The 56,253-nt window shown below is 59.7% G+C and carries 55 protein-coding genes (2 of these 55 cut by a window edge); 32 read left to right on the top strand and 23 right to left on the bottom strand.

The annotated features are described in order from the left end of the window. The 7 genes in view from bcsZ to CUR33_RS10585 are tightly spaced (at most 46 nt apart) and all read left to right on the top strand, a layout consistent with a single transcriptional unit that may run on beyond the window. On the top strand, nt 1–854 hold the 3' portion of the coding sequence (gene bcsZ / locus CUR33_RS10615) for a cellulose synthase complex periplasmic endoglucanase BcsZ (protein WP_289239592.1). It extends 319 nt beyond the left edge of the window; the window shows 854 of its 1,173 coding nt (coding positions 320–1,173); its start codon lies off the left edge, out of view; its stop codon occupies nt 852–854. Then, the gene (locus tag CUR33_RS10610) at nt 833–4,804 is read left to right on the top strand and encodes a cellulose biosynthesis protein BcsC (RefSeq protein ID WP_289239591.1); all 3,972 of its coding nucleotides are present in this window, start codon (nt 833–835) and stop codon (nt 4,802–4,804) included. Before bcsZ ends, CUR33_RS10610 begins: the two co-directional genes overlap by 22 nt. A 10-nt stretch (nt 4,805–4,814) precedes the next feature. After that, nucleotides 4,815–5,471 carry an SGNH/GDSL hydrolase family protein gene (locus tag CUR33_RS10605; protein WP_289239590.1) on the top strand — a complete coding sequence of 219 codons (657 nt, stop codon included), beginning with the start codon at nt 4,815–4,817 and terminating at the stop codon, nt 5,469–5,471. Between the two features lie 46 nt (nt 5,472–5,517). Then, complete coding sequence (locus CUR33_RS10600; RefSeq protein WP_282876417.1) at nt 5,518–6,177, top strand: SGNH/GDSL hydrolase family protein; 660 nt, start codon at nt 5,518–5,520, stop codon at nt 6,175–6,177. After that, nucleotides 6,174–6,833 (top strand): alginate O-acetyltransferase AlgF, encoded by a 660-nt coding sequence (locus tag CUR33_RS10595; RefSeq protein ID WP_289239589.1) that lies wholly within the window; start codon nt 6,174–6,176, stop codon nt 6,831–6,833. Before CUR33_RS10600 ends, CUR33_RS10595 begins: the two co-directional genes overlap by 4 nt. Before the next feature lie 12 nt (nt 6,834–6,845). Beyond that, complete coding sequence (locus CUR33_RS10590; protein ID WP_289239588.1) at nt 6,846–8,261, top strand: MBOAT family O-acyltransferase; 1,416 nt, start codon at nt 6,846–6,848, stop codon at nt 8,259–8,261. A gap of 11 nt (nt 8,262–8,272) precedes the next feature. Beyond that, nucleotides 8,273–9,433: an alginate O-acetyltransferase AlgX-related protein gene (locus CUR33_RS10585; protein ID WP_289239587.1), complete on the top strand. Its 1,161-nt coding sequence runs from the start codon at nt 8,273–8,275 to the stop codon at nt 9,431–9,433. 73 nt (nt 9,434–9,506) lie between these two features. On the opposite strand, the gene CUR33_RS10580 is transcribed toward CUR33_RS10585, so the two are convergent. The 6 genes from CUR33_RS10580 to CUR33_RS10555 form a co-directional block, all read right to left on the bottom strand. Further along, nucleotides 9,507–9,845: a tryptophan synthase subunit beta gene (locus CUR33_RS10580; protein WP_090251940.1), complete on the bottom strand. Its 339-nt coding sequence runs from the start codon at nt 9,843–9,845 to the stop codon at nt 9,507–9,509. A 124-nt stretch (nt 9,846–9,969) separates the two neighbouring features. Next, a complete protein-coding gene (gene mmsB / locus CUR33_RS10575) occupies nt 9,970–10,860 on the bottom strand; it encodes a 3-hydroxyisobutyrate dehydrogenase (RefSeq protein ID WP_289239768.1) in 891 nt (296 codons plus the stop codon). Between the two features lie 34 nt (nt 10,861–10,894). Continuing rightward, nucleotides 10,895–11,998 (bottom strand): enoyl-CoA hydratase/isomerase family protein, encoded by a 1,104-nt coding sequence (locus tag CUR33_RS10570; RefSeq protein ID WP_289239586.1) that lies wholly within the window; start codon nt 11,996–11,998, stop codon nt 10,895–10,897. A 20-nt stretch (nt 11,999–12,018) separates the two neighbouring features. Further along, a complete protein-coding gene (locus tag CUR33_RS10565) occupies nt 12,019–12,837 on the bottom strand; it encodes an enoyl-CoA hydratase (protein WP_289239585.1) in 819 nt (272 codons plus the stop codon). A gap of 53 nt (nt 12,838–12,890) precedes the next feature. Continuing rightward, entirely contained in the window at nt 12,891–14,057 is a 1,167-nt protein-coding gene (locus CUR33_RS10560) for an isobutyryl-CoA dehydrogenase (RefSeq protein ID WP_289239584.1), read from the bottom strand. 73 nt (nt 14,058–14,130) lie between these two features. After that, a complete protein-coding gene (locus CUR33_RS10555) occupies nt 14,131–15,624 on the bottom strand; it encodes a CoA-acylating methylmalonate-semialdehyde dehydrogenase (protein WP_289239583.1) in 1,494 nt (497 codons plus the stop codon). 137 nt (nt 15,625–15,761) lie between these two features. Between CUR33_RS10555 and CUR33_RS10550 the strand changes: the two genes are divergently transcribed. Then, on the top strand, nt 15,762–16,643 hold the full coding sequence (locus tag CUR33_RS10550; protein ID WP_289239582.1) for an AraC family transcriptional regulator: 882 nt from the start codon (nt 15,762–15,764) through the stop codon (nt 16,641–16,643). Nucleotides 16,644–16,746: 103 nt separating this feature from the next. Here the strand turns inward: CUR33_RS10550 and CUR33_RS10545 are convergent, their stop codons facing one another. After that, entirely contained in the window at nt 16,747–17,985 is a 1,239-nt protein-coding gene (locus CUR33_RS10545; RefSeq protein ID WP_289239581.1) for an MFS transporter, read from the bottom strand. A 515-nt stretch (nt 17,986–18,500) separates the two neighbouring features. On the opposite strand from CUR33_RS10545, the gene ung reads away from it, so the two are divergent. Then, entirely contained in the window at nt 18,501–19,193 is a 693-nt protein-coding gene (gene ung, locus CUR33_RS10540; protein ID WP_289239580.1) for a uracil-DNA glycosylase, read from the top strand. A gap of 7 nt (nt 19,194–19,200) precedes the next feature. On the opposite strand, the gene CUR33_RS10535 is transcribed toward ung, so the two are convergent. From CUR33_RS10535 to CUR33_RS10510, 6 genes are all read right to left on the bottom strand, one after another. Continuing rightward, on the bottom strand, nt 19,201–20,070 hold the full coding sequence (locus CUR33_RS10535) for a DUF6279 family lipoprotein (RefSeq protein ID WP_289239579.1): 870 nt from the start codon (nt 20,068–20,070) through the stop codon (nt 19,201–19,203). A gap of 147 nt (nt 20,071–20,217) precedes the next feature. Then, complete coding sequence (locus tag CUR33_RS10530) at nt 20,218–21,249, bottom strand: AbrB family transcriptional regulator (protein ID WP_289239578.1); 1,032 nt, start codon at nt 21,247–21,249, stop codon at nt 20,218–20,220. After that, entirely contained in the window at nt 21,242–22,750 is a 1,509-nt protein-coding gene (locus CUR33_RS10525) for a tripartite tricarboxylate transporter permease (protein WP_090251969.1), read from the bottom strand. The genes CUR33_RS10530 and CUR33_RS10525 overlap by 8 nt, the downstream gene beginning before the upstream one ends. Before the next feature lie 2 nt (nt 22,751–22,752). Continuing rightward, complete coding sequence (locus CUR33_RS10520) at nt 22,753–23,196, bottom strand: tripartite tricarboxylate transporter TctB family protein (protein ID WP_289239577.1); 444 nt, start codon at nt 23,194–23,196, stop codon at nt 22,753–22,755. Between the two features lie 152 nt (nt 23,197–23,348). Next, a complete protein-coding gene (locus CUR33_RS10515; protein WP_282876405.1) occupies nt 23,349–24,326 on the bottom strand; it encodes a Bug family tripartite tricarboxylate transporter substrate binding protein in 978 nt (325 codons plus the stop codon). A 29-nt stretch (nt 24,327–24,355) separates the two neighbouring features. Next, complete coding sequence (locus CUR33_RS10510) at nt 24,356–25,627, bottom strand: OprD family porin (protein ID WP_289239576.1); 1,272 nt, start codon at nt 25,625–25,627, stop codon at nt 24,356–24,358. A gap of 206 nt (nt 25,628–25,833) precedes the next feature. On the opposite strand from CUR33_RS10510, the gene CUR33_RS10505 reads away from it, so the two are divergent. Then, entirely contained in the window at nt 25,834–26,505 is a 672-nt protein-coding gene (locus CUR33_RS10505; RefSeq protein ID WP_289239575.1) for a response regulator, read from the top strand. Next, complete coding sequence (locus CUR33_RS10500; RefSeq protein WP_289239574.1) at nt 26,498–27,913, top strand: sensor histidine kinase; 1,416 nt, start codon at nt 26,498–26,500, stop codon at nt 27,911–27,913. The genes CUR33_RS10505 and CUR33_RS10500 overlap by 8 nt, the downstream gene beginning before the upstream one ends. A gap of 1 nt (nt 27,914) precedes the next feature. Here CUR33_RS10500 and CUR33_RS10495 read toward each other — a convergent pair whose 3' ends face one another. The 3 genes from CUR33_RS10495 to ygfZ all read right to left on the bottom strand — a co-directional run bounded on the left by CUR33_RS10495 (nt 27,915) and on the right by ygfZ (nt 30,574). Further along, on the bottom strand, nt 27,915–28,676 hold the full coding sequence (locus tag CUR33_RS10495) for a substrate-binding periplasmic protein (RefSeq protein ID WP_289239573.1): 762 nt from the start codon (nt 28,674–28,676) through the stop codon (nt 27,915–27,917). A 70-nt stretch (nt 28,677–28,746) separates the two neighbouring features. Continuing rightward, entirely contained in the window at nt 28,747–29,583 is an 837-nt protein-coding gene (locus CUR33_RS10490) for an HDOD domain-containing protein (RefSeq protein WP_289239572.1), read from the bottom strand. A 49-nt stretch (nt 29,584–29,632) separates the two neighbouring features. Beyond that, entirely contained in the window at nt 29,633–30,574 is a 942-nt protein-coding gene (gene ygfZ, locus CUR33_RS10485; RefSeq protein WP_289239571.1) for a CAF17-like 4Fe-4S cluster assembly/insertion protein YgfZ, read from the bottom strand. 248 nt (nt 30,575–30,822) lie between these two features. On the opposite strand from ygfZ, the gene CUR33_RS10480 reads away from it, so the two are divergent. Together CUR33_RS10480 and CUR33_RS10475 are read left to right on the top strand one after the other, a co-directional pair. After that, nucleotides 30,823–31,077 carry an FAD assembly factor SdhE gene (locus tag CUR33_RS10480; RefSeq protein ID WP_090251995.1) on the top strand — a complete coding sequence of 85 codons (255 nt, stop codon included), beginning with the start codon at nt 30,823–30,825 and terminating at the stop codon, nt 31,075–31,077. Then, nucleotides 31,061–31,513, top strand: coding sequence for a protein YgfX (locus tag CUR33_RS10475; protein ID WP_289239570.1), 453 nt, complete (start codon nt 31,061–31,063; stop codon nt 31,511–31,513). Before CUR33_RS10480 ends, CUR33_RS10475 begins: the two co-directional genes overlap by 17 nt. On the opposite strand, the gene nadB is transcribed toward CUR33_RS10475, so the two are convergent. Next, the gene (gene nadB, locus CUR33_RS10470; RefSeq protein WP_090252000.1) at nt 31,482–33,098 is read right to left on the bottom strand and encodes an L-aspartate oxidase; all 1,617 of its coding nucleotides are present in this window, start codon (nt 33,096–33,098) and stop codon (nt 31,482–31,484) included. The two genes, CUR33_RS10475 and nadB, sit on opposite strands and share 32 nt — an antisense overlap. Nucleotides 33,099–33,467: 369 nt before the next feature. Between nadB and rpoE the strand changes: the two genes are divergently transcribed. The 12 genes from rpoE to pdxJ all read left to right on the top strand — a co-directional run bounded on the left by rpoE (nt 33,468) and on the right by pdxJ (nt 43,932). Further along, nucleotides 33,468–34,049, top strand: coding sequence for an RNA polymerase sigma factor RpoE (gene rpoE, locus CUR33_RS10465; protein WP_090252003.1), 582 nt, complete (start codon nt 33,468–33,470; stop codon nt 34,047–34,049). A gap of 31 nt (nt 34,050–34,080) precedes the next feature. Next, complete coding sequence (locus CUR33_RS10460) at nt 34,081–34,674, top strand: sigma-E factor negative regulatory protein (protein WP_289239569.1); 594 nt, start codon at nt 34,081–34,083, stop codon at nt 34,672–34,674. Between the two features lie 22 nt (nt 34,675–34,696). Further along, nucleotides 34,697–35,644: a MucB/RseB C-terminal domain-containing protein gene (locus CUR33_RS10455; RefSeq protein ID WP_289239568.1), complete on the top strand. Its 948-nt coding sequence runs from the start codon at nt 34,697–34,699 to the stop codon at nt 35,642–35,644. After that, nucleotides 35,641–36,096 (top strand): SoxR reducing system RseC family protein, encoded by a 456-nt coding sequence (locus tag CUR33_RS10450; RefSeq protein ID WP_289239567.1) that lies wholly within the window; start codon nt 35,641–35,643, stop codon nt 36,094–36,096. Before CUR33_RS10455 ends, CUR33_RS10450 begins: the two co-directional genes overlap by 4 nt. An 82-nt stretch (nt 36,097–36,178) precedes the next feature. Next, entirely contained in the window at nt 36,179–37,561 is a 1,383-nt protein-coding gene (locus CUR33_RS10445; RefSeq protein ID WP_448703159.1) for a DegQ family serine endoprotease, read from the top strand. Nucleotides 37,562–37,709: 148 nt separating this feature from the next. Continuing rightward, nucleotides 37,710–39,509 carry a translation elongation factor 4 gene (lepA, locus tag CUR33_RS10440; RefSeq protein WP_090252015.1) on the top strand — a complete coding sequence of 600 codons (1,800 nt, stop codon included), beginning with the start codon at nt 37,710–37,712 and terminating at the stop codon, nt 39,507–39,509. A gap of 6 nt (nt 39,510–39,515) precedes the next feature. Continuing rightward, nucleotides 39,516–40,370 carry a signal peptidase I gene (gene lepB, locus CUR33_RS10435; RefSeq protein WP_289239565.1) on the top strand — a complete coding sequence of 285 codons (855 nt, stop codon included), beginning with the start codon at nt 39,516–39,518 and terminating at the stop codon, nt 40,368–40,370. Between the two features lie 103 nt (nt 40,371–40,473). Then, entirely contained in the window at nt 40,474–40,851 is a 378-nt protein-coding gene (locus tag CUR33_RS10430; protein WP_289239564.1) for a DUF4845 domain-containing protein, read from the top strand. Then, nucleotides 40,848–41,537, top strand: coding sequence for a ribonuclease III (gene rnc, locus CUR33_RS10425; RefSeq protein WP_160087970.1), 690 nt, complete (start codon nt 40,848–40,850; stop codon nt 41,535–41,537). The genes CUR33_RS10430 and rnc overlap by 4 nt, the downstream gene beginning before the upstream one ends. Beyond that, entirely contained in the window at nt 41,530–42,432 is a 903-nt protein-coding gene (gene era, locus CUR33_RS10420) for a GTPase Era (RefSeq protein WP_090252025.1), read from the top strand. The genes rnc and era overlap by 8 nt, the downstream gene beginning before the upstream one ends. A gap of 62 nt (nt 42,433–42,494) precedes the next feature. Next, nucleotides 42,495–43,193: a DNA repair protein RecO gene (gene recO / locus CUR33_RS10415; protein ID WP_160087966.1), complete on the top strand. Its 699-nt coding sequence runs from the start codon at nt 42,495–42,497 to the stop codon at nt 43,191–43,193. After that, on the top strand, nt 43,186–43,932 hold the full coding sequence (gene pdxJ / locus CUR33_RS10410; protein WP_289239563.1) for a pyridoxine 5'-phosphate synthase: 747 nt from the start codon (nt 43,186–43,188) through the stop codon (nt 43,930–43,932). The genes recO and pdxJ overlap by 8 nt, the downstream gene beginning before the upstream one ends. A 90-nt stretch (nt 43,933–44,022) precedes the next feature. Here the strand turns inward: pdxJ and cmoB are convergent, their stop codons facing one another. From cmoB to CUR33_RS10385, 5 genes are all read right to left on the bottom strand, one after another. Further along, nucleotides 44,023–44,991: a tRNA 5-methoxyuridine(34)/uridine 5-oxyacetic acid(34) synthase CmoB gene (gene cmoB, locus CUR33_RS10405; RefSeq protein ID WP_289239562.1), complete on the bottom strand. Its 969-nt coding sequence runs from the start codon at nt 44,989–44,991 to the stop codon at nt 44,023–44,025. After that, on the bottom strand, nt 44,988–45,764 hold the full coding sequence (cmoA, locus tag CUR33_RS10400; protein ID WP_289239767.1) for a carboxy-S-adenosyl-L-methionine synthase CmoA: 777 nt from the start codon (nt 45,762–45,764) through the stop codon (nt 44,988–44,990). The genes cmoB and cmoA overlap by 4 nt, the downstream gene beginning before the upstream one ends. 69 nt (nt 45,765–45,833) lie before the next feature. Beyond that, a complete protein-coding gene (locus CUR33_RS10395) occupies nt 45,834–46,469 on the bottom strand; it encodes a lysoplasmalogenase (RefSeq protein WP_289239561.1) in 636 nt (211 codons plus the stop codon). Nucleotides 46,470–46,754: 285 nt separating this feature from the next. Then, nucleotides 46,755–47,150: a protease inhibitor I42 family protein gene (locus CUR33_RS10390; RefSeq protein WP_170048037.1), complete on the bottom strand. Its 396-nt coding sequence runs from the start codon at nt 47,148–47,150 to the stop codon at nt 46,755–46,757. Between the two features lie 40 nt (nt 47,151–47,190). After that, complete coding sequence (locus CUR33_RS10385) at nt 47,191–47,403, bottom strand: hypothetical protein (RefSeq protein WP_289239560.1); 213 nt, start codon at nt 47,401–47,403, stop codon at nt 47,191–47,193. Between the two features lie 77 nt (nt 47,404–47,480). Here CUR33_RS10385 and CUR33_RS10380 point away from each other — a divergent pair, with 77 nt between their 5' ends. The 5 genes from CUR33_RS10380 (at nt 47,481) to CUR33_RS10360 (ending at nt 52,699) form a co-directional block, all read left to right on the top strand. After that, a complete protein-coding gene (locus CUR33_RS10380; protein WP_289239559.1) occupies nt 47,481–48,233 on the top strand; it encodes an AraC family transcriptional regulator in 753 nt (250 codons plus the stop codon). A gap of 177 nt (nt 48,234–48,410) precedes the next feature. Further along, entirely contained in the window at nt 48,411–49,094 is a 684-nt protein-coding gene (locus tag CUR33_RS10375; RefSeq protein WP_448703157.1) for a methylamine utilization protein, read from the top strand. Beyond that, nucleotides 49,081–51,417 carry a bifunctional diguanylate cyclase/phosphodiesterase gene (locus tag CUR33_RS10370; protein WP_289239558.1) on the top strand — a complete coding sequence of 779 codons (2,337 nt, stop codon included), beginning with the start codon at nt 49,081–49,083 and terminating at the stop codon, nt 51,415–51,417. The genes CUR33_RS10375 and CUR33_RS10370 overlap by 14 nt, the downstream gene beginning before the upstream one ends. 2 nt (nt 51,418–51,419) lie before the next feature. Next, the gene (locus tag CUR33_RS10365) at nt 51,420–52,277 is read left to right on the top strand and encodes a DUF3034 family protein (RefSeq protein ID WP_289239557.1); all 858 of its coding nucleotides are present in this window, start codon (nt 51,420–51,422) and stop codon (nt 52,275–52,277) included. A gap of 2 nt (nt 52,278–52,279) precedes the next feature. Next, a complete protein-coding gene (locus CUR33_RS10360) occupies nt 52,280–52,699 on the top strand; it encodes a group I truncated hemoglobin (RefSeq protein WP_289239556.1) in 420 nt (139 codons plus the stop codon). 161 nt (nt 52,700–52,860) lie between these two features. Here the strand turns inward: CUR33_RS10360 and CUR33_RS10355 are convergent, their stop codons facing one another. Next, nucleotides 52,861–53,721, bottom strand: coding sequence for an HDOD domain-containing protein (locus CUR33_RS10355; protein ID WP_448703156.1), 861 nt, complete (start codon nt 53,719–53,721; stop codon nt 52,861–52,863). 720 nt (nt 53,722–54,441) lie between these two features. On the opposite strand from CUR33_RS10355, the gene putP reads away from it, so the two are divergent. After that, the gene (gene putP, locus CUR33_RS10350; RefSeq protein WP_090252059.1) at nt 54,442–55,929 is read left to right on the top strand and encodes a sodium/proline symporter PutP; all 1,488 of its coding nucleotides are present in this window, start codon (nt 54,442–54,444) and stop codon (nt 55,927–55,929) included. A 293-nt stretch (nt 55,930–56,222) separates the two neighbouring features. After that, on the top strand, nt 56,223–56,253 hold the beginning of the coding sequence (locus tag CUR33_RS10345; RefSeq protein WP_108490472.1) for a VF530 family protein. The gene runs 191 nt beyond the window's last position; 31 of the gene's 222 nt are visible here — the first part of the coding sequence; its start codon is at nt 56,223–56,225; its stop codon lies off the right edge, out of view.

Below are 56,253 nucleotides of genomic sequence, written 5' to 3'. Positions count from 1 at the left end.
ATGGGGTGTGGAAGGTTCAAGATGCCAACTCGGCCTCTGATGCTGACCTGTGGTTTGTCTACGCGCTGCTAGAAGGTGCACGTTTGTGGCAAAAGCCGCAGTACCGAGACGATGCCCTGAACCTGTTGGCGCAGATCAAAAAGCAGGAAATCACTGAGCTGCCAGGTCTTGGGGCCGTGTTATTGCCTGGGCCAATTGGTTTCTCGCACATTGGTCACCTGTGGCGCATCAACCCCAGTTATCAGCCTCTACCGCTGATGCGGCGACTGGCTGCTGTTGATCCCAAGGGGCCGTGGAATGCCATCGCCGCGCACACCGCCACCCTGCAGAACGAAGCGGGTGCCCATGGTTTTGCGGCCGACTGGATTGGCTACCGCGCCGTGTCGGACAGCGCTGGGCTGTTCGCCAGTGACCCAATGAAAGGCGACAGCGGCAGTTATGACGCCATTCGCGTCTATCTCTGGGCCGGTATGACGCACCCCAAAGACCCGCTGGCTAAACCGCTGCTGGCCAGTCTGCATGGCATGGCACGCGCCACCGCCTCCACCGGTTTGCCACCAGAAAAGGTCAATGTGCGCAATGGCAGCACAGAGGGGCAGAGCCCAAGTGGTTTTTCCGGCGCCCTGGTGCCTTATTTCCGCGCCAAGGGCCAGCCCTGGCTGGAAGAATTACAGGATCAGCGTGCTCGCGCCGCGATTGATCAGTGGATTGCCGGCACCGGCCCGGCGCCTTTCTATTACGACTACATGCTTAGCCTGTTCGGCCTTGGCTGGGCTGATCAGTATTACCAGTTTGCGGCTGATGGCCGTCTGCAACCGCGTTGGGAGAGTTCATGTTCCGCTACCGCCCCTTAACTCTGGCGCTGTTGGCTGCGATGGCCCACGGCAGTCTCCAGGCCGAGACTGAGGGCACGCACACCCTGCTGATTGAGCAAGGGCACTTCTGGCAAAACCAGGAGAAACCCAAGCGTGCTACGGAAGTGTGGAACAAGCTCTTGTTGCTCGACGCCAACCAGCCTGATGCACTTTATGGCCTCGGTTTGATTGCGGTTCAAGCGGCCAAACCGGCTGAGGCCAAGCAATATTTACAACGTTTGCAGGCGTTGCAGCCGCTGCCACGTCAAGCATTGTTGCTGGCGCAGGATATCCGCCTGCTGGACCCCGCCAATCAGCAGTTGCTGGATGAAGCGCGCTTGCTGGTGGAGTCCGACGAGCGTGCCAAGGCGGTGGATGTGTACCGTCGGGCGCTGGGCGGCAAACCGGGGCAGGGTCAGGTTGGCCTGGAGTTCTACAACAACCTGGGTTACGTCGACCAGCATTGGACCGAGGCACGACGGGGCATGGAGCGGCTGCAGCGCGAATACCCCAATGATCCCTATATCGCTTTGTTTTTAGCCAAACACCTGGCGCGTAATCAGGGTGCGCGCGAGGAGGGCATTCGTGCCCTGGCCAAGTTGGCTGAGCGCGAGGACATTGGCGGGGATGCGGATGAAAGCTGGCGCCTGGCACTGACCTGGATGGGCCCACCCAAGCCCGCGCAGCAACCACTCTTCGAGCAGTTTCTGCGCACCCACCCGGATGATGAAGAAATCCGTGCTCTGCTGATCAAAGGGCGCACCCAGCCCAGTGCGGGTAGTGGTGCAGTTGCCTGGCGCCGTGATCCGCTGCTGGACAGTGGTCTGAAAGCCCTGGAGCAGGACAACCTGGCCGTGGCTGAACGTGATCTGACGGCCTACCTGAAATCTCATCCAAATGATGCCGATGTCCTGGGTGGCTTGGGTATTTTGCGTCAGCGTCAGGAACGCTTCGAAGATGCCGAGGTGCTGCTGACCAAAGCGGTCAGGCAAGGCGGTCGTTCCTGGCAGCGTGCGTTGGATGACGTGCGCTACTGGTCCTTGTTGCAACGTGCACGGGACAACCTGGCGCGTGACAAAGTCGCTGATGCCCGGCAACAGCTGGAGCAGGCGCGCCGGCTCAAACCTAATGACAGTGAAGCACTCCTGGCCCTTGCTGAGTTGCAGGCCCAGCAGGGTGAGTTAGCTGCCGCTGAAACCGGATACCGGCAAGCATTGGCAGCGCGCAGCCAGGAAGCCCGCGCATTGCGTGGGCTGGCTCAGGTTCTGGGTGAGCAGGGCAAGCCCGATGAAGCATTGCGTTTGCTGGAACGCCTGCCCAAGGCTGAGCGTGAGAAGCTCGGTGGGCTTGGGCAGTTGCGTGCTGAGCAGGCCTTGCAGCGCGCTCGTGCTGCCGAAAAACGTGGTGACACCTCAGCGATGCGTCAGGAGCTCGAGACCGCCCTGCGCGATGACCCAAACAATGCCTGGGCACGGTTTGCTCTGGCTCGTTTGTATGTGGACCTGGGTGCCGTCAATGAAGCACGCAGCCTGATGGATGGGCTATTGGCCAACAAACCGGATGACCGCGACGCGCTTTACACCAGTGCTCTGCTGTCTATTCAGTTGAATGAATGGCAGCAAGCGCAAACCACCCTTGCCCGTATTCCGCGTGATGCACGCAATGCCGACATCAATCGGCTGGTGGAGGAAGTGGAGTTCAACCTGCAGTTGCAGCGTATCAATGAACTCAGCCGCAGTGGCCGCAAGGCCGAAGCGCGCGCGTTCTTGCAGCGTATCGAGCCGCAGGCGGATGCCAAGCCAGCGCGTCTGGCCGCTTTTGCTGCGGCCTATGCCGATGCCAATGATCCGCAGCGGGCGATTGCCATCATGCGTGACTTGCTGGCCCGCAGCCCTCGGGCAGATCTGTCCCTGACGTTGAGTTATGCCAGTGTGCTGCTGGAAGCCGAGCAGGATACTGAGGTCGCCGGCATTCTGCGTGATTTGCAGGGGCGCAGCATGACCGTCGAGCAGCGTCAGCAGTATGACGATCTACTGTTTTATTACCGGGTTCGCCAGGCTGAGCAATTGCGTCAGCGCGGCGAACTGGCGGCTGCTTATGACACCTTGGCGCCTGCCTTGGCGCAGCGCCCTCAGGATCGTCTGGCAGTGTCGGCACTGGCACGCATGTATGGCGCCAACGGTGATACGAGCAAGGCACTTGAGTTGTTCAAGCCGCTGGTCAAGCGTCATCCGAATGATGCCAATCTGCTGGTAGGTGCCGCTGATATGGCGGCTCAGGAGGCTGAAAACGCTTACGCCGAAGATGCCCTGGAGCGCGCATTGAAGCTGGCGCCCAATGAGGTTGATATCCTCACCACGGCTGCCCGGGTATACCGTTTCCTGGGCCGCACCGGAACGGCTGCTGAGTTGCTCGGTAAAGTGGTCGCCCAGGAAAAGTTGGAGCAGACCCCGACCTTTGCGGCCAACACTCGGCCTGCCGCAGCGCCCGCCAATCCGTTTGCCGGCATTGGCTCCGCAACCGTTGCACAGGATGCGATTCCAGCGCCTGTTGAGAGCTTGGCCGTCGCGCCGCACACAAGCGCGCAACGTCCTCTGGAGTTGATCCCCGCTCCGGTTGAGCAGCATGCCACGCGCACAGCCCCCGCTTTGCTTGCGGAACCGCTGACGACTCAGCAAACGCCATTAAGTGCCAGGGCGGACGTGCAACCGGCCAGCAACCCTTTTGCCCTGAACGACGATACGGCTGAGGTGGACCCGCGTGCGGGCATGAGCGAGGCCGCAAGGGCGCTGGACGACATCATGCAGCAGCGCAGCCCCTATCTGGTTCAAGGTCTGACTGTACGTACCAATGACAGTGAATCGGGGCTGAGCAAGATCACGGATATTCAGGCTCCTTTTGAAGCCAGTATGCCGCTGGGTGATAACCGCCTGGCTGTGCGCGTCACCCCGGTTTCGCTGAATGCCGGCAGTGTGGGCGAGGGTGCCCGCGATCGCTTTGGCGGTGGCCCGGTAGCAACGTTGGCCAATCCTGGCGTTGCTCCTGGTTCGCAGAAAGATTCTGGGGTTGGCCTGGCCGTGGCGTTCGAGAACCCGGGGGAGGGCTTCAAGGCTGACCTGGGGACCACGCCACAAGGCTTCCTCTACAGCACGGCAGTCGGTGGCGTGAGCCTGGAACGCAGTGTTGCCGGTAGCCCGAACCTGCATTGGAGCACCAAGCTGTCGCGCCGCGCCGTGACGGACAGTCTGTTGTCTTTTGCCGGTGCCGAAGATCAGCGTACCGGACAACAGTGGGGTGGAGTAACCGCCAACGGTGGGCGCGCTCAGCTGAGCTTTGATGACCGTGAAGTTGGTGCCTATGCCTACGTCGGCATGCACCGCTTGATGGGTAACAATGTTGAGGACAATGACCGGTTTGAATTGGGCTCCGGTGTGTACTGGTACCTGCAGAATGACGAACAGAGTCAGTCGACCATTGGCCTCAACCTGTTGGGCATTGGCTACCAGGAGAACCAGGGGCACTTCACCTTCGGCCATGGTGGTTATTTCAGCCCGCAGACGTTCTTTGCCATCGGTGTGCCGGTTACCTGGGCGCGGCGGTATGACCGCCTGACCTTCCAGTTGAAAGGTTCGGTCGGCGTACAAACCATCCAGCAGGATGATGCCGACTACCACCCTGGCGATGCCGCGCTGCAAGCTGCGGCCAGTCGTGCCCTGGGGCGTGAAGCGGTGTACGAGGGCTCAAGTGATAGCGGCATCGGCTACAACCTGAGCGGCGCTGCCGAATACCGTCTGGGCAGCAATTTCTTCGTCGGTGGTCAGGTGGGTGTCGACAATGCCCAGGACTATCGCCAATTGAATGGCGGTCTCTACCTTCGTTACATGTTTGAAGACATGACCGGGCCGATGGCGCTGCCGGTTTCTCCCTATCAATCCCCTTACGCTAATTAAAGGTTTTTCGATGGCATCTTCATTGCTCGCCGGCCTGTCCATTCTGATCATTGGCGACAGCCACATGGCGACCCCCAACTACCTGATCGGCGGATTGCACGACGACCTCACCCGCAAGGGCGCCAATGTGCACTCCATTGGCATCTGCGGTGCCAATGCCGGTGACTGGCTTAAAGCCACCCCCGGTGGGGCATGTGGTGCGGCCGAGCGGCGTGGTAAAGAGCCTGCCGTGGTGCTACGTGGCAAGGCCACTACCACGCCGATTCAGCAATTGATCGCCAAGGACAAGCCTGACCTGGTGTTGATCGTGATCGGTGACACCATGGCCGGTTATGACAAGCCTTCGTTCCCCAAAGCCTGGATCTGGCAGCAGACCTCCGGTTTGACCAAGGCCATTGCCGCGACCGGTACGCAGTGCGCCTGGATTGGGCCTAACTGGGGTACAGAGGGCGGCAAGTACGGCAAGACCTACGCCAAGGTCAAACAGATGTCGGCGTTTCTCTCAACCAACGTCGCGCCGTGCAGCTATGTCGACTCGCTGAAGTTCTCCAAGCCAGGGCAGTGGGCCACCACGGATGGTCAGCATTTGAATGCCCAGGGCTACCAGAAATGGGGTGCCGCCATCAGTGCCGCGCTGGAAGATGTGCGCAAGAACGCCGCCAAATAACTCACGCCTTAACCCTTTTGCCATGATCTGATCGAGGAACCCTTCGATGTCTTCTTCCGTACTTGCTGGCCTGACCCTTATGGTTCTGGGCGAGAGCCACATGAGCCTGCAGAATCACCTGACCGAGCCACTCAATGCGGCCTTGGTGGCAAAAGGTGCCAAGGTGCACTCCATCGGCGCCTGCGGTGCCAGTGCGGCGGATTGGCTGATCACCAAGAAGGTTGACTGCGGCGCCGTGCAGGACAACACCGGCAAGCTGGTCCTCAAGGGCAGCGGTGCGACCACCACCCCAATCAAGCAGCTGATTGCGCAGAAAAAGCCGGATGTGGTGGTGCTGGTCATCGGCGACACCATGGCCTCTTATGACAAGCCGGCATTCCCCAAGGCCTGGGCCTGGCAGAGCGTCACCAACCTGACCAAGGCGATTGCTGAAACCGGCACCAAATGCGTATGGGTAGGGCCGGCCTGGGGCAAAGTGGGCGGCATGTACAAGAAAAACGATCAGCGTACCCAGCTGATGTCGCAGTTCCTGGCTGCCAACGTTGCGCCGTGCACCTATGTCGATTCATTGAAGATGTCCAAGCCGGGTCAGTGGATCACCACGGATGGTCAGCATTTCACCGTGGCCGGCTACAAAGCCTGGGGCAATGCGATTGCCGATGCGATGACCAAGCTGCCAGCCGCCAGCCTTAAGGGAGGCAAATGATGCGCGCATTGTTTAGCTTGCTTGCGCTGTTGCCCGTGACCCTATTGCAGGCTGCCGAAATTCCGCTGTACCCCACTGGCCCAAGTGAAGATTCGGCGTTTTTGCGTTTTTTCAATGCCGGGCAGACGGCGCTTGAACTCAGCGCCGCCAATGGCGCCAGCCTGCGCCTGGATGGGGATGTGCGCGCTTCCGATTTCCTAACCGTACCGGCAGGCAAGCCGATCAAAGGCACGCTCAAACAGGCCAATGTAGGGCAGCAGCTGGATATCAGTGTTGCTCCGGGCGAGTTTGCTACCGTGGTCGGTATTACCACGCAGCAAGGGCTTGAGTTGGTCACCGTGCGTGAGATGCCGGATGATTTCAATGCACTCAAAGCGTCGCTGGCCTTCTACAGCCTCGATACGTCCTGTGCCCATGCAGGCCTGCAAGCGGCCGGGCGCAATGTCGATATTTTCAAGGATGTTGCGCATGGTGCCGTGCAGCGTCGCTCGATCAATCCGTTGAGTCTGTCGGTGCAGCTGCGTTGCGGGGGCGCCTCAGTGGGCGAACCGCTGGCATTGGGTGAGTTGGCGTCTGGCCAGCGTTACACCCTGTTCCTAGTGCCCTCGGCTGAAGGTCCACGCCTGTTCAAGGCGCAAGACAATTTGGCTAACTGAGTAGACTCGATAATGGTTTTCGCCTCCCTTGAGTTCCTTACTCTGTTTCTACCTGCATTCATGCTGGTTTACGCTCTGGTTAGGCCAGGTGGGCGAAACCATGTGCTACTCATTGGCAGCTGGTTGTTCTATGGCTGGTTGAGCCCGACCTTCCTGCTGCTGCACGTGGTGCTGACAGTGATCGGCTGGCTCGGTGGCCTGCTGGTGGAACACACCCGCGAACAGTCGCGCCAGCGAATTCGTCTGCTGACGGCGCTGATCGTGCTCAACGTGCTGGTTCTGTGCTGGTACAAGTACGCCAACATCCTGGCTGCGACCTTCAACGAGCTGCTGACCAGCTACGGCGCGATGCCGTTCGAATGGCAGAAAGTGGCGTTGCCGGCGGGCCTGTCGTTCATTGTGCTGCAGGTGATTTCCTACCTGGTCGACGTGCACCGCAAAGTGGTGCCGGTAGAGCGCAGCTTTGCCAACTTTGCCACCTATCTGGCGATGTTCGGCCACTCGATTGCCGGGCCGATCATTCGCTACGACTGGGTGCGCCAGGAGCTGCAGCAGCGCTACTTCAACCCGCTGAACTTTGCCCTGGGTTCGCGCCGTTTCATGATCGGCCTGAGCATGAAGGTGCTGGTGGCCGACAGCCTGTCGCCGCTGGTGGCGGTGGCCTTTGCCCTGGAAAATCCGTCCTTTGTCGATGCCTGGATCGGTTGCCTGGCCTATTCGCTGCAGCTGTTCTTCGACTTCGCCGGTTACAGTGCCATGGCCATCGGCCTGGGCCTGATGCTCGGTTTCCACTTCCCGGAGAACTTCAACCGGCCGTACTGGGCGCGCAATATCCAGGACTTCTGGCGGCGCTGGCACATCTCGCTGTCCAGTTGGCTGCGCGACTATTTATACATCGGCCTGGGCGGCAATCGCTTCGGTACCTGGAAGACCTACCGCAACTTATTCCTGATCATGGCTATCGGCGGTCTATGGCACGGTGGTGATAGCTGGAACTACGTGCTGTGGGGAGCTGCGCACGGTATTGCACTGTGTATCGACCGCGCCTGGAGTCGTGCTGGCTGGCCTGATCTGCCGGCCTGGCTGGCGCATACCGTGACCTTGCTGTTCGTCTTCCTAGCCTGGACATTGTTCCGCGCACCGACTTTCGACGCTGCATTGAACATGTACGCCGGACAGTTTGGCCTGCATGGCTTCGCCCTGGGCGATGCCCTGGCCGCCACCTTGCGCCCGGCGCATGGGATTGCCACGGCACTCGGCATCGTTTGCCTTCTGCTGCCGTTGTATCAGGCGCGGGCGGAGGCTCGTTTCGGTGAGATATGGGCGTTTCGGGCAGTCGGCGCGGTGTGGCCGATATTGGGCTTCCTGCTGTCGTTCGCCCTGATCACCAGCCGGGAAACCGTGCCCTTTTTGTACTTCCAGTTCTAGGGGCTGCGATCATGTCGAAAAAAGATAATTCCCTCGCGCCCGTCATGCCCAGCCGAATGATGATTCGTTTGAGTCCATTAGCTGGCGTGGTCATGTTTACCTTTCTATTGACCGGCCTGGCAGCTTGTCTGTGGGCCATACTGGTCAGTGGCAAGGTTGACTTGCTGCCGGAGAAGCTTGATTGGGACGCCATCCGGAACGGCGAAATCACTCATCATATTGCTAAGGAGTTGGCCCATGTGCCTTTTGCCAAGAGCGCTGCTGACCTGGAGCGTGCCGCCAGTTGGTTGGCGATTGGTGATACCGGTCCCCGTGTGCGTCAAGGCTGTGCGAACTGGCTGTTTCTGACCGATGAGCTGAAAATTCATCCACATGCTGCTGCAGATGCTGATGCGCGTGCGCAGAAAGTCGCAGCGTTGCAAGAGCAGCTCAGCAAGCGTGGTATTCGTTTGCTGGTAGTGCTGGTGCCGGACAAGAGCCGCATTGCTTCGCAGCAGTTGTGTGCCGTTGAGCGCTCACCACTGTTGGCCAGCCGTGCGCAGGATTGGCAGCGGGTACTGCAGGCCAAGGGCGTCGAGGTGTTGGATTTGGCTCCGACGCTGCAACCACTTGGCAGCGATGCCTTCCTGCGTACCGACACGCACTGGAGCGAAGTCGGCGCCGAGCGCTCGGCTGCAGCGGTGGCCGAGCGGATAGCCGCACTGGGCGTTAGCCCAACCCCGGCCAAACAGTTTGTGGCCAGTGTTACGGCGCCGCAGCCGCGTCCCGGCGATCTGGTGCGTTTGGCTGGGCTCGATTGGTTGCCTGAGAGCCTGCAGCCAGCCATGGAGCAGGTGGCAGTCACCCAGATCAAGGAAGTGCAGGGCGCCGTCGAGGAAGCCGCATTGGGCGAGGATGATCTGTTCGGCGACAGCCAACTGCCGAACCTTGCCGTGATTGGCACCTCGTTCTCGCGTAACTCCAACTTCATCCCTTTCCTTGAACGTGCGGTGGGTGCGCGAGTGGGCAACTTTGCCAAGGATGGCGGTGAGTTTTCTGGGGCTGCTAAAGACTATTTCAGCAGCCCGGCGTTCAAGCAGACGCCGCCTGAGGTGCTGATCTGGGAAATTCCTGAGCGTGATTTGCAGTCACCTTACCGCGACGACATCATGCTGGACGGCCAACCCGGTTGAGGGAATGAGCACTCAAACAAAAGGCCATGCTGCACCGCATGGCCTTTTGCTTTACGGGTTTACTGAAGCGCTGCTAGATGATGCCGCGCTCATCAGCATTGATCAGGCTGTGTAAGCCCCCGAGTGATTCCCTGGCTTGAGAGCGGGTCAGAAGCTTGGTCTGAACCGCTGCCGGAAGATCTGTGATGCGGATGACGCCTTTACTGATCAGCAAATGCACTAAATCGTCCACGACGCGGATCATGTCCAGGTCGCTTTGCTTCAGTTGCATAAGGTTCGATTCAAGGTTCTGGCTGGCAAACCATGCTTGAATCTCGTCTGAGTCGGCCGTCAGGGTGTTGGTCATGCTCTCGAACGGCATCACTTCCACTCGCCGCAGATGGCCGCTGGCATCCCGCTGGACATAGAACATCGGCATTATCCTTCCCTATGACCCGCCCTCGGCAAGTCCCGCTATTGAGCTTAGCTGGAACGTCGGCTCCGACCAGTTACAAAGCCCAGCTTCCTGCTTCCTGCTTTATGCGGTCAATACCGATTTAGTCGATGAACAATTGCTGCACCACCGAGAAGTCCTGCTTGCCCTTGCCTTGCTTGAGCAGCAGGCGATACAGCTGCAACGCCAGCGCGCCCATGGGCGTGCTGCTGCCGCTGGCCTGTGCGGCCTCCTGGGCGAGACCCAGGTCTTTGGCCATCAGCTCGGCCATAAAGCCGCCGCTGTAGCCTTTGGACGCCGGGGCGTTTTCCATCACGCCGGGCCAGGGGTTGTACTTCTCCAGCGTCCAGTTGCCGCCCGAACTTTGCCGCATGATCTCGGCCAGCACTGCTGGCTCCAGGCCGTTGGCCACGCCCATGGCCATAGCTTCGGCGGTGGCGATCATCTGCACCGCCAGCACCTGGTTGTTGCATACCTTGGCCACTTGGCCTGCACCGTCGGGGCCGGCGTGGAAGATGTTCTTGCCCATGGCCTCGAAGATCGCCCGAGCTTTTTCCAGCGTGGTTGCCGCGCCGCCGATCATAAAGGTCAGGGTGCCGGCTGCCGCGCCGGCCGTACCGCCAGACACGGGCGCGTCGAGCAGTTCGATACCGCGCGCCGCCGCCGCTTGGTGCACCTTGCGTGCGGCTTCCGGGGCAATGGTCGAGCATTCCAATACCAAACTGCCGGGCTTGAGCGCGGCCAGCAGGCCATTATCACCCAGGTATAGGCCTTCGACATGGCGGCTGGCCGGCAGCATGCTGACCACCACATCGGCATCCTGCACCGCGTCCAGCGCGCTGCTGGCTGCTTGCGCGCCGTCCTTGGCGAGGTTTTCGACGGCTGCTTGCAGCAGGTCGAAGACCCTCAGGTTGAAGCCGGCCTTGAGCAGGTTGCGCGCCATGGGTAGTCCCATGTGGCCGAGGCCGATAAAAGCGATTGTTGTCATTGTTATGCTCCTGTCGCGCTGAAGAGTGGCCGTTGCCGGGTTAGAGGTCTGCCAGTGGGTGGGCGCCGTCCCAGGCGGGGGCGAAGTGCGCGTCGATTACCTGCTGCGGAATGCTCGCCACATCCGGCCAGTGCCAGCGCGGCGCGTGGTCCTTGTCGATCAGCCGCGAGCGCACGCCTTCAGGGAATTCTGGGTGGCGGCAGCAGTTCAGGCTCATGGCGTATTCCATCTGAAATACTTCGGCCAGGGACAGCTGTTTGGCGCGTTTGATCTGCTCCCATACCAGGTGTCCGGTCAGCGGGCTGCCGCCGGCCAAGGTCTTGGCTGCGCGGGCCAACAGCAGGTCGCTGTCGCTGTGCAAGGCGCTGATAGCATTCCAGGCGTGGGGCAGGTCGGCGGTATCGAGCAGTTCGTCGATACGCGCGCGACGCGGCAACCATTGGGCTTCTGGCAGTTCAGCCAGGGCCTGGTTTTCCAGGGCCTTGAGCAGGCTGTGCAGTTGCTGCGCGCTCTGCTCCTGCCAGTTGAGCTGGGCCAGGCCATCGAGTAAGTCGTCCTGCTGGCTGTCGAGCAGCACGCGGTCGGCCAGGTCCAGATCCAGCGCATCCCTGGCGTTGATGCTGCTGGCGGTCAGGCCGAGAAACAGGCCGAGCTTGCCCGGCAGGCGCGCGAGGAACCAGCTGCCGCCGACATCCGGGTACAAGCCGATATTCACTTCCGGCATGCCCAGGCGGCTGCCTGGGGTGACGATGCGAATACCTGCACCCTGCATCAGGCCCATGCCGCCGCCCAGCACATGGCCGTGGGCCCAGCAGATAAAGGGTTTCGGGTAGGTGTGGATGCGGTGGTCGAGGCGGTATTCGTCAGCAAAGAAGCGTCGCGCCAGCGGCGGGATTTCGCCAGGGTGTTCGCGGCACTGGTGCACCAGCTGTACCACGTCGCCGCCCGCGCAGAAGGCTTTTGGACCATTGCCGCGCAGCATTACGCAGGTGATGCTCGGGTCGTCCGCCCAGGCCTTGAGCTTGGCATCCAGCGTTTCGATCATCGGCAGCGACAGGGCGTTCAGGCTCTTTTCCGCATCCAGGCTGGCGATGCCGATGCGCATACCGTGTTGGGCCGGGCGTTCTTCGAATTGCACATTCATCGTAGTTGTCACCCTGCGGATTATTTATTGCGCCACTGCGGGTCGCGTTTTTCCAGGAAGGCGTTGACCCCCTCGCGGGTGTCGTCGGCGTCGAACAGGTCGACAAAGCGCTCGCGCTCTTCACTCAGCCAGGTGTTCGGGCTGCGTTCGCGGGCGCCCTGGATCAGCGGTTTGATGGTGCGCACAGCCACCGGGCTTTGCCGCGCGACCTTGGCCGCCAGCAGCAGGGCATGACCACGGGCTTCGCCGGTATCGACCACTTGCTCGACCAGGCCGATGCGCTGGGCGGTGTCTGCATCCACCCGCTCGCCGCAGAGGATCATGCGCTTGGCCCAGCCTTCGCCGATCAGCCAGCTCAGGTGTTGGGTGCCGCCGGCGCAGGGCAGTAGGCCGACCGTGGCTTCTGGCAGGGCCATTTGCGCCTGGCGTTCGGCGATGCGGATATCGCAGGCCAGCGCGCATTCCAGGCCGCCGCCCATGGCGTAGCCGTTGATCGCGGCGATCGAGACGCCACGGAAATCGCGCAGCGCTTCGAAGGCTTCGCCAAAACGCCGGGCCATTTCACGGGCGCGGGCTTTATCGCCGTCGGCGAACAGCTTGAGGTCGGCGCCGGCACTGAAGAACTTGCCACCCTGGCCGGTGATCACCAAGGCGTAGATGTCATCGTCGCGGTTGAGGTGTTCAAGTAGCAGCTTGAGGCCGATCAGCGAGTCGCGGTCCCAGGTATTGGCCGGCGGCTGGTTGATGGTGATCAGCGCGGTATGGCCGTGTTTTTCCACGGTGAGCTTGTGGGTCAGGTCAAACACGCCGGGGTTGTAGGCTTCGATGGCGTTGCTCATAACGGTCCTCGTCAGGTTGCTCCCCTCTCCCCGAGGGGAGAGAGAATTAAAAGCTACAGCAAACGATCCAGCATGCCGCCTTGATCCAGCAGGCGGCGGGCGATGATCACCCGCATTATTTCGTTGGTGCCTTCGAGTATCTGGTGCACGCGGCTGTCGCGCACCCAGCGCTCCAGCGGGTAGTCGTTGAGGTAACCGTAGCCGCCATGCAACTGCAACGCCTCGTTGCACAGGTTGAAGCAGTGGTCGGTGGCGAAGCGCTTGGCCATGGCGCAATACAGGCTGGCTTCGCTGTGAGCGTGGTCCAGCTTGTGCGCGGCCAGGCGTACCATCTGCCGGCTGGCGGTCAGATCAGTGAGCATGTCGGCGAGCTTGAATTGCAGGGACTGGAAGTCACTTAGTGGCTTGCCGAACTGTTTGCGTTCTTCCACATAACGCAGCGATTGCTCCAGCGCCGCTTGTGCAGCACCCAGCGAGCAGCTGGCGATATTGATACGCCCGCCATCCAGGCCCTTCATCGCGTAAACAAAGCCCTGGCCCTCGGGCCCGATGCGGTTGCCCGCCGGTATACGCACACCTTCGAAGGTGATAGTGCGGGTCGGCTGGGCGCGCCAGCCCATCTTCAGTTCGTTGCGACCGTACTTCACTCCCTCGGCATCGGCCGGCACCAGTAAGCAGGACACACCCTTGGCGCCGCTTTCGTCGCCGGTGCGCGCCATCACGATCAGCACATCGGTGGAGCCGGCGCCGGAGATAAAGCACTTGCTGCCGTCCAGCACGTAGTCGTCGCCATCACGCTTGGCGCGGGTGCGCAGGTGCGCGGCGTCGGAGCCGGCGTCCGGCTCAGTGAGGCAGTAGGAGGCCAGCAATTCGCCGCTGACCAGGCGCGGCAGCCAGGCATCCTTCAGCGTTTGGTCGGCGAAAGAGGCGAGCATCCACGAGGCCATATTGTGGATGGTCAGAAATGCCGTGGTGGCAATGCAGCCGGCCGACAGTTGTTCGAAAATCAGCGAAGCGGACAGGCGGGATAGGCCGAGTCCGCCATCCTCTTCATTTATATAGAGGGCCAGGTAACCCTGTTCGGCGGCGCGCTTGATCACATCCACCGGGAAGTGGTGGTCGCGGTCCCAGTCGGCGGCATGCGGGGCCAGTTCACGGCTGGCAAACTGGCGGGCGCTTTCTACCAGCAGGCGTTGTTCATCGCTGAGTTCAAAATCCATTGGTGATCCTTAGCGGGATGGGTAATCCCCGGCAGTTAAGGCCAGGCCAACTCGTGATTAGCCTGGCGTTCGGTTACTTGAGTTGAATAGTCATATTTGCGCCTGCTACGGAGTCCTCATCGAACCAGCGGCTGGTGACCGTTTTGGTTTCGGTGAAGAAGCGTACGCCCTGTTTGCCGTAGGCGTGCAGGTCACCGTAGAACGAACCCTTCCAACCGGTAAAGGAGAAGAACGGCAGTGGTACCGGCACCGGTACGTTGATGCCGACCTGGCCGACTTCCACCGCGTGCTGGTAATGCCGCGCCGCGCCGCCGGAGCGGGTGAAGATTGAGGTGCCGTTGCCGTAGGGGCTGGCGTTGACCAGCTCGATGGCCTCCTCAAGCGTATCGACTTCCATGCATACCAGCACCGGGCCGAAGATTTCCTCGCGGTACAGGCTCATCTTGGCGGTAACGCCGCGAAACAGGGTTGGACCGACCCAGTTGCCATTGGGGTAACCCTCGACTGCGCAGTGCGAGCCGTCCAGCAGGCACTCGGCGCCCTCCGCTTTACCTTCGGCGATCAGGCGCAGCACGCGCTGTCTTGCCTGCTGGCTGATCAGCGGGCCGAAGGCGGCGTGGCCATCGGTCCAGTAGCCGGGTTGCAGGTCGGCCATCTGCGCCTGCAACTCGTCGATCCAATGCTTCGACTCGCCGACAAACACCGCCACGCTGATCGCCATGCAGCGCTGCCCGGCCGCGCCGCAGCTGGCGCCGACCAGGTTGCTCAGCACCTGCTGCTTGTTGGCGTCGGGCATGATCACCATATGGTTCTTCGCCCCGGCAAAGGCCTGCACACGCTTCAGGTGCGCGGTGCCCGTACGGTAGATATGCTGGCCAACCGGCACCGAGCCGACGAAGGAGATGGCGCGGATATCTGGATGGGTCAGCAGGCTGTCGACCACTTCGCGCGCGCCGTGCAGCACCTGCAATACGCCCTTGGGCGCGCCAGCTTCGATAAACAGCTCGGCCAGGCGGTTAGGCGTCAGCGGGTCCTGTTCGGACGGCTTGAGAATAAAGGTATTGCCGGCGGCGATGGCCAGGGGAAACATCCACAGCGGAATCATCGCCGGGAAGTTGAACGGGGTGACGCCGACGCATACGCCCAGCGGCTGAATCCAGCTGGCGGTGTCGATGTCGCGGGCCACGTTCTCCATGGTCTCGCCCATCATCAGGCTGGCGATGTTGCAGGCTTGTTCCACCACCTCGATACCGCGCCAGACATCGCCCTTGGCATCGGCCAGGGTCTTGCCGGTTTCGCCTGCGAGGATTTCCGCCAGCTCGTCGTGGTGTTCCTTGAGCAGATGCTGGTAACGCAGCATCACCCGTGCGCGGTCGGAGACGGGCACTTCGCGCCAGGTGAGGAAGGCTGCTTTGGCACTGGCAATCGCTGCTTCGATTTCCTCGGCGGTGGCCTTGGGGGCCAGCGCCAGTACTTCCTGGGTCGCCGGGTCGGTGACTTCGATAAATTCACGGGCGCGGCTTTCGCGCCATTCACCGTCGATCAACTGCGGGATTGCCTTGGCCATGCGTTCCTCCGGCGAGCCTCTGCATGGGCTCGGTTGTTGTTTTGTCCGTGTTATAGCCGCCTTGCTCGGCTTTGTGGATTGACGATCTTGGTCTACAGATGGACTATCTTGGTATTGAATCAATAGCCAGGATACCCATGAGCGTGCAGGTTGATACGTCCAACTGGCCACTGCCCGCCAATGGCGTGCGCTTTATTACGCCGCCGAGATTGCGCCGCCTGTTGGCGCGCAGCCCGCTTGCGCAGGGCTGCTATCCGCTGGCTCTCGGCTTTTACCCGCAGGCGCAGGGGCACCGCATGCATCGCCCGCAGCCGGAGGACCATTTGCTGATCTACTGCCGTGCCGGGCAGGGCTGGCTAGAGACAGCGGATGGACGATTAGCTGTCAGTGGTGGCGATTTGCTGCTGTTGCCGAAAGGCGTGATGCATGCCTATGGCGCGGACGTGGACAAGCCCTGGACGCTGTACTGGGTGCACTTCGACGGCGATCTGGTGGCGGACTTTCTCAAGCCCTTAGGCAAGGGGCCGCTGTGGCGTATCGGCGTGCAGCCGCGTTTGCTCGCTGAGTTCGATGCCTTGCTCAACCTGCGTAAGCAGGGTCTGAACCTGGCGCACTTCGTTCATGCCGCGCACCAGTTGCAGGTGCTTCTGACCTCACTGGCGGTGCTGCCGGCACGCACCACCTTGAAATCCGGGCGAGTGCTCGATGTGGACGCGGTGCAGGCGGTGATGCGTGCGCATCTGCACGACGCGCTAAACCTCGATGAGCTGGCCGCGCAGTTCAAACTGTCGCGCTTTCACTTCGCCAAGACCTACCGCGCCCTGACCGGCCATGCGCCAATTCAGGACTTTATCCAGCTGAAAATGGCCCACGCCTGCCGCCTGCTCGATGAAGGCGAGCAGGGCATCCGCCAGGTGGCCGAACAGCTGGGCTATGACGATGTGTATTACTTCTCGCGGCTGTTTCGCAAAGTGGTCGGCATGGCACCCAGTCATTACCGGGCGCTGCATCAGGGATAAGTCAGAAGTTTTAGGGGGCAGGCGGCTGCTTTCCGGCCAAGGGCTGGGTCTGAAATATCAACGCTTAGTGCGAACCGATAGATTGCCGGTTATTGGCAAGTCGCTAACGTGCAGTCGGATGGTTCATGCCTAACCCGGGTGATACAGCCGCGGGGGCTTCTGTGGGCAGCTTTAGGGTCAAGATAATCAGTACTGCGCCCACGCCGGCAATGGTTGCGTACACCCCAGCAAAGCTGCCGCTGTAATTGGCCAGCAGACCTGCGCCGTAATTGCCGAGCATGCCGCCAGAGCCTTGCATCACGTTGGCAACGCCAAATATGGATACCGCCATGGCGCTGGACGATGCCAGTTTGGAAACGTAAGCGGGGATAAGGCCGAAAATGGGATAGAAGGCCGTAGAGAACAGCGCCGCTGCGACTAAGGGCCAATGCCCTGAGGGACTTACAACGAATATCAGTGCCGCCGTTACCACACAGCCGTAGACCAACAACATGGCGGCGCGCAGCCCCGTGCGGTCGGAGAGCCAACCGACTGCCAGTCCTGCAAACATGCCAACGAAGCCGATCACGGCCCAGACCTGTGCGCTGTATTGCACGTCAAAACCCAGTTCCGTGCGCAGGTAGGACGAGAGGTAGGTTTGGAACGGAAAGGTGGCAAACCCGATCAAGAAATTCATCGACCAGATCAGCAGCACCCAGGGTTGTATCAGCGCTGAGCGCTTGCTGGGCACTGTCAATTTAAGGGCTGTGGGCGCTACAACCGGCTGCGAGGTTGTGCTGAGCAAACCGCCTTTCTTGAAAACCACCAGCACCAGCAGTGCCATGGCTACGGTGAGCAACCCCACCCACCACCACACGCTGCGCCATTCACCTGGCGCGGCATACAGCGGCACCAGCAGGCTGTTGATCGCCACCCCATAACTGGTTCCGCTGGATACCAGGCCCATGGCCAACCCCCGGTAGCGGTAGGCCGTGACCCTAGAGATGACATCGACCATCGGCACAAACACAGTCGCCGCCGTACCCGCCAACAGGGTCAGTAATGCGCCGATCACCAGGATGTTGTTTGACAGCGGAATCAGCAGTAATGCCAGAGCACACACCGCCCCGGAGGCCACGATCATCCAGCCGCCACCGATCTTCGGTGTCAGCCAGACAGCCAGCAAGGCACAGAGTAGAAAGCCCAGCTGCGCCGAAGCGGTGATACTGCCTACATAGGAGAAATCGAAGCCCAGGGAGGCCTGCATGTCCGGTACGAGCTGGGCAAATAGGTAAATCCCGAAACCATAGGTCGCGGCGACCAGGCTGGTTAGCAACACGACAATCGCAGCATTCAAACGCATGGTCTGCACCCTGTGGGCGGTTGGGATTGTTAGCACTCAGGCGCGGGTTGCAACACGACGTGATTGAGGCACACCTATCCACGGATGCACTGCACTTGGCTGTGCGTCCATCTTTAAGTCAGCGTGAGGGGGCTATTGATCACGCAGCGCCAGAGGTACTGATTTTTTCAGTACGCTGCTGCAGGTGACTCTACTGAGCGGGCAGTTCGGACGACTGATAAAAGCGTCCTAGATATGTTTTATAACGCCATGTCTTTGGCTTTTTGCCGATCAGGAAACGTTCTAAGCGCTGTTCAATTGTCGTAAGCACGTCATGCCATACGGCCGTTTTAAGCCGTAGGGTTAAGCCACGGTTTGGGACGCGTCGATCGTGGCCAGTCTCCTGCGTTCCGGTAGGTCGGTTTTAGCGACAGTATGAAGATGGTGTGCTTGCGGGTTGTTCCGCGCGCTCGCCTTGACTTGCCTAGCCGCCTTCCTTAGCGTGCCGTCTTCGTTGGATTAAGCAGGAATCAGGCATGAGCGCCGCCGATAACGTCAAACTCGAAGCCGGCTGGAAGGCCGCTCTGCATGAAGAGTTCGAGAAGCCCTATATGCGTGAGCTGGGGGATTTTCTGCGCAGCGAGAAGGCCGCAGGTAAGCAGATTTATCCGCCCGGTTCGCTGATTTTCAATGCGCTTAATTCCACCCCGTTGGCGCAGACCAAGGTAGTGGTGATCGGCCAGGATCCGTATCACGGCCCGGGTCAGGCCCATGGTCTGTGCTTCTCAGTGCAGCCTGGGGTGAAGACGCCGCCGTCGCTGGTGAATATCTATAAAGAGCTCAAACGCGACCTGAATATCGATATTCCCGACCACGGCAACCTGCAGCATTGGGCGGAGCAGGGCGTGCTGCTGCTTAACACTTCATTGACGGTGGAGCATGGCATCGCCGGCTCCCATGCCAAGATCGGCTGGCAGACCTTTACCGACAAGGTGATCGAGGTGGTCAGCCAGCAGCAGGAGCGTCTGGTGTTTCTGCTCTGGGGCGCCCATGCGCAGAGCAAGGAAAAACTCATCGATGTCAGCAAGCATCTGGTGCTGAAATCCGTGCACCCTTCGCCGCTGTCGGCGCACCGTGGCTTTATCGGCAACGGCCATTTCAGCCGTGCCAACAAGTTCCTCCAGCAGCATGAGCTGAGCCCGATCGACTGGCGCTTACCTGCGGTTTAACAGCCTGTTAAGCGGCGTCGCACTGCTGCTCGGCCAGATCGCGGCGCAGGTCGCGCAAGCGATGACTCAGGCGCTCGCGCTGCGCCTCATCGCTGTTGCTCAACAGCTGGCTGAACAGCGTGGCCAGCGCCTGGCGTGAGCGCCCATAACTGGCGCGGTACTCGTCGCTGTAGAAGCTCTCGCGTTGCTGCAGCAGGCGGGTTACTCGTTCGGCGAAGTCCGCGCTATCGCGTTCGGCGACCACCTTGCGCAGCTCTGCCTGCCACAGTTGCCGATTCTCCAACCACAGGCGGTTCTGCTCGCCGAGGCCATTGGCCCAGGCGGCGATATGTTCTGTCTGGGCACTGTTCAGGCGGCCCATCCAGGCCCGCAGGCGTTCCTGCATACGCTCACTGCGTTCACTGATCTGGGTGGCCAGGGGCGGGTCGAGAAAGTCCTGGCGATCTTCCAGATTGTCTTCATCAATCGCGGCGTAAAGCTCGCTGACCTGCTGTTCGCTCAGGCCTTGTAGCAGTTCAATGGCGGTGGGGGTGATCTCGACGCCGATGCGTTTGAGCGCGGCATCGAATTGGGCGAACTGTTCAAGCAGCTGAGCGCTGTCTGGCTGCGGCTGGGCGAGGATGCTTTCGGTGGTTTGCAGCCACTCGATATAACGCGGCAGCTCGGCGCTGCAGTGCCATTGCAGGTGCGTCTGCAAGCGGGGCTTGAGCCAGGCCTGCTGCTGGCTGTTGAGATTCAGGTAATCGTTGAGCCGCCAGGGCACCAGCCAGTCCAGGTTGCGATACGCCAGGCCTGCACGGCTGCAGGCGCTAATCAACAGGCTCAGGCAAAGCATTAGCAGCAGGGTTTTCACGGCGGGCCAGCGCAGTTCGCTCATGTGGGGTGCCTCGTTAGACCAGGCCTGAGAGTACCCCCGTGGTATGCGCCTGGGTGGCTGCGGACATATCTGTTAAACAAAAACTGCTGCGGTGCAGGCAAAAAAGAGCCCGCACAAGGCGGGCTAAATGTGGTCGTCAAAGCGCTTTCAGCTGCGTTGCCAAAGCCTGAATAACGGCTCGGCGAGAAACATCACCAGAAACAAGCGCAGCACCTGCAGAGCGGTGACCAGCGCCACCGAGAGTTGCAGGGCTTCGGCGGTCAGGCACAGCTCGGTGATGCCGCCAGGCATCATGCCGAGCATCAGCGCATTCTGGTTTTCCCCGGCCAGCCAGCCCAGGCCTTGGCCCAGTGCGGCGGCGGCGAGCATGGCAAGCAGGCAGAACAGCAGGATGCGTGCGAGAAAACCCGGAGCGCTGCGAAAGAAGTTGCGGTCGAAGTGACAACCCAAGGCGCAGCCGATCAGCCATTGGCCGACCTGACCCAGGCCGTCGGGCAAACCCAGATGCAGATCGAAGCTCACGCTGGCCACGGCGCAGACGCTTAGCGGGCCAAGCATCCACGGGTTGGGTTGGCCCAAACGTCCCCATAACCAGGCCAGCAGCGCGCCAGCCGGGAGCAGCACCGCCAGCCAGGGCCAACTGACCGCTGCTGGTAGAGGCGGCTCGATGGGCGGCAGGCTCCAGGTGAAGATTGCCGGAATCAACAGCACCACCAGCAGCAGGCGCAGGCTATGGGCGGCCGCCACCTTGGCGGTTTCGGCGTTATGCCGCTGGGCCAGATTGACCATCTCGCTGGCTCCACCGGGCATGCTGGCGAAGAACGCGGTGGCGCGATCCAGTCCGGCGCGGCGCAGCACGATGATGCCGATCAGGCTGAGCAGCAGGGTGAGCAGGGCACCGAGCAGAATGACGCCGAAGTGGCTGAGGAGCTGGCTCAACACCTCGCCGGTAAAGTGCAGGCCGATGGCGCTGGACACCAGCCACTGGCCGGTCTTGCGGCCGCCCGGCGGCTCGGTGATCAGCCAGCCGCTGCAACGCGCGACGATAACCGCCAGCAGCGAGCCGATGATCCACGGCAAAGGCCAGCCGATCAGGCTGGCCAGATAGCCGCCTAACAGGCCGACCAGGGGCGTGGCCCACCAGCTTTGCCAGCCGGTGAGCGCATGGAGCTTAGGCATTGGCCAGTTGCGCCGCACGGCGCGAACGCCACCAGCGCAGGCCCGGCAGGCCGAGCATCAGCGCGGTGAGTGCCCAGAGGCACAGGCTGATCGGGCTGTTCCAGAGGATGCTCAGGTCGCCAGCGGAGATCGACAGGGCGCGGCGCAGGTTGTCTTCCATCAGCTCGCCAAGGACGAAGCCGAGGATCAGCGCCGACAGCGGGAAGTCCAGCTTGCGCAGGATATAGCCGAATACGCCGAGGCCGATCATCAGCACCAGGTCGAAGGTGGTGCTGTGCACCGCGTAAACGCCGACCATGCTGATCACGGTGATCGCTGGCACCAGCACCCAGTTGGGCACGCTGAGCATGCGGGCGAACAGGCCAACCAGGGGAATGTTCATCACCAGCAGAATCACGTTGCCGATAAACAGCGAGGCGATCAGGCCCCAGACCACGTCCGGTTGCTGTTCGAACAGCAACGGGCCGGGGGTGATGTTGTACAGCGTCAGCGCGCCGATCATCACAGCGGTGGTACCAGAGCCCGGGACGCCGAGGGTCAGCATCGGGATCAGCGAGCCGCAAGCCGAGGCGTTGTTGGCTGCTTCCGGCGCCGCCAGGCCGCGCAGATCACCGTCGCCGAATTTGCCGTTCGGGCCGGCCATGCGCTTTTCCGTCATATAGGTCATGGCGCTGGCGATGGTGGCGCCGGCACCTGGCAGGACGCCGATGACGAAGCCGGCCAGGGAACTGCGCACCATGGTCCAGAAGGTGAAGCAGAACTCTTTGAAGTTGAATAGCAGGCGGCCGCTGGCCTTCACGGCTTTCTGGCCGTTGTGGGTTTTTTCCAGCATCAGCAGCACTTCACTGACGCTGAAGAAGCCGATTACCACGATAACGAACTGGATGCCGTCCGAGAGGCTAACGCTGCCGAAGGTGAAGCGATACACGCCCGTGGTCGAGTCCACTCCAACCGTGGCCAGGGCTAGGCCGATCAAAGCAGCCATCAAGGTTTTTACTGGCTTGTCGCCGACCATGCCACCCAGGCAGGCGATGGCGAAAATCATCAGTACAAAGTACTCGGCCGGGCCGAAGGCCACTGCCCAGTTGGCCAGAATTGGCGCAAACAGCACCACGCCGCAGGTCGCGATCATGCTGCCAATAAACGAGCTGACGGCCGACAGCGACAGGGCGATCCCGGCCTTGCCCTGGCGGGCGAGTGGGTAGCCGTCGAGGGTGGTCATCACCGCTGCGGCGTCGCCGGGTACGTTAAGCAGAATCGCCGAGATACGTCCGCCATACTCACAGCCCAGGTACACGGCAGCGAGCAGAATCAGTGCGGTTTCCGGTGACAGGCCGAGGGCAAAGGCCAGTGGCAGCAGCAGCGCTACGCCATTGATTGGGCCAAGGCCCGGCAACAGGCCGACGATGGTGCCGACAAAGGCACCGAATAAGGCCACCAGCAGGTTTTCCGGTCGGGTCGCGACTTCGAAACCTTGCATCAAGAAATTCAGGGTTTCCATTTTCAGCTCTCCACGAAGGCTTCGAACAGGCCGAGGGGCAGCGGCACATCCAACAGATAATCAAACAGGCCATACAGCAGCACGCCCATCAGCACGGCGCTGATGGCGCAGGGCAGCGGGCGACCGGTAAACAGCAGGCCAAGGGCGAAGGTGGCCAGCGCGGTGCTGATGACAAAGCCGAGCACTTCAAACAGCACCGCATAGGCCAGCAGCGCCAAGACGCACAGCACTGCACGCAAGGCCGCGCGGGTATTCAGCGTCTGCTCCAGTAGGCCCGGTTTGAATATCAACCACAGGCTGCCAGCAGCCATCAGGCTGAGCAGCAACAATGGATAGGCGCGCGGCCCGACCGGGTCATAGGCGAAGGGTGCCTGGAAGCCCCAGGCGATGACGGCGAGAACGGCGCAAAACAGCAGCCAGCTCGCGGCGAACAGGCGAACGTACATGGCGGATTACCTAGTCGATAAAACTAAAGGGGCGGAAGGGCCGTAGGATGGGCATCACGCTGTGATGCCCATGGGGTGTTACACCGTGGGTTACGCCGCTGCGCGACTAACCTACGTGGCCCGACCCATCCTACGAATTGCGGCGCGGCCGCTTACTGCATCAGGCCGAACTCGCCAGCCAGCGCCTTGTATTCCTCAACTTGCTTGAAGACCAAGGCTTTCAGTTCGTCGCCAGTCACCGACAACGGCAGCAGATCGCGCTGTTCACGTAGGGTGGCGAAGTCTTCACGGGCCAGCAGGGTGTCGAACTGCTGTTTCCACCAGTTGTACTGCTCGTCCGTGACCTCTGGGCCCATGTAGAAGCCGCGGATCACCGGCCAGACGATGTCGTAGCCCTGTTCCTTGGCGGTGGGGATATCGGCCAGTTTGCCTGGCAGACGTTCTTCGGAGAGCACGGCGAGGATGCGTACTTTCTTCGCCGCCAGTTGCGGGGTAACTTCGCCCAGACCGCTGGAGGTGACCTGCACATGGCCGCCGAGCATAGCGGTGAGAGTTTCGCCGCCGCCCTCAAAGGCTACGTAGCGCAGGTTTTTTGGGTCGATACCGGCCAGACGGGCGATCAGCGCGGTCTGCATCCAGTCCTGGCCGCCGATGGTGGCGCCAGCGCCGAAGACGATGCTGGTCGGGTCTTTCTTCAAGGCTTTGACCAGATCGTCCAGGCTCTGGTACGGCGAGTCGGCACGTACGGTGATCGCGCCGTAGTCGGTGCCTACCGCAGCCAACCAGCGCACGCCGGTTTCGTCGTAACGGCCGAACTTGCCTTGCGCCAGGTTGAGCAAGGATCCGCTGGAGAACGCGGTGATGGTGCCTGGATCATCAGCACGCTGGGCGATCACCGCGTTGTAAGCCACCGCGCCGACACCGCCGGGCATGTAAGTGACGCGCATCGGTGCTTTCAGCAGGCCGGCGTCTTTCAGGCCGCTTTGCGCCAGTTTGCAGGTCAGGTCGAAGCCGCCGCCGGGCTTGGCCGGGGCGATGCATTCTGGGCGCTTGGGTTCGGCAGCCAGCAGTTGGCCGGCGAAGGCCATGCAAGCGGTGGCCAGGGCGATGCGGGTAAAGGCAGTTTTCATGGGGTATTCCTCTGTTCTCTTATTGTGGATTACCAGATCGGCAGCGTGTAGCCGACGATGACGCGGTTCTCGTCCGCATCGCGGGCGAAGTCGGATTTGAAGCTGGCGTTACGCAGGCGCACGTAGACATCTTTCAGCGGCCCGCTCTGCACCACGTACTTGACCTCGATGTTGCGTTCCCACTCGCCGCCGGTGTCATCAGTGCCGGCGATTTGCGCGTCGCTGCCTTTGATGTAGCGGGTCATAAAGCTCAGGCCGGGGACGCCGAGCTTGCCGAAGTCGTAGTCGTAACGGGCCTGCCAGGAGCGCTCGTCGGCGTTGGCGAAGTCGTTGATCTGCACGAAGTTGACCAGGAACGGGTCGCTGCCATCGATGTAGGCGTAACCGGTGTCGCCGCTCATGTCCTGAAATCCCAGGCCCAGTTTGTGGCCGTTGATGCCGTAGGTGAGCATGGCGTTGAAGGCGCGGTTGTCGATCTTGCCGGCATTGGATGCGCCGCTGTCCTTGCTCAGCATCATCCGTACATCAGCACTGAGGGTGCCGCTGCCCAGCGGTTGGCTGGCGAGCAGACCGAAGAAGTGCTGGCGGTAGATATCATCGAGGTCGGCGAAGTAATAACGCCCGCTCAGGCCCTTGGCGAACTCATAATCGAGGCCCATCAGGTCCAGATGATCCGCCGTGATGCCGGCAGCAAAGCGGCGGTTCTTGCTATTGAGGATCAGCTCTTCGGAGTTGGTCGAGGCGCGGTCGATGACTTTATCCAGGCGCCCGCCGGTAAAGGTCAGGCCGTCAAGTTCGCTGGAGGTCAGCAGGCCGCCTTCGAACACCTGCGGCAGCAGGCGGCTGTCGCTGGCCTTGACCACCGGCAGCTCTGGCACGTGCGAGCCGTAGCGCAGCTCGGTATTGGAGACCTTGACCTTGGCTGTCAGGCCCAGGCGACCGAATTGGTCCGGGGTGCCGCCATCGTCTTGTACGGGGAGCAGGTCGGTGCCGGTGCGGCCGCCGCCGGAATCCAGTTTGACCCCAACCACACCCAGGGCATCAAGGCCAAAGCCCACGGTGCCTTCGGTGTAGCCGGACTGTACGTCGAGCCAGAAACCTTGGCCCCACTCTTCACGCTTGTTCTGCTGGCTGCTGGTGCCTTCGCGGAAATCACGGTTGAGGTAGATATTGGTGGTGGTCAGGCTGGCTTTGCTGTCAGCCACAAAGTCGGCGTGTGCAGCGGGGGCAAGCATGGCGGTAGCGATTGCTAGGCTGAGCAGGTGAGCAGGCGCAAGCGCCTGATGAGATGCAGTCGGCATCCTGTGGTCTCCATTATTGTTTTTGTCACGGCTGCGCACCACTGCGTCAGTCGTTCAGGTCGGTGGATCGAGCCACCTGAAACCGATGCTAGGGGGTCAAGCTTTCACCAAGCTTTCAGTTTGAAAGAAAGTCGTGGGGGCATTCGCAGCGGCCTCTGCGCCGTTACACTGGGCGCATAACAACAAGTTCGTGGAGTGCTACTACCGTGCGAGTCCTACTGGTCGAGGACCATCTGCCCCTGGCTGAAAGCGTGGCCCAGGCCCTGCGTGGCATCGGGCTTAATGTAGATGTGCTGCATGACGGCGTGGCGGCTGATCTGGCCCTGAGCAGCGAGGATTACGCCCTGGCGATTCTCGATATCGGCCTACCGCGCCTGGACGGTTTTCAGGTGCTGGCGCGTTTGCGTGAGCGTGGCAATACCCTGCCAGTGCTGATGCTCACCGCCCGTGGTGAGGTGAAGGACCGCGTGCATGGTCTTAATCTCGGTGCCGATGATTACCTGGCCAAACCCTTTGAAGTGAGTGAGCTGGAAGCACGGGTCAAGGCACTGCTGCGCCGTACTGTGCTCGGTGGCGAGCGCCAGCAACGCTGCGGCAACCTGCTGTATGACCTGGATACCCGGCGCTTTACCCTTGCCGATGCTCTGCTGACCCTGACCTCCCGCGAACAGGCGGTGCTGGAGGCGATGATTGCCCGGCCTGGGCGGGTGATGAGCAAGGAGCAGTTGGCCGCTCAGGTGTTTGGTCTGGATGAAGAGGCCAGCAGTGACGCCATTGAAATTTACGTCCATCGCCTGCGCAAAAAGCTCGAAGGGAGCGGGGTGCGCATCGTCACCTTCCGTGGCCTGGGCTATTTGTTGGAGGCTGTTGGTGACTGAGCATCACCCGCTTGAAAACCACGAACCGGGCAGCCTGCGCGGACGGCTGATCCGCCGCTTGGCGGTGTTGCTGGCGTTGATTCTGCTGGTCAGCAGTCTAAGCGCTTACTGGAGCGCTCGGCATGCCGCCGATACTGCCTACGACCGCACCTTGCTGGCTTCGGCGCGGGCGGTTGCCGACGGCTTGTACACCACCGCCGAGCGCTTGAATGCCAACGTGCCGTATGTGGCACTAGACACCTTTGCCTATGACAGTGCAGGGCGCATCTACTACCAGGTGTTGGATGTGCAGGGCGCGCTGGTGTCGGGTTATGAAGACCTGCCGCCGCCGCCGGCCCATATCAAGCGCACAGAGGATTATCCGGCGTTGGCGCGTTTCTACGATGCCGAGTTTCGTGAGCAGGGTGTGCGGGTGGTCAGCCTGCTGCAGCCGGTCAGTGAGCCGGGTCTTAACGGCGTGGCGGAAATCCGTGTGGCGGAAACCCAGGGCGCGCGTGAGCGCATGGCCCGCGAGCTGTTGCTCGGCACCTTGCTGCGCATGGGCGTGCTGTCGCTGAGTGCGTTGCTGTTGGTGTGGCTGGCGGTAAGCGCTGCGCTGCGGCCACTGGAAGCCTTGCGCCGCAGTGTGGCGGCGCGCACCAGTGATGATCTGCAGCCGCTGTCGAATCTCGGCATGCCACGTGAACTGCGCCCATTGATCGATGCGCTGAACCAGTTCAATGACCGGCTGCGCAATCTGTTCGAGCGCCAGTCACAATTTATTGCCGATGCCTCCCATGAGCTGCGCACGCCCTTGGCCGCGCTCAAGGCGCGGGTTGAGTTAGGGCTGCGCGCGCAGGAGCCCTCGATCTGGCGCAGCACGCTGGAAGAGGCCGCGCTGAATACCGACAAACTGACCCATCTGGCCAATCAGCTGCTTTCGCTGGCACGTATCGAAAGCGGTGCACGGGCCATTGCTGAAGGCGGCGCGCAGCGTCTAGATCTCAGCCAACTGGCGCGTGAACTGGGCATGGCGCTGGCACCACTGGCCCATGCACGGGGGATTGCGCTGGCACTGGAGGCTGAGCAGGCGGTATGGGTCAGTGGCGAGCCGACGCTGCTCAACGAGCTGCTGTGCAACCTGCTGGATAACGCCTTGGCGCACACCGCTGCCGGCGGCAATGTGATTCTGAGGGTATTGCCGACTGGGGTGCTGGAGGTCGAAGACGACGGCCCGGGAATTCCGCCAGAAGAGCATGAGCGGGTGTTTGCGCGCTTCTATCGGCGCAACAACAAAGGCTCTGGGGCAGGCTTGGGTTTGGCGATTGTCGGTGAAATCTGCCGGGCGCATCAGGCTGAGATCAGCCTGCACCAGGCGCAGCCACACGGTCTGTTGGTGCGCGTCGAGTTTGCCGGCGTAGACGTCTGACTCAGGGCGCGAGGCTGAGTGGCTGCTGGATTTCCAGCAGGTACTGGGTAACCTTGCCGCTTTCGCGCAGTTGCGTCAGGCCTTGGTTGAAGCGGGCGATCAGCTCGGCATTGCCGGGTACTTCCCGCGAGAGCAGCAGGTGCAGGCTGTCGCTGCGTAGGGGCTTGGGGTGAAAGCTCAGTTGCGCGCGCTCGGCTGCGCTGAAGTGCTGATGCAGCATGTCGAAGCCGACCACCTTGTCCATTGGAAACAGATCGACGCGGCCGGCAATCAGTTGGCGAAAGGCGGTTTCATCACTGGTCACTCGATTGACCCGCAATTGTCCGCTGGCTTCGGCCTGCTGAAAGGCTGCGCCATAGTCATAGCCGCGGGTGCCGACCAGGCGTCGACCTTGCAGGTCGCCAATCTGTTGCCAGTCAAAGCTGTAGCCCTTGCGGTGGAACAGGTAGTAACCGCTTTCCACCACTGGGTCGCTGATAAAGAACTTTTCTTCACGCTCACTGCTGTGCAGCCAGACCGCGCTTCCATCGCGTTTGCCGCGCTCGGCCAGTTGCAGCGAGCGTGCCCAGGGGTGGAACTCCCAGGTCACCTCAACTCCCTGCAGGGCAAAGGCTTCGGCGACGATGCGTGATGCGACGCCCTTATGCGGCAGTTGTTCTCCCAGATAAGGAGGCCATTCACCGTTGGTCAGGCGCACAGATTCTGCGGCAGTGAGGCTGCCGCAGAACAAGCTGAATAGAAGGTGTAGCAGCAGTAGGCGCATGAACCGAATGCCAAAAACGGGGACTGCGTTCAGTCTAGTTGCATTCGGTTGCATGCGTTTGGGGGGGAGGTTACTGAAGCATGCTCATGGCCGCTTCCATGGCGGCGGAAAGGTCTTCGTCTTCGTTCAGGTTCTGGTTTGGATCAAGGCCCAGCTTGGCGAACGCCGGGATCTGGCTCCAGTCCAGTTTGGTGTAGGGGTGTTCGCTGCCAATGTAACTCTGCAAGGTAGCGACCTGAACGATATCGACATAGTCGACTTTGGCACTGTCACGGGTGAAGTCCAAGTATTGGCCGGGTACCATGGCTATCAGTTCAGGAAAGTCCCAGGTGCGCAGGATCTTGTCGCCGATGATTGGGTGGATCTGCTCAATCACGTGGTTGAGGCTGATCGAGTCAGCCAGCAGCTCGCTGTGATCTTCGGCGTACGTGAGGATCGGCAGCACACCGATCTGATGCACCAGACCGGCGAGGGTGGCCTGGTCGGGCAGTAGGCGCGTGTAGTGTTTGCACAGCACGTGGCAGATACCGGCGATTTCCGTGCTTTTGTTCCACACTTCGCGCATTTTGCGGTCAACCACGTCGCTGGTGGCCTGGAACATCTGCTCCATGGCCAGGCCCGTGGCCAGGTTGCAGGTGTAATTGATGCCGAGGCGGCCAACGGCCATTTGTAGGTCGGTGATTTCCTTGTTGGTGCGCAGCAACGGGCTGTTCACCACCTTGATGATGCGCGCGGTCAGGGCGGCATCGTTGCCAATCACTTTGCTCAGTTGCGGGATGCTGATATCCGGATCCTCGGCTGCCTCGCGGACTTTCAGTGCGACCTCCGGCAGAGTCGGCAGGACCAGCTCATCATTGTCGATGGCCTGGGTCAGTTCCTTTTGGACTTTCTCGGCAAGCTTGCTCATGGGCAATTCTCTTTGGCGTTCAAGCAATAGTGATAAGTGTAGTCAGGGCTTAGCGCTGTATTTCGCGGTCTGAATCCAGTGTATACGGCAAATCGAGCACGCTCAGCATGCGGCCCTCAGCAGAATCCAGGTGAATAACGCCATTCAGTGCGGCTTCGTCCTGTAACACGGCAAGCAGCTCGACGCCGTCTGGGGTGCGTGCGGCCAGTACCACTTCACCCACGCTGGAGGTGTGCGTCGGCGAGAACAGCAGTGTAGCGGGCTCGGGCACCTGGCTGTCATGCAGCGCCAGGCGATACAAACGGCGCTTGAGTTTGCCCAGGTACTGCATGCGCGCGACGATTTCCTGGCCGGTGTAGCAGCCTTTTTTGAAGCTGACGCCGCCCACGGCCTGCAGGTTGATCATCTGTGGGATAAACAGCTCGCGGGTGCTGCCCACGACCTGGCCGATGCCCGCACGTACTTGCGCCAGCAGCCAATCATTCAGTGGCGCTTCCGGCAGTTGGCTGGCCACTTGTGCCTGCACGGCCGAGGCCTGGCCAGCGGGTATCCACAGTTCAGCGCGGCCGTCGCTCAAGCGCAGGGCCAGTAAATCATCGCGACGAGCGACGCTGTCGGCGGTCGCTGCGAGCTCTAAACCGAGGCTGCGCAAGATGTCATCGGCACCGTTAAGGCCGATGCGCAGCCAGTCCTGGCTTTCGTCGGTGAGCTTGGATTTGCTGAAAACGGCGTATTTCTTCAGGTCAGTCAGTTGCGCATCCAGCAAATCACTGGCCATTGCCAGCAAATAACCGTCACTCACGCTGAGGATGCGAAAGCTCGATTGCATACGGCCCTTGGGGGTGCAGCGCGCGCCCAGGCTGGAATAGCTGTCGCTCAGGTAGTTGAGGTTGCAGGTGACTTGGCCCTGGAGGAACTTGTTGGCGTCGGGGCCGCGCACGGCGAGGACGCCTTCGTGGCTGAGGATGCAATAAAACGCGGTATCGGCCATGGTGGATTAGGTATCGCTGGATAAAAGTTAGGGGGCTCATCATAGAGCGCCCCTCGCGCCTTGTCAGCGCTTGCGCTTGACTCGTTTCAGGGAATAACAGCCGGTTGGCCGCGTACGGTCAATAGATGTGCATTTACTCGTATACTGAGTGCCGTAATTTGTTGCATGTCATGTATGGCGGCCACCCTTCGGGGTCGTCGCTGTGCGACGCTAAAAATGGTGTTTAGCCATTTTCAAGGAGCTGATCCGTGGTTGAAGAAGTAGAGCTCAATCGTCTTTTCTGGCACAGCCGTCGCGGCATGCTGGAGCTGGATGTGTTGCTGGTGCCGTTTGTTCGCGAGGTCTATCCGCACCTTGATGAGGCTGATCGCGAGCGTTATCGCAAGCTGCTCGAGTGTGAAGACCAGGATATGTTTGGCTGGTTTATGCAGCGCAGTGAGCCTGAAGATGCGGATCTCAAGCTCATGGTTCGGATGATTTTGGACCGTGTTCAGCCCAAGTGATGCCTTCGAGTGTCAGTGGCAGCCTTCTCGGCAGCTACTGGCCTGCTATGCCCTGATTCAGGGGTTGGCGCTGCTCAGTCTGGCGCTGGTGAATATGCCAAGTTGGGGGCGCTTGCTCGGCGTTAGCTTTTGTTTTGCCCATGCTGTCTGGGTAGTGCCACGGCATTTACTGTTGAGTGTGCCGCAGGCCTTTCGAGGACTGCGTTACACGGCTGAGGGTTGGCAGGTGCACTGCGTTGCGCGGGGGTGGCAGGCTATTGAGCTGCATCCGGATAGCCTGGCGTTACCGTTGATTGTGTTATTGCGCTTTCGTCTGGTCGGACAGCGCCAGGTGCGCTCGGTCTGCATCGCCCGCGACAGTCTGGCGCGGGATCAGCACCGCCGCTTAAGGGTGCGGCTTAAATTCAGTCGCCATAGGTGGGCGGTAGCAGAATAGTGTCCTTGGCTTCAGTCAGTTGATGCGGGTAGTCCAGGGTGTAGTGCAGACCACGGCTTTCATGGCGCAACATGGCTGAGCGGATCATCAGTTCGGCAACTTGCGCCAAGTTACGCAGTTCGATGAGGTCACGGCTGACTTTGTAGTTGCTGTAGAACTCGTGGATTTCATCAAGCAGCAGCCGTACGCGGTGTTCGGCCCGTTGCAGGCGCTTGTTGGTGCGCACGATGCCGACGTAGTCCCACATAAAACGCCGCAGCTCATCCCAGTTGTGCGCAATGATCACGTCTTCGTCCGAGTCAGTTACCTGGCTAGCATCCCAACCGGGAAGGGCGCTTGGCATGCTGACGTGCTCCAGTTGGGCGAGAATGTTCTCGGCCGCTGAGCGGGCGTAGACGAAGCATTCCAGCAGCGAATTGCTGGCCATGCGGTTGGCCCCATGCAGGCCGGTGAAGCTGGTTTCGCCAATCGCGTACAAGCCGGGGATATCGGTGCAGCCGCTCTGGTCTACGAGTACGCCGCCGCAGGTGTAGTGCGCCGCCGGTACAACGGGGATCGGCTCTTTGGTGATGTCGATGCCGAAGTCCAGGCAGCGCTCATACACGGTAGGGAAGTGCGATTTCACAAAGTCAGCCGGCTTGTGGCTGATGTCGAGGAATACGCAGTCGATCCCCAGGCGCTTCATTTCGTGGTCGATTGCGCGGGCGACGATATCCCGCGGCGCCAGTTCGGCCCGCTCATCGAAGCGCGGCATAAAACGTTCGCCGTTAGGTAGTTTGAGCAGTGCGCCTTCACCACGCAGCGCTTCGGTGACCAGAAAGCTCTTGGCTTTTGGGTGATACAGGCAGGTCGGATGGAACTGATTGAATTCCAGGTTGCCGACCCGACAGCCGGCGCGCCAGGCCATGGCGATGCCATCGCCACAGGCGCCATCCGGGTTGCTGGTGTAGAGATAAACCTTGGCCGCACCGCCCGTGGCGAGAATCACAAAGCGTGCGCTGAAGGTGTCGACCTCGCCGCTGGCGCGGTTTAGCACGTAAGCGCCCAGGCAGCGCTGGCCTTCCAGGCCGAGTTTGCGCTCGGTGATCAGGTCAACGGCGACACGCTGCTCCAGCAGTTCGATGTTGCTGCGCTGGCGGGTCTGCTCCAGCAATGTATTGAAGATCGCCGCGCCGGTGGCGTCGGCAGCATGGATTATGCGTCGGTGGCTGTGGCCGCCTTCGCGGGTCAAGTGGAATTCGAAACCGCCGTCTTCGCGGGCGTGTTCATCGTCGCGAGTAAAGGGCACGCCTTGGTCGATCAGCCATTGAATGGCTTCGCGGCTGTGCTCTACGGTAAAGCGCACGGCGTCTTCGCGGCACAGGCCGCCTCCGGCATTGAGGGTGTCTTCGACATGCGATTCGACGGTATCGGTATCATCCAGTACCGCGGCTACGCCGCCTTGCGCCCAGTAGGTCGAGCCGTTGGACAGGTTGCCCTTGCTCAGTACGGCAATGCGCAGGTGCTCAGGCAGCGTGAGTGCCAGCGTCAGGCCTGCAGCACCGCTACCGATGACCAGAACGTCGTGTTGGTAATGTTGGCTCATGTCCGAATTCCGCGAAAAGCGAGCTCTAGTATATAGAGGGGGTGAGCGTCACAATAGCCAGCTTATGACCAAGTGCGTTACTCGGGAACTTTTTAAGTATTTCGGGTTCCATAGGCGGTTATTTACATGGGAAACCGCTTGTATCGGACGGCTTTTTAATGGGGCTGAGGTTTTGGCCTTGCCGTCGGGTGATCCAGACTACGAGCGCAGCAGTGGAACCCCTTTGCTGCGCTGTTCCGTGCAGGGCTTTTAAGTGTTCTGCAGGAAGCTTGTTTGAAGGAGAGAACTTTTGCGCAATACCCAAGTCTACTTTGGCAGACCGAGTAAAGGGTTGGCGTTTCACTCCTTCAGACCCTATGAGGAGTATTCATGCTAACCCAGGAAGATGATCAGCAGCTGGTCGAGCGCGTGCAGCGTGGCGACAAGCGGGCGTTTGATCTATTAGTGCTCAAGTATCAGCACAAGATTCTCGGGTTGATCGTGCGTTTTGTGCATGACACCCATGAGGCGCAGGACGTGGCGCAGGAAGCCTTCGTAAAGGCATACCGGGCCCTTGGTAATTTTCGGGGCGACAGTGCGTTCTATACGTGGTTGTACCGTATTGCCATCAACACGGCTAAGAACCATCTGGTGTCGCGTGGTCGACGCCCGCCAGACAGTGATGTAAGTGCTGAGGATGCCGAGTTCTACGATGGTGACCATGCACTCAAGGACATCGAATCGCCGGAGCGCGCACTGTTGCGCGATGAGATCGAAGCCACCGTACACCGCAGTATTGAGCAGTTGCCGGAAGATTTACGTACAGCGCTAACCTTGCGTGAATTTGATGGTCTGAGTTACGAGGACATTGCCAGCGTCATGCAGTGTCCTGTCGGCACCGTGCGCTCGCGAATTTTTCGAGCACGTGAAGCCATTGATCGATCCCTGCAGCCGTTGCTGCAGGAAACCTGAGACAGCGGCGTCAGCCAAGAGAGGAACCGCCATGAGTCGTGAAACCCTGCAGGAATCGCTGTCCGCGGTGATGGATAACCAAGCGGATGAACTTGAACTAAGGCGCGTTCTGGCAGCCAGTGATAACCCTGAGCTGCGCGCAACCTGGTCGCGTTACCAGCTTGCTCGCGCGGTCATGCACAAAGAGCTGCTTGAGCCGCGTCTGGATATTGCCGCTGCTGTATCCGCGGCCCTGGCTGATGATGTTGCTCCGGTTGCGCAACAAGTACAGCGCGGCTCTTGGCGCACTGTAGGTCGCCTGGCCGTTGCAGCTTCGGTTACCGTAGCAGTGCTGGCGGGTGTGCGTTTTTACAACCAGGACGACATCACCGGTGCTCAGTTGGCGCAGCAATCCAGTCAGCCGGTGTTGAGCATTCCTCAGGTCAGTGGGCCGGCCATGCTGGCTGGGTTTAATGCCTCTGATGAACAAGCTGCACCTGCGGCGAGCGCCGTCGGTCAAGGTCAGCCGGGTTGGCATGAGCAGCGTTTGCCGTCCTACCTACGTCAGCATGCGCAGCAGGCTGCCATGAGTACCAGTGAAGGTGCGCTGCCCTATGCTCGCGCAGCCAGTTTGGAAGGCCGTTAACGGTCTGTTGTTAAGGAATCGCATGCGCTTTATTCCTTTTGGCGTTTTGTTGCTGGGCAGCTGGCTGGCTTTGCCGGCTGCTGCCGATGAAGGCTCTGTAATGCTGCAGCGCTTGGCCGACGCTGAGCGTACTCTGAGTTTTCAGGGCACCTTTGTCTATGAACGCAATGGCAGCTTTTCGACGCACAGCATCTGGCATCAGGCTGGTGAGGGCGTTGCTCTGCGTGAGCGACTGCTGCAGCTGGATGGTTCCGCGCAAGAGGTAGTGCGTGTCGAGGGCCAGGTTCAATGCGCCAGTGGTGCGTTGGCTGACCAGCTGATCGACAGTCAACTATGGCCCGCTCGGGCGTTAAATGCCGAGCAGCTGAGTACGTGGTATGAGTTGCGTGTGCTCGGTGAGTCCCGTGTGGCTGGACGAGCGACTGATGTGCTGGCCCTAGTACCGCGTGATCAGCATCGCTATGGCATTGAGCTGCACCTGGATCAGCAAACGGGTTTGCCGCTCAAATCCTTGCTGGTGAATGACAAGGGGCAGTTGCTCGAGCGCCTCCAGTTTACTCAACTAGAAACGGACGCCCCCGTACCCGCGAATCTTGAACCCAGTGCTGGGTGTCGCCCTGTGCGTTTGGCTCCTTCTCAGGCTCAGTCGGCTGAAGCGTGGCGCTCTGACTGGCTGCCGCCGGGCTTCAGCTTGAGTTCTGTCACTCAGCGTCGCAGTCCTGCATCCGATGAGCTCGTTGCCTGTCAGGTGTATGGCGATGGTTTAGCGCGTTTTTCCGTGTTTATGGAACCCTTGCGCGGTGAAGCTGTTGAGGATGTACGTACTCAGCTGGGCCCTACAGTGGCTGTTTCGCGTCGATTGAAGACCAATGATGGTGACGTAATGGTTACCGTGGTTGGCGAAATTCCGCTGGGCACCGCTGAGCGAGTGGCCTTGTCCATGCGTTCGGTCGGCGAGGTGGCGCAGTGATTGAGGAGCAGGGGCGGGTCGTGGCTGTTGAGCCCGGCGCTGTCTGGGTTGAAACAGTACGCAAAAGCACCTGCTCCAGTTGTTCCGTTAAAGCAGGTTGTGGCCAGGGCTTGCTTGAGCAGCTTGGGGCAAGCGGTCGTCGTGGTTATGTGCGTGCGGTGTCTGATCTGCAGCTGAATATTGGCGATGCGGTGGTTATCGGCGTGCGCGAAGACCTGTTGGTGCGTGGTTCACTGCTGGTTTATCTGTTGCCTTTGCTCGGGTTGTTTGCCACGGCTGTGCTAGCTGAGCAGGCGGGCTGGAGCGAGCCTTGGGTAATACTCAGTGCGCTGTTCGGTTTTCTCTTTGCTTGTTGTGCGGTGCGTTGGCGCAGCCGTGTTACGGCTGGTGATCCTGCGTTGCAACCTGTGGTGTTGCGTGCATTGCTTGGTGGTGCCGCCGCTGCGTTCTAAGACTTTTGCTGGCCTGATGGGGAGTTATATGTCGAAGCCTGGTCTGAAATCTTCTTTTACCGCGTTATTGGCCGTGCTGTTGATGGGGCAAGCACTTTTTGCTCAGGCGAGCCTGCCGGATTTCACCGAGCTGGTCGAGCAGGCATCACCGGCGGTAGTCAATATCAGCACCCGGCAGAAGATGCCGGATCGCGCGGTGGCTGGCAGTGGCCAGCTCAATGTGCCTGATCTGGAAGGCCTGCCGCCGATGTTTCGCGAGTTCTTCGAGCGTAATATTCCACAGATGCCACGTGCGCCTGGCGGTGGCCGCCAGCGTGAGGCCCAGTCGCTGGGCTCGGGCTTTATCATTTCCGCTGATGGCTACGTGCTGACCAATAACCATGTGATCGCCGATGCCGATGAAATCATCGTGCGCCTGTCTGATCGCAGTGAACTGGAAGCAAAATTGGTTGGTACCGACCCGCGCAGCGATGTTGCACTGCTCAAGGTTGAGGGTGAAGGTCTGCCCACCGTCAAGCTGGGTAAGTCGGAGGAGCTAAAGGTCGGTGAGTGGGTGTTGGCAATTGGTTCACCCTTTGGTTTCGATCACTCGGTGACGGCTGGGATCGTCAGTGCTAAGGGTCGTAGCCTGCCAAACGAGAGCTATGTGCCGTTTATCCAGACTGACGTGGCGATCAATCCGGGCAACTCCGGCGGCCCGTTATTCAACCTGGCTGGTGAGGTGGTGGGTATCAACTCACAGATTTTCACCCGTTCCGGTGGCTTTATGGGGCTGTCATTTGCCATTCCCATGAGTGTGGCGATGGATGTGGCAGAACAGCTCAAGGCTGAGGGTAAGGTCAGTCGCGGCTGGCTGGGTGTGGTGATTCAGGAAGTTAACAAGGATCTGGCTGAGTCGTTTGGCTTGGATAAACCGGCTGGTGCGCTGGTGGCGCAGGTGCTGGAGGAAGGGCCTGCTGCCAAAGGCGGCTTACAGGTCGGCGATGTGATCCTCAGTCTCGACGGTAAGCCGATCATTATGTCCGCTGACCTGCCGCATCTGGTCGGTGCGCTCAAACCGGGTACCAGTGCCGAGCTGGATGTGGTGCGCGATGGTGCGCGCAAGAAGCTGAAGTTGAGTATCGGTGCGCTGCCTGAAGACGGTGAGGCCTTGGCGGGTAAAGTTGAGCCTGGTGTTGAGCGCAGCAGTAATCGTTTGGGTGTCAAAGTAGTTGAGCTGACTGCTGAGCAGCAGAAGAGCCTGGACCTCAAAGGTGGCGTGGCGATTTCTGAGGTCCAGGATGGGCCCGCGGCGCTGATTGGCTTGCGTCCGGGGGACGTAATTACTCACTTGAACAATCAGGCTATTAATTCGGCCAAGACGTTTACCGAGGTGGCGCAGGCACTGCCGAAGAACCGTTCGGTGTCGATGCGTGTGCTGCGTCAGGGACGCGCCAGCTTTATCACCTTCAAACTGGCCGATTAACCAGGTATGCAGGTTACAAAGGGCGACTTCGGTCGCCCTTTTACATCGTACAGTCGTGTGGCCTTGATGACGTGCAAGGTGGCATTCGGGTAGACTTGGCGGCTATTTTCGGCGGGCAGTCGCCTGCGACCTTTTTGAGTGTTGATCCGTGAGTGATTTGAGTCATATCCGCAATTTCTCCATCATCGCCCATATTGACCACGGCAAGTCGACCTTGGCCGACCGGTTTATCCAGATGTGTGGCGGCTTGGCCGACCGTGAAATGGAAGCCCAGGTGCTGGACTCCATGGATCTGGAGCGTGAGCGCGGGATCACCATCAAGGCACACAGCGTTACCCTGTATTACAAGGCTAAAGATGGCATCACCTACCAGCTGAACTTCATCGATACCCCTGGGCATGTCGACTTCACCTATGAAGTCAGCCGCTCTCTGGCTGCTTGCGAAGGCGCGCTGCTGGTGGTCGATGCCGGTCAGGGCGTGGAAGCGCAGTCAGTCGCCAACTGTTACACCGCGATCGAGCAGGGCCTTGAGGTCATGCCGGTACTGAATAAGATCGACTTGCCTCAGGCTGACCCGGACCGGGTCAAGGAAGAAATCGAGAAGATCATCGGCATTGATGCCACTGACGCCGTGACCTGCAGTGCCAAAACAGGTTTGGGTGTTGATGAAGTACTCGAGCGTCTGGTGCACACGATCCCTGCACCGACCGGCGACATTGAGGCGCCATTGCAAGCGCTGATCATCGACTCCTGGTTCGATAACTACCTCGGTGTTGTTTCCCTGGTACGCGTTCGCCATGGTCGAATCAAGAAAGGTGACAAAGTGCTGGTGAAGTCCACCGGCAAGATCCACTTGGTCGATAGCGTTGGCGTGTTTAACCCTAAGCACACCGCCACTGCAGACCTGAAAGCCGGTGAAGTGGGCTTTATTATCGCCAGTATCAAGGATATTCACGGCGCGCCGGTGGGGGATACCCTAACCCTGGCTGCCACGCCGAATGTCGAAGTACTGCCTGGTTTCAAACGTATTCAGCCACAGGTCTATGCCGGGTTGTTCCCGGTCAGTTCCGACGATTTCGAAGATTTCCGGGATGCGTTGCAGAAGCTGACCCTGAACGATTCGTCACTGCAATATTCGCCTGAAAGCTCGGATGCACTGGGCTTCGGCTTCCGTTGTGGCTTCCTTGGCATGCTGCACATGGAAATCATCCAGGAGCGTCTTGAACGCGAATACGACTTGGATCTGATCACCACTGCACCGAGTGTGATTTTCGAAGTAGTGCTCAAAACGGGCGAGACGATCTACGTCGATAACCCGTCTAAATTGCCGGATATCTCCTCGGTCGAGGACTTCCGTGAGCCGATCGTACAAGCCACCATTCTTGTGCCGCAGGAGCACCTGGGTAATGTGATTACCCTGTGTATCGAAAAACGCGGTGTTCAGCGCGATATGCAATTCCTTGGTTCTCAGGTTCAGGTTCGCTATGACCTGCCGATGAACGAAGTGGTGCTCGACTTCTTTGACCGTCTCAAATCCACCAGTCGCGGTTATGCCTCGCTCGACTACCATTTCGATCGCTACCAGTCGGCCAACTTGGTCAAGCTGGATGTGTTGATCAACGGTGACAAGGTGGATGCGCTGGCCCTGATCGTGCACAAGGACAACGCACACTATAAGGGGCGTGCGTTGACCGAGAAGATGAAAGAGCTGATCCCCCGGCAGATGTTCGATGTTGCCATTCAGGCTGCAATTGGTGGGCAAATCGTTGCGCGGACCACGGTCAAGGCGCTGCGTAAAAACGTATTGGCCAAGTGCTACGGTGGTGACGTCAGCCGTAAACGCAAGCTGCTCGAAAAGCAGAAGGCCGGTAAGAAACGCATGAAGCAAGTGGGTAACGTGGAAATTCCACAGGAAGCCTTCCTTGCAGTGCTCAGGTTGGATAGTTAAGGGCTTATGTCGATCAATTTCCCGCTGTTACTGGTTATCGCCGTTGCCGTTTGTGGCGCGTTGGCGTTGTTTGACCTGATCTTTCTGGCCCCGCGCCGGCGAGCCGCTATCAGCACCTACCACGGTCAGGTCAGTGAACCTGATGAGGCGGTAGTGGAGCGCTTGAGCAAAGAGCCTTTGCTGGTGGAGTACGGTAAGTCGTTCTTTCCGGTGCTGGCCATCGTGCTGGTGCTGCGTTCGTTTCTGGTTGAACCGTTCCAGATTCCTTCTGGCTCGATGAAGCCGACTCTGGAAGTAGGCGATTTCATCCTGGTCAACAAGTTCGCTTATGGCATTCGCCTGCCGGTTCTGGACACCAAGGTGATTGAAGTAGGCGATCCGCAGCGCGGCGATGTGATGGTGTTCCGCTATCCGAGTGATCCGAATATCAATTACATCAAGCGTGTAGTGGGCTTGGCCGGTGACCGTATTGCCTACAGCAGCGATAAACGTCTGACCATCAACGGTGAACTTGTTGCGCAGCAGCTGATTGGTGACGAGCCGGGTAGCCTGGGCAGCGCTAAGTTGTACAACGAAAAACTGGGCGAGGCTGAGCACCAGATCCGTAAGGAAATGCAGCGCTATCGGGTTGAGCCTGGCCGCGAGTGGGTGGTGCCGCAAGGGCATTACTTCATGATGGGGGACAACCGCGATAATTCCAATGACAGCCGTTACTGGAATGATCCGGCCATATCCAAGCCGCTACTGGGCATGGTGCCGGACCAGAATATCGTCGGTAAAGCCTTCGCAATCTGGATGAGCTGGCCAGACCCAAAGTCGCGCAATCTGCCTAATTTTTCTCGCGTCGGCCTGATTCACTGACCCGCTGGCTAATTTGCGACGCTGTTAAATGCAGCGTTGCAGGCTATATATAGTCTTGCCTCCAGCCGTTAAGGCTTTCATAAAATCGAATTTGGGGACAAATATGAAATCTGTACATTCGCAAAAGGGAATGTCGGTTCTTAGTTGGTTGATGGTGCTCACTGTAGTCGCCTTTTTGGCCAACGCAGCATTCAAGATATTGCCTCACTATCTTGATTATATGTCGATAAGTAAAATTATCATGTCGGTTGAAACTGAAAGGTCTTTACAGATACGAACGATTGGTGATTTCTATAGTCATGTTGATAAGGGTGTGCAGGTCAATAATATTCGTAGCTTGAATATTAGAGATGCCATTAAAGTCAAAGTTGAAAATAACGATTTCAAAGTTCATCTGAAATATGAACAGCGCGAGCCGCTGATCGAGAATATCGATCTGGTGGTGCGATTCGATAAAGAATTCCGCGTGCGTATGCCGTGAGTGCGTCGTTAGCCCGTCTCGAGCGGCAGCTCGGTTATACCTTCAAGGATCAGGAGCTGATGATCCTGGCTCTTACCCATCGCAGTTTCGCCGGGCGTAATAACGAGCGTCTGGAGTTTCTCGGTGATGCGATCCTCAACTTTGTCGCGGGGGAAGCGCTGTTTCAGCGTTTCCCGTTAGCGCGCGAAGGGCAGCTGTCGCGCTTGCGCGCGCGCCTGGTTAAAGGCGAAACCCTCGCCATTCTGGCGCGTGGTTTCGACTTGGGTGAGTACCTGCGCTTAGGCTCCGGCGAATTGAAGAGCGGCGGTTTTCGTCGCGAGTCGATTCTCGCCGATGCACTGGAAGCACTGATTGGCGCCATCTACTTGGATACAGGTATGGAGGCGGCTCGTGAGCGTGTGCTGGCCTGGCTGACCACCGAGTTGGATAGCCTGACTTTGGTCGACACCAATAAGGATCCAAAAACCCGCTTGCAGGAATTTTTGCAATCGCGCGGCTGTGAGTTGCCGCGTTATGAGGTGGTGGATATTCAGGGCGAGCCGCACTGCCGGACATTCGTGGTCGAATGTCAGATAACCTTACTGAATGATAAAACCCTGGGGCAGGGCGCCAGTCGGCGGATCGCTGAGCAGGTAGCGGCTGCTGCCGCGCTGATCGCCTTGGGTGTGGAGAATGGCAATGACTGATACACCTGTTACACGCTGTGGCTATGTCGCCATCGTCGGCCGGCCCAACGTGGGCAAGTCGACGTTGCTCAACCACATCCTTGGGCAGAAGCTGGCAATCACCTCGCGCAAGCCGCAGACCACGCGGCACAACATGCTCGGCATCAAAACCGAGGGTGAGGTGCAGGCGATTTATGTCGACACCCCCGGCCTGCACAAGAACAACGAAAAAGCGCTCAACCGCTACATGAACAAGAATGCTTCGTCGGCGCTGAAGGATGTTGACGTGGTGATCTTCGTGGTCGATCGCACCCGCTGGACCGATGAGGACCAGATGGTATTGGAGCGTATTCAGTACGTCGAAGGCCCGGTGATTCTGGCGATCAACAAGACCGATCGTATCGAGGACAAGGCTGAGCTGATGCCGCATCTGGAGTGGCTGGCCACCCAGCTGCCGAAGGCCGAGATCGTGCCGGTTTCGGCGCAGCATGGGCATAACCTCGACACCCTGGAAAAACTGGTAGGCGAGCATTTGCCGGAAGGCGTGCACTTCTTCCCGGAAGACCAGGTCACCGACCGCTCCAGCCGTTTCTTCGCTGCTGAGTTGGTGCGCGAGAAGATCATGCGTCAGCTGGGCGCTGAACTGCCGTATCAGATCACTGTGGAAATCGAGGAATTCAAGCGTGACGGGCGCATCCTGCATATCCATGCGTTGATTCTGGTCGAGCGTGATGGTCAGAAAAAAATCATCATTGGCGACAAAGGCGAGCGGATTAAGCGCATTGGCCAGGAAGCGCGCAAGGATATGGAGGTGATGTTCGACTCCAAAATCATGCTTAACCTGTGGGTCAAGGTTAAAAGTGGCTGGTCGGACGACGAGCGCGCACTGCGCTCTCTGGGTTACGACAACATCTAGTGTTGCGCGGGCGAACCTATTCGCCCGTTTCTGCGTTCCGTCACGTTGAGTCACCACCGGCCATGCTTGCAGACAGTCAGCCTGCCTATGTACTGCACAGCCGCGCTTACCGCGAAAGCAGCGCGCTGGTCGACTTTCTCACCCCCAAAGGTCGCTTGCGTGCAGTACTGCGTGGCGCTCGGGGTAAAGCCGGTAGTTTGGCTCGGCCGTTTATTCCGCTGGACGCCGAGTTTCGCGGGCGAGGTGAGCTGAAGAACGTCGGGCGTCTTGAACCTGCGGGCATTCCCAATTTGTTGACGGGTGAGGCGCTGTTCAGTGGCCTGTACCTCAATGAATTGCTGATTCGCCTGTTACCCGCCGAAGACCCTCATCCCGCTGTGTTCGATCATTACGCCATGACGGTGTTGGCATTGGCAGAAGGTCGCCCGCTGGAACCGCTGTTGCGTTCGTTTGAATGGCGCCTGCTGGACGAGCTGGGCTATGGTTTCGCCTTGAATCTGGACAGCGAAGGTCAGCCCATTGTCGCCAGCGGCCTGTATCGTCTGCACACTGAAGCTGGTTTGGTGCCGATTGGCCAATTGCAGCCCGGTGCCTTTCACGGCGTTGAACTGCTCGCCATGGCCGAGGCTGATTGGACTGCGCCAGGCGCTCTTGCTGCGGCCAAACGCTTGATGCGTCAGGCCTTAGCCCCCCATTTAGGTGGCCGACCGCTGGTCAGCCGCGAACTGTTTATGACGCTCAAGGAGCCAAGCCGTGACTGATGCCAATCGTATTCTGCTGGGTGTGAACATCGACCATGTGGCCACCTTGCGCCAGGCTCGAGGCACCCGTTATCCCGATCCAGTCAAGGCCGCGCTGGACGCCGAAGAGGCGGGGGCCGACGGTATCACCGTGCACCTGCGCGAAGACCGTCGGCATATTCAAGAACGTGATGTGCGCCTGCTCAAAGAGGTCATGCAGACGCGCATGAACTTCGAGATGGGTGTGACTGAGGAAATGCTCGCCTTTGCCGAAAGCATCCGTCCCGAACACGTCTGCCTGGTACCGGAAACCCGTCAGGAACTGACCACCGAAGGTGGCCTGGATGTGGATGGGCAGGAAGCGCGGATTCGCGCAGCGGTCGAACGCCTAAGCAAGATTGGCTGCGAGGTCTCGCTGTTTATCGACCCGGACCCACTGCAGATTGAGGCGTCCAAGCGGGTCGGCGCGCCGGCCATCGAGCTGCACACCGGTCGTTATGCCGATGCCCATACCCCGGAAGAAGCCGCACGCGAACTGGCGCGGATTCGTGACGGTGTGGCCTGTGGCCTGCAGCATGGCCTGATCGTTAATGCGGGCCACGGCTTGCACTATCACAACGTTGAGCCGGTGGCGGCCATTGCTGGGATCAATGAGCTGAACATCGGCCACGCCCTGGTAGGCCACGCATTGTTTGTTGGCTTTAAGCAGGCGGTAGTGGAGATGAAACAGTTGATCGTCGCGGCGGCTAATCGCGGTTGAGTGGAGGGCGGACATGCCGCAGGCTTGTCCGCCATCTGCACTGGACAAGCTGGCGCCTGTCGACCCTGCGTGAGCTTTGATAAGTCCGGTTTACGGCTTGCGGGCGATCAGTACCGCGCGGCTTGGCGCCGGCAGGCCTTCCACGGTGCGGCTATGGTCGGCCGGGTCAAGGAATTCGGGCAGTGACTGAAAGCGCATCCACTCGGTCGAGCGTTGTTCGTCGACTGAAGTGGTGCTGACATCTACGCAGCGCACATCGACGAAGCCGGCGCGGCGCAGCCACAGCTCCAGGGCGGGCACCGAAGGCAGGAACCAGACGTTGCGCATCTGCGCGTAGCGGTCTTCGGGCACGAGCACCTGCTGTGCATCGCCTTCTACCACCAAGGTTTCCAAGACCAGTTCGCCGTCTTTAACTAGGCAGTCCTTGAGGTCGATCAAATGGTCGATGGGCGAGCGGCGGTGATACAGCACGCCCATGGAAAATACCGTGTCGAAGCCTTGTAGTTTGCTCGGCAGTTCCTCGAATGCCAGCGGCAGATGCCAGGCGGGCAGGTCAGGTAGGTAGTTTTTCATCGCCAGGAACTGGCAGAGGAACAGCCAGTTGGGGTCGATGCCAATTACGCTGTCCGCACCAGCACCAAGCATGCGCCACATGTAGTAGCCGTTGCCGCAGCCGACATCCAGCACCCGCTTGCCCTTCAGATCGAGGTAGGGCGCGACGCGCTGCCATTTCCAGTCCGAGCGCCATTCCGTGTCGACATGCACGTCAAACAGATGAAACGGTCCCTTGCGCCAGGGAATCAGGCCCTGAAGAGCCGTGGTTAATGCTGCGCGTGTCGAGTCGTCACAGGTTCCGTTGAAACGGAAGCTGTGTAGCAGTTCCAGTTGTTCGACATTCAGTGCCGGCAAGCTCTGCACCGCGCCGTACCAGCGCGGCAGGTCGCCATGGCCGACGGCCAGTTTGGCATCGATCTGCCCGGGCAGGTCGGCTGACCAGTCTTGCAGTGGAGTGCCGGCAAGGGTTGCTTGCAGGGCGTCGAGGTCGAGGCGGCTGATCATGGCAGGGCAATCATTGAGGCGAAATTAAGACACTGGAACCACGGTACTACCTGGCTATATCCAGCGGCGAGCAGGCGTTCGCGGTGCTGCTCCAGGCTGTCGGGGAGCATGACTTTCTCGATGGCGCTGCGTTTCTGGGCGATTTCCAGCTCGCTGTAGCCGTTGGCCCGCTTGAAGGCGATATGCAGATCGCCCAGCAGTGCGTGCTGCCCGGCGTCTTCGAATTGCAGTTTTTCCGAGAGGATCATTGCGCCGCCGGGCAGCAGGGCCTGGCGAATTCGCGTGAGCAATTCGAGGCGTTGTTCAGGCTGGATAAATTGCAAGGTGAAGTTCAGTGCCACCAGCGAAGTGGGCTGAAAGTCGAGGCGGAGAATGTCGGCCTCAATCACTTCGACGGGCAGCAACTCTTGAAACATCGAATCCTGCGCATGCAGGTATTCGCGGCAGCGCTCGACCATAGCACTGGAGTTGTCCACGGCGATCACCCGACAATCGTCGATCTGCACATGTCGGCGCAGCGCTTGGGTCACAGCGCCCAGAGAGCTGCCGAGGTCATACAGTACGCTGTGCGGTTGGGCGAACTGGCCAGCGAGCACACCAATGTTCTCGACAATGGTCGGGTAACCCGGCACCGAGCGTTTGATCATGTCGGGGAAAACCCGCACCACATCCTCGTTGAACACGAAGTCCGGCACCTGGGCCAGGGGTTGGGCGAAAAGACGGTCGGGCTGTTTGCTCACGATGGCTGCGCACTGGTCAATAAAGCCGGGCATTTTAGCCAAGTGCGCCGCATAGCCAAACCTTGATTGCCGTTATTGGTCGCAAATCTGCATGGAGACGGCTCAGCGGGTCTGTTTGAAGGCCGACGCCGCAATCGCCCATTGTCCCAGCCAGTAGCTGAGCATGATCGCCACAGGCGCCGCTTCGAAGGGGGCGACAAAGCGGTTGATGCCGATCAGGCTGTCGGACAATACGAACAGCGCGGCACCTACGGCGGCCAGGCGCCTGGAATGGATATTCAGGTCGGGTTGGCCAAGGCGGGCAAGAGCGCGCCAGAGCATGGCGCTGATCGCCAGGGCGTAACAGGCTACGGGGATCAGCAGCGGGCCCAGGTTGGCGCTGGCGAGGATGGTGAACATCGTTCCGCCAGTGGCCAGCGCAAGAATCAAAGCGAGCCAGGCGGGTTGTTTGCAGTCGCTCAGGTAGGCGCGCAGGTAGGCCAGATGGGCCAGCAGGAAGGCGCCTAGTCCGAAAACGAACAGGTCGCCCGGCCAGTCGAGCAGGATATCGCCCGCCAGTGAGCAGAGCAGGCCGAGGCTGATCCAACGTCGATACAGGCCGCTGGGTGCCGTTCTCAACCACAGCAGCAGGGCAATCACTGGAATGCCTTTGCTGAGCAGGCCCAGTTCATTCATGCCGCTGAGCCGTGTAAAGAGGAATATCGCAGCACCCAGCAAACCCAGCAGCAGATAACGCATGACCCTTGTCCTTGATACTCGAAAGGTCAGCACTATGGCGCGTCGGGAATTAACTGGCCACGCCATGGGTGCCACTTAGGTCAGCATTTCGCGCCAGTAGCAGCAGGCTGTTGAAAAACTACCTACGTTGCCATCGCCGCGTTAAAAACAGGCTCGTGCGCGAGTCCGATCAAAATGCTCATTTACAGCTCGTAAACTCCGCTTTTCGCCGTTTTGACCAGCCGAAGGCTGTTACTAACGTAGCGCCTTGCGCTGGCTGCCTCGCCTACGTTTTTCAACGCCCTGCTAGCGAGCCTTGATCGTGCAGTTGAAGCGCTGGGCGGGCACTACGCCGACTTCCCAGGGGCGTTCATAGGTTAGGGCCAATAGGCCTTCGCCTGCTTTGATGACCTCGAAACGCCAGGTGGAAACCCCGGCGCTGCCGACCAGGCCAGCGTCTTCCGGGTTGCTGTAGACCTCCGGGCCGAGGCTTTTCAGCACCTGGGGTGCGGAGTCACGCAGCAGCCAACGGAAACCGGTGGTGGGATTGCTCGGCAGGCGTAGATTGAATTGCTGGCCAACGTGCAACGACAGCGGGCATTTGCTCTGCTGGTTTTGCTCCAGAGTCACGCTGCTGGGCGTTTGTGCGCAGGCGGCGAGCAGTGCAAGGCTGAGTGCCACTGTCAGGCGGGGGGCAAGCATGGTGAACTCCTGGCGAATGTCGAGGCTGCCAGCATAGCCGCTAGGTCCGCCCTGCGGGAGTCTGTGCTTCGAACGTCGTCTGCAGTGGTGCGCGCAACTGCTGGATGAATTGGTCGATCAGCGGTGTGAGCAGGGCAAAGCACTCGTGGCGTGCCAGGCGTACTTTTCGCCTTTCGATCAGCTCATGTTCCAGGCGTTGCAGCACCTGCTGTTTCAGGCTTGGCGGACATTGACTGTTTAGGGCGATCAGCACCCATTTGTCGTACAGGCTGCAGTTTTACCGGGCAAAGGGTTAAAGTTGCACCTCTGTTTTTCAGGGTTGCACTTTTCATGTTCAACGCGCGGTTGATGCGTCTTGATGACCAGGCCCACGAACACACTCACGACCATCATCAACTGGTGCTGTCGCTGGCTGGACGTGCCGAATTTGAAGTCAACGGCCGGGGCGGCGAGGTTTGCCGCATGCGCGCCTGCCTGGTGCCGGGGGATGCCGATCACCAGTTCGCTGGCATGGGTGACAACCGCATGCTGATCATCGATCTGGACGAGCAGGGCACCTCCAGCGAAGACCTGCAGCTGCTGACCCGTCTGTTTGAAACGCCACGCTACCCGCAACTGGATGCCGATTTCCAGAACCTGCTGAGCTATGCCGGCGCCGAGCTGGAACGCTATGGCTCCGATCCATTGCTGCCCCGTGCCCTGGGGGGCGTGCTGCTGCGTGCCTTGCACCTGCGCCTGTTTGGCGAGCCCCAGACGCGGCCCATGGGGGCGCTGAATGTGGAGCGGCTCGACAGTTACATCACCCAGCATTTGGCGCGGCGTATCAGTGTGGCTGAGTTGGCACAGGTGGCCTGTCTAAGCCCCAGTCATTTCCATGCGCAGTTCAAGGACAGTATCGGTTTGACGCCGCATCAGTACCTGCTGAAAACACGCTTGGATCGGGCTGTACGGCTGTTGCGTGAGAGCGGCCTGCCGCTGATCCGTATCGCGGAAGAGTGCGGTTTCTCCAGCCAGAGCGCGCTGACCACCGCTATGCGCCGCTATTTGGGCCTGACGCCGAAACGCCTGCGTAGCGCCGAATAACTGAGCTCTCGACGGTTATTGGGTAGCACGCTGCATACATTTGCGTGATGGTTACAGTCGACGAAGCGTGAACTTCCGCACATGGGCGGCTAAGCTGTGGCCCACGCAGGTTTTTCCTGTGCCCGGGCAAGGATGCTGCCGGTAGTCAAGTGTGCCCATAAAGTGCGAGTAGTCTTGATGAACAAGCCCCTATACCTGTCCACACTTTCACTGCTCGGCATGCTGCTGTTCAGTACAACGCTGTCCGCTGCCAGTCTGCAAGCCGAGCTGGTGGACAGTGAAGGGCAGCCGCTGGCCAATGCTGTGCTTACCTTGCGCAGCGAGGTTGTACCCGTGGTTGCACCTGCCGCGGCGGTGATGGATCAAATCTCGCAGCAATTCGCGCCCAATGTACTGGCTGTGCGCAGCGGTACTGCCGTGTCGTTCCCTAACAGCGACAACATTCGTCATCACGTCTATTCGTTCTCGTTGGCTAAGCGCTTTGAGCTACGCCTCTACCAGGGCACGCCGAGCGAGCCGGTGGTTTTCGATAAGCCCGGTGTGGTGGTACTTGGCTGCAATATCCACGACTGGATGGTGGGTTATGTCTATGTCACTGACGATCCGTGGTTCGCGGTGAGTGATGCACAGGGCAAGCTGAACCTGGAGCAGTTGCCAGCAGGGACCTACACCGCCAGCCTGTGGCACCCACAAGCGCCGGATATGTTGCCGCAGGATGCCGGCCAGGTGCAGCTGACAGAGGCCGGTAGCCTGCAGCGCTTTACCCTGTCCATGCAGGCTCCTGGCGGTCAAACCGCTCCGAGTGCGCCGGTCAGCGCTTTTGGTGATGCATTCAAGAAGGCACGCGATGCTGCGCAATAGCTTTCAGGCGCGAATTGCCGGGGTACTGGTACTGCTGCTGTTGGTGGTTGTGGGGGCGCTGTATGTGGCGGTGCAAACTGCCACCAATGCAGCCGTACGCAGCCAGGCACGTGAGCAGTTAGACGTCGGCAGCCTGGTCTTTCAGCAATTACTCGAGGTCCGTGGCCGTCAGTTGCACGACGCAGTGCAGGTGTTGGCGGCGGATTTTGGTTTCAAGGATGCCGTGGCCAGTGGCGACACCGAGACAATTCGTTCGGCGTTGATCAACCATGGCGCACGGATCAACGCCAGTGCAGTCATGATGCTGGGTCTGGATGGCAATCTTGAGGTCAGCAGTGATCGGCAGATCAGCGGTGAGACTGCCAAGCGCCTCAGCGCGCAGGTGATGCAGCGTCAGCGCGAAGGTGTGCAGATCTTTCTGATGCCGATAGCTGACAAGATCTACTTGCTGGTGCAGGCCACAGTCACCGCGCCGCTGCCAATTGCCCGGGTCATGATGGGCTTTCAGGTCGATGATGCATTTGCCGCCGAATTGCGTGAATTGACCCACCTGGATTTGACCTTGCGGGCGACCCAGGACGGTGTCGCGGATATCTGGATCAGCACTTTGCAACCCGCGCAAAGCAAGCAGCTGCAAGGCAGCATGGCTGAGTTGGCCAATGATGCAATCAGCCTGATCGGTGAAGAATCGTACTTGAATCAGACCCTGGTGCTGGCCAGTGGTGATGGTTTTGAAGTGCGTGCGCTGTTGCACAAATCCTTGAGTCAGGCGCAAGAGGCGTTTGCTCCACTTGATCAGAAAATTCTACTCATCGCTCTGGCTGCGCTATCCGCTTCGCTTGTGGGGGCCTTATTGCTGGCGCGCTCAGTGTCACAGCCGGTTCGGCAGTTGGCGGCAGTGGCTGAGCGGGTACGCCAGGGTGATTACCAGGCCAGCCTGGACCTGCAGCGCGGCGACGAGCTAGGGCGTTTGGCCACTGCGTTCAAAGCCATGCAGCAAGGCATTGCCGAGCGTGAGCGGCAGCTGGCGCACAATGCGCTGCATGATGCGTTGACGGGCCTGCCCAACCGCACGCTTGCGCTGGAACGCCTGGGCAGTGCCATCACGGCAGGACGACCGACGTCGTTGCTCTACTTGGGCGTGGCGAATTTTCGGGCCGTCAATGAAAGCCTTGGCGCTGAGGGAGGCGACCTGGCGTTGCAGCAACTGAGCCGACGCCTGCAGGCCGTGTTGCGTCCTGGTGATAGCGTGGCGCGGATTATCGGCGATGAATTCCTGCTGCTGCTGGAAAACACCAACAGCGACAGTGCTGTGGGTATTGCCGACAAGGTTCAGCAACTGTTGCTCAAACCGTTGCGCGTCGCCACCCACGATTTCGCCTTGGATTGCCGCATTGGCATTGCCAGTTATCCGGTGGACGGCAACGCCCCTGAAGAGCTGCTGCGCCGGGCGAGCATTGCCATGCAGGATGCGGCTGGCATGCCCAGCCATCTGCAGGTGTATCAGCAGGGTCGTGATGATGCCCAGCAGCGGCAGATTCGCCTGATTCGCGATTTGCGGCATGCCCCTGATAAAGCGGAGTTGTTGCTCCACTATCAGCCCAAATTAGACATCGCGGCCGGCCAAGTGCGTCAGGCAGAAGCCCTACTGCGTTGGCAGCACCCGACGCTGGGCATGGTCTCTCCGGGTGAATTTATCCCGCTGGCCGAACGCACCGGCAGTATCCAGTTGTTGACTGCTTGGGTCATCGAAGAAGTCCTGCGCCAGTTACGTGAGTGGGCGGGGCGTGGACTGCGCGTGCAGGTGTCGTTGAACATCTCCACCGACGACCTGATTGACCCTCAGTTGCCGGCGCGGGTCAGTAAATTGTTGGCCGAGTATCAGGTCCCGGCCGAGCAGCTTATTTTTGAAATCACTGAAAGCGGTGTGATGCTCAATCCCGAGGTCGCGTTGCAAGTGCTGCATGGTTTACGGGCATGTGGCATCAGCCTGTCGGTGGACGACTTTGGCACGGGCTATTCTTCCCTGGCGCAGCTAAAGCGCATGCCGGTGCAGGAGTTGAAAATTGATCAATCATTTATCCGCGACCTGGACGATGCCAGTGAGGACTCAGTCATCGTGCGTTCGACCATCGAGATGAGCCACAGCCTGGGCCTAAAGGTCGTAGCTGAAGGGGTCGAGTTCGAGCGCAGCCTGCAATTGCTCGGGCGTTGGCAGTGCGACACCGCCCAGGGCTACCTGATCAGTCGTCCACTGGCGGCGCAAGCCTTTGAAACCTGGATGGCGCAATACGTACACGCCCCCTCGACGTTGGTGCATTGAATATGACTTACCTGCCACGCTGCATTGTCCTGCTGCTCGGCCTGCTGGCCAATCTGGCCTGTGCCGATGGCCGTTTGCTGGCCACCGGCGGTGCCAGCAGTATTGAAGGCGCCGCCGGTGGCGGGATTACGCCCTGGGCCGTGTTGTCTGGGTATGGTGAGCGCGGGGAGTGGGGCGCGGATGTATTCGCCACGCGGGTTGAGACGGGCGATTACCGTCTGGACGTGGCCGGTGTCGGTGTCGCTTTCGACAACCGTATTGAATTGTCTTACGCCCGTCAGCGTTTTGATTTGGGTAACCTGGCGCGCGGCCTCAACTTGCCTGAGAACAGCCTGAGTCAGGACATCTTTGGCCTCAAAGTGCGCCTATTCGGTGATTTGATCTACGACCAGTTGCCGCAAGTTTCTCTGGGCATTCAGCACAAGCGCCAGAAGGATTTTCTGATTCCCAGTCTGGTTGGCGCCCAGCGCAGCGAGGACACCGAGGGTTACCTCACGGCCAGCCGGCTGATCCTTGGCGGTGCCTTTGGCTACAACCTGCTGCTCAACGGCGGTATTCGTTACAGCCGAGCCAATGAGCTGGGGCTGTTGGGCTTTGGCGGTGACCGCCGTGATCGTCATTCAGTACTCAAGGAAGGTTCGGTCGCTGTGCTGTTCAATCCGCGTTGGGCGCTTGGGGTCGAATACCGCGAAAAGCCGGATAACCTGAGCTTTGCGGGTGAAAGCGATTGGGCCGACTTGTTTCTGGGCTACTTCCCCAACAAGAATCTCGCCGTGGTGCTGGCGTATGCGCGCCTGGGCGAGATTGCCACACTGGATCATCAGGACGGGGTTTATCTGTCCGTACAGGGGAGTTTCTAGGCATGCGTTGTGTGCTGTTAGCGATGGTTCTGACCCTGGCGGCCTGCGCTCAGCAGCCGCCCAAAGACGACAGCCTGTACCGTGAGTTGGGTGAGCAGGCCGGGATCACTCGTATCGTTGAAGGCATGCTGCTGAACATCGCTGCTGATCCGCGCATCGTTCGGCACTTTGAAAATATCGATATTGAGCGTCTGCGCGACAAACTGGTGGAGCAGATCTGCGTCGAAACGGGCGGCCCCTGCACGTACACCGGCGACAGCATGGAAGAGAGCCACAAGGGCCAGAACCTTACGCCGAGCGACTTCAACGCCCTGGTGGAAAACCTGCAGGAGGCAATGAGCGCGCAGAACGTACCCATGCCGGCGCAAAACCGCCTGCTGGCGCGTCTGGCGCCGATGCGTGCGCAGGTGATTGACCGCTAGAGCGTCTTTCGACCAAACCTGCTACACGTCGTCCGGCTGTGTAAACGCTGGGCTTGGCAAACACCTCCGCTGCAGTTCAAGCCGGAGCCAGTCACCCCGCTACGAGGCTGTTGCCGGCTCAATGCGACAGTAGCGTGTTCGGTTGCCGGGTTGTGTGGGGATTAACGCAACGTCTGGGCTATCGCCTGAATGTCGGCGCGGTGACTTATCACCAGGCTGAGTTCGCCGTTCTCGCCGATAAAATCCTGCGGTGGCATCAGTTTCTGGTAAGCCGCCAGTTCCTGAAGTGAGGGCAGCTCGGCGGTTGGCGTGTGCTCCTTGATGGCGTGATAGAGCGCCAGGTTGACCAGATCCAGCAATTGCAGGCTATGCCCCGGGCTGCATTGCCAGTTGCCGGCGTTGCGAATGATCTCGATGTATTCGTTATGCACCGACCATTTCTTCAACACGATGATGCCGAGCGATTTGCTGTACTCCTGGCACAGCTTTGAATAGAGCTCGTTAGAGGGTGTTACGCGTTCACTTCTGAACGCTGACAGCACGGCAAGGGTGCCCACCTCGCTGAGCAGGCTGGCGAGCAACGCGTGCTCCGCCGTCACATGGCCCAGCAAGCGTGCCAGCATGGCGCTGATGCTGGCTTTGATGACCAAGCGCTCCCAGGCCTCGACAAATAGCCGTTTGTGCCCTGGGCTGTGCAGGGTGAACAAGCTTTTGATGCTGTGCACCATGGTAATTCGGTCGACTTCAGCCATGCCGAGCATGCTGATCACTTCGTGCAGAGTTTTGGGCGGCAGGGTGTGGCGATACAGGGCGCTGGAGGCATGTTTCATCAGCAGGGCGCTGAGGGCGGGATCTCGGCTGATCAGGCGCACCAGGGTGTTTCGGGAAATATTGGGGTCACCCAAGGCGCGGCGGATATCGAGGGTAATGGTTGGTAGGCTGGGCAATTGCTCTTCGCCCTGCATCAACTGTGAAACGACACGGCGGTAAATGGAGTAATCGGATGCTTCACTCTGCAACACACACCTCCAACTTGATGAATGCAGTCTAGATGGCTGTTCTGCGTCTGTTGGACATGACGATGGATGGCAGGGCCAGCAACGCGTGCGTTGCCTTTCTGCTTTAAACGCTATTTGTAGGAAGTTCCCGCTGCTGGAGTTTTTTGCAAAAACTCCAGAGTTTTTTGTAAGAAGCGTTCATGCATCTGCCACTAAATTCCATGCTCGATTTACACGGTGCGCAGGTTTCTGCTCATAGGATGCCCCAGCAAGCCTGCGAGTTTGGGCTAGACCTAACACAGGCAATGAGCAGATAAGGACAGTGCATGAGCGCAACAGCCTTCATTGTTAGGCCCTTGTCCGGCCATGTTGCTGCGCACTTCGTGGTGAGCGATGCAGCATTTTTACCGGTGTGCAGCGGTTTTCAAACCAGACAGCGCATGCCGGGTCCCGCCAGGGGTAAGGCGTTGGCGGGCCATTAAAAGGATTTTTACGGGCGACTGTCTTGCGGCATGCGCCCGTTGTTGTATTGGGGCTCCAGAGCCTTTTTACGATCTCGCACGCTAACGCGTTGACAGGCGTTTTTACGCCGCGGCGACGAAGCACAGCCGATCGTAAGCAGGTTCTTTGTGCCTCGGTTGCGGTAAGTAGCTTCACCTGCATAGGCAGGCGTGCAATGCCACGTTGGCAATGGGGGCTAATCCCTGTTGCTGAAATAACAACAATCAAGAGGGGAGCCCCCCAATGACTGCAAATACTCCGATGCTCGTCACCTTTGTGGTGTACATCGCGCTCATGGTGCTGATTGGCCTGTTCGCGTACATGCGCACCAAGAACCTTTCCGATTACATCCTGGGCGGCCGTAGCCTGGGCAGTTTTGTTACCGCCTTGTCGGCGGGTGCATCGGACATGAGCGGCTGGCTGCTGATGGGCTTGCCAGGTGCGGTATACCTGTCCGGTCTGTCCGAGGGCTGGATCGCCATCGGCCTGATTGTCGGTGCTTACCTGAACTGGTTGTTCGTCGCGGGCCGTCTGCGCGTGCAGACCGAGCACAACGGTAACGCCCTGACCCTACCGGATTACTTCACTCACCGCTTCGAAGACAGCAGCCGCGTGCTGCGCATCTTCTCCGCGCTGGTGATTCTGGTGTTCTTCACCATCTACTGCGCCTCCGGTGTTGTGGCCGGTGCCCGCCTGTTTGAAAGCACCTTCGGCATGTCCTACGAGACCGCGCTGTGGGCCGGTGCTGCGGCGACCATCGCCTACACCTTCATCGGTGGTTTCCTGGCGGTAAGTTGGACTGATACCGTTCAGGCCACGCTGATGATCTTCGCCCTTATCCTCACCCCGATTGTGGTGATTATTGCCACCGGCGGTGCTGATGCCACCTTCGCGGCGATCGAACTGAAAGACGCAACCAGCTTCGATATGCTCAAAGGTGCAACCTTTGTCGGCGTGATCTCGCTGATGGCCTGGGGCCTGGGCTACTTCGGTCAGCCGCACATCCTGGCGCGCTTCATGGCCGCTGACTCGGTGAAGTCGATTCCTGCAGCCCGTCGCATCTCCATGACCTGGATGATCCTGTGTCTGGGCGGTGCGGTTGCCGTGGGTTTCTTCGGTATCGCTTACTTCTCCGCCAACCCTGACCTGGCTGGCCCGGTAGCCGAAAACCCTGAGCGCGTGTTTATCGAACTGGCCAAGCTGCTGTTCAACCCATGGATTGCCGGCATCCTGTTGTCCGCCATCCTGGCTGCAGTGATGAGTACCCTGAGCTGCCAGCTGCTGGTGTGCTCGAGTGCCCTGACCGAAGACTTCTACAAGGCCTTCCTGCGTAAGGGTGCCTCGCAGGCTGAGCTGGTTTGGGTAGGCCGTGGCATGGTGCTGCTGATCGCGATCGTCGCCATCATGCTGGCTGCCAACCCGGAAAACCGTGTACTGGGCCTGGTGTCCTACGCTTGGGCAGGCTTCGGTGCTGCGTTCGGTCCGGTGGTGATCCTCTCGCTGGTATGGAAGCAGATGACTCGCAACGGCGCGCTGGCCGGCATGCTGGTGGGGGCTCTGACTGTAATCCTGTGGAAGAACTTCCTCGGCCACCTGGGCCTGTACGAAATCATCCCAGGCTTTATCTTCGCCACCATCGCCATTCTGGTGTTCAGCAAGATCGGCAGCGGCCCATCTGCCAGCATGATCAAGCGCTTCGACGAAGCCGAGAAGGAATACCAGTCGGCCTGATAGTTTGAAATACCTGGCAACTGGCTGGTCGCTCAGTTGCCCCGCGGGCTTGTTTCGCGGCGATGTGCGTGCGACCCGATAGTGCTTCGCCGGCCCACACCTTTGGTGTGGGCCGGCTTTTTTATGGCGACTTATCCTGAGGCTCACCCTGGCTGACGTTACGGCGCAGGGGCATAGCGGCCTCCAGGTATTTTTTATGCTGATGCCCAATCACGCTGGAGGCTTTCGGTTGTTCACCGGCTTGGCTATGGTGGCGGGGTTTGTCTTAATCGAGCTGTCCGTACAGGTTCTGCATGACTCAATCACCTAAAAATCCGCTACACG

The sequence above is a fragment of the Pseudomonas sp. FEMGT703P genome, assembly GCF_002786345.1.
GTDB lineage: Bacteria > Pseudomonadota > Gammaproteobacteria > Pseudomonadales > Pseudomonadaceae > Aquipseudomonas > Aquipseudomonas peli.
This window is presented reverse-complemented; position numbering and strand designations above follow the sequence as displayed.

Excerpts from the sequence above, each read along its gene's own strand:
- CUR33_RS10610 (WP_289239591.1), top strand. The coding sequence starts at position 833 with ATGTTCCGCTACCGCCCCTTAACTCTGGCGCTGTTGGCTGCGATGGCC.
- CUR33_RS10605 (WP_289239590.1), top strand. The coding sequence starts at position 4,815 with ATGGCATCTTCATTGCTCGCCGGCCTGTCCATTCTGATCATTGGCGAC.
- CUR33_RS10600 (WP_282876417.1), top strand. The coding sequence starts at position 5,518 with ATGTCTTCTTCCGTACTTGCTGGCCTGACCCTTATGGTTCTGGGCGAG.
- CUR33_RS10595 (WP_289239589.1), top strand. The coding sequence starts at position 6,174 with ATGATGCGCGCATTGTTTAGCTTGCTTGCGCTGTTGCCCGTGACCCTA.
- CUR33_RS10590 (WP_289239588.1), top strand. The coding sequence starts at position 6,846 with ATGGTTTTCGCCTCCCTTGAGTTCCTTACTCTGTTTCTACCTGCATTC.
- CUR33_RS10585 (WP_289239587.1), top strand. The coding sequence starts at position 8,273 with ATGTCGAAAAAAGATAATTCCCTCGCGCCCGTCATGCCCAGCCGAATG.
- CUR33_RS10580 (WP_090251940.1), bottom strand. The coding sequence starts at position 9,845 with ATGTTCTATGTCCAGCGGGATGCCAGCGGCCATCTGCGGCGAGTGGAA.
- CUR33_RS10570 (WP_289239586.1), bottom strand. The coding sequence starts at position 11,998 with ATGAATGTGCAATTCGAAGAACGCCCGGCCCAACACGGTATGCGCATC.
- CUR33_RS10565 (WP_289239585.1), bottom strand. The coding sequence starts at position 12,837 with ATGAGCAACGCCATCGAAGCCTACAACCCCGGCGTGTTTGACCTGACC.
- CUR33_RS10560 (WP_289239584.1), bottom strand. The coding sequence starts at position 14,057 with ATGGATTTTGAACTCAGCGATGAACAACGCCTGCTGGTAGAAAGCGCC.
- CUR33_RS10555 (WP_289239583.1), bottom strand. The coding sequence starts at position 15,624 with ATGGCCAAGGCAATCCCGCAGTTGATCGACGGTGAATGGCGCGAAAGC.
- CUR33_RS10550 (WP_289239582.1), top strand. The coding sequence starts at position 15,762 with ATGAGCGTGCAGGTTGATACGTCCAACTGGCCACTGCCCGCCAATGGC.
- CUR33_RS10545 (WP_289239581.1), bottom strand. The coding sequence starts at position 17,985 with ATGCGTTTGAATGCTGCGATTGTCGTGTTGCTAACCAGCCTGGTCGCC.
- ung (WP_289239580.1), top strand. The coding sequence starts at position 18,501 with ATGAGCGCCGCCGATAACGTCAAACTCGAAGCCGGCTGGAAGGCCGCT.
- CUR33_RS10535 (WP_289239579.1), bottom strand. The coding sequence starts at position 20,070 with ATGAGCGAACTGCGCTGGCCCGCCGTGAAAACCCTGCTGCTAATGCTT.
- CUR33_RS10530 (WP_289239578.1), bottom strand. The coding sequence starts at position 21,249 with ATGCCTAAGCTCCATGCGCTCACCGGCTGGCAAAGCTGGTGGGCCACG.
- CUR33_RS10525 (WP_090251969.1), bottom strand. The coding sequence starts at position 22,750 with ATGGAAACCCTGAATTTCTTGATGCAAGGTTTCGAAGTCGCGACCCGA.
- CUR33_RS10520 (WP_289239577.1), bottom strand. The coding sequence starts at position 23,196 with ATGTACGTTCGCCTGTTCGCCGCGAGCTGGCTGCTGTTTTGCGCCGTT.
- CUR33_RS10515 (WP_282876405.1), bottom strand. The coding sequence starts at position 24,326 with ATGAAAACTGCCTTTACCCGCATCGCCCTGGCCACCGCTTGCATGGCC.
- CUR33_RS10510 (WP_289239576.1), bottom strand. The coding sequence starts at position 25,627 with ATGCCGACTGCATCTCATCAGGCGCTTGCGCCTGCTCACCTGCTCAGC.
- CUR33_RS10495 (WP_289239573.1), bottom strand. The coding sequence starts at position 28,676 with ATGCGCCTACTGCTGCTACACCTTCTATTCAGCTTGTTCTGCGGCAGC.
- CUR33_RS10490 (WP_289239572.1), bottom strand. The coding sequence starts at position 29,583 with ATGAGCAAGCTTGCCGAGAAAGTCCAAAAGGAACTGACCCAGGCCATC.
- ygfZ (WP_289239571.1), bottom strand. The coding sequence starts at position 30,574 with ATGGCCGATACCGCGTTTTATTGCATCCTCAGCCACGAAGGCGTCCTC.
- nadB (WP_090252000.1), bottom strand. The coding sequence starts at position 33,098 with ATGAGCCAACATTACCAACACGACGTTCTGGTCATCGGTAGCGGTGCT.
- rpoE (WP_090252003.1), top strand. The coding sequence starts at position 33,468 with ATGCTAACCCAGGAAGATGATCAGCAGCTGGTCGAGCGCGTGCAGCGT.
- CUR33_RS10460 (WP_289239569.1), top strand. The coding sequence starts at position 34,081 with ATGAGTCGTGAAACCCTGCAGGAATCGCTGTCCGCGGTGATGGATAAC.
- CUR33_RS10455 (WP_289239568.1), top strand. The coding sequence starts at position 34,697 with ATGCGCTTTATTCCTTTTGGCGTTTTGTTGCTGGGCAGCTGGCTGGCT.
- CUR33_RS10445 (WP_448703159.1), top strand. The coding sequence starts at position 36,179 with ATGGGGCAAGCACTTTTTGCTCAGGCGAGCCTGCCGGATTTCACCGAG.
- lepB (WP_289239565.1), top strand. The coding sequence starts at position 39,516 with ATGTCGATCAATTTCCCGCTGTTACTGGTTATCGCCGTTGCCGTTTGT.
- CUR33_RS10430 (WP_289239564.1), top strand. The coding sequence starts at position 40,474 with ATGAAATCTGTACATTCGCAAAAGGGAATGTCGGTTCTTAGTTGGTTG.
- era (WP_090252025.1), top strand. The coding sequence starts at position 41,530 with ATGACTGATACACCTGTTACACGCTGTGGCTATGTCGCCATCGTCGGC.
- recO (WP_160087966.1), top strand. The coding sequence starts at position 42,495 with ATGCTTGCAGACAGTCAGCCTGCCTATGTACTGCACAGCCGCGCTTAC.
- cmoB (WP_289239562.1), bottom strand. The coding sequence starts at position 44,991 with ATGATCAGCCGCCTCGACCTCGACGCCCTGCAAGCAACCCTTGCCGGC.
- cmoA (WP_289239767.1), bottom strand. The coding sequence starts at position 45,764 with ATGCCCGGCTTTATTGACCAGTGCGCAGCCATCGTGAGCAAACAGCCC.
- CUR33_RS10395 (WP_289239561.1), bottom strand. The coding sequence starts at position 46,469 with ATGCGTTATCTGCTGCTGGGTTTGCTGGGTGCTGCGATATTCCTCTTT.
- CUR33_RS10390 (WP_170048037.1), bottom strand. The coding sequence starts at position 47,150 with ATGCTTGCCCCCCGCCTGACAGTGGCACTCAGCCTTGCACTGCTCGCC.
- CUR33_RS10380 (WP_289239559.1), top strand. The coding sequence starts at position 47,481 with ATGTTCAACGCGCGGTTGATGCGTCTTGATGACCAGGCCCACGAACAC.
- CUR33_RS10375 (WP_448703157.1), top strand. The coding sequence starts at position 48,411 with ATGAACAAGCCCCTATACCTGTCCACACTTTCACTGCTCGGCATGCTG.
- CUR33_RS10370 (WP_289239558.1), top strand. The coding sequence starts at position 49,081 with ATGCTGCGCAATAGCTTTCAGGCGCGAATTGCCGGGGTACTGGTACTG.
- CUR33_RS10365 (WP_289239557.1), top strand. The coding sequence starts at position 51,420 with ATGACTTACCTGCCACGCTGCATTGTCCTGCTGCTCGGCCTGCTGGCC.
- CUR33_RS10360 (WP_289239556.1), top strand. The coding sequence starts at position 52,280 with ATGCGTTGTGTGCTGTTAGCGATGGTTCTGACCCTGGCGGCCTGCGCT.
- putP (WP_090252059.1), top strand. The coding sequence starts at position 54,442 with ATGACTGCAAATACTCCGATGCTCGTCACCTTTGTGGTGTACATCGCG.